47 protein-coding genes, 3 tRNA genes and 1 pseudogene (1 of these 51 cut by a window edge) are annotated in these 51,409 nt (G+C 71.8%); 33 read left to right on the forward strand and 18 right to left on the reverse strand.

The genetic code is table 11. From position 1 onward, the window contains the following. From ACFXDJ_RS00770 to ACFXDJ_RS00785, 4 genes are all read left to right on the forward strand, one after another. Positions 1-320, forward strand: partial view of an ABC transporter permease subunit gene (locus tag ACFXDJ_RS00770; protein ID WP_384651056.1) — the final stretch only. The gene continues 568 nt to the left of window position 1, outside the view; only the last 320 of its 888 coding nucleotides appear in the window; the start codon falls outside the window, past its left edge; its stop codon occupies positions 318-320. Continuing rightward, complete coding sequence (locus tag ACFXDJ_RS00775) at positions 317-1,228, forward strand: ABC transporter ATP-binding protein (protein ID WP_384651054.1); 912 nt, start codon at positions 317-319, stop codon at positions 1,226-1,228. The genes ACFXDJ_RS00770 and ACFXDJ_RS00775 overlap by 4 nt, the downstream gene beginning before the upstream one ends. 14 nt (positions 1,229-1,242) lie before the next feature. Continuing rightward, on the forward strand, positions 1,243-1,962 hold the full coding sequence (locus tag ACFXDJ_RS00780) for an ABC transporter permease (protein ID WP_384651052.1): 720 nt from the start codon (positions 1,243-1,245) through the stop codon (positions 1,960-1,962). Between the two features lie 135 nt (positions 1,963-2,097). Further along, the gene (locus ACFXDJ_RS00785; RefSeq protein WP_384651050.1) at positions 2,098-2,757 is read left to right on the forward strand and encodes a rhomboid-like protein; all 660 of its coding nucleotides are present in this window, start codon (positions 2,098-2,100) and stop codon (positions 2,755-2,757) included. A 140-nt stretch (positions 2,758-2,897) separates the two neighbouring features. Here ACFXDJ_RS00785 and ACFXDJ_RS00790 read toward each other — a convergent pair whose 3' ends face one another. The 9 genes from ACFXDJ_RS00790 to ACFXDJ_RS00830 all read right to left on the reverse strand — a co-directional run bounded on the left by ACFXDJ_RS00790 (position 2,898) and on the right by ACFXDJ_RS00830 (position 12,776). After that, positions 2,898-3,710, reverse strand: a complete 813-nt coding sequence (locus ACFXDJ_RS00790) for an HAD family hydrolase (protein ID WP_384651048.1) — start codon at positions 3,708-3,710, stop codon at positions 2,898-2,900. Next, on the reverse strand, positions 3,707-4,984 hold the full coding sequence (gene serS / locus ACFXDJ_RS00795) for a serine--tRNA ligase (RefSeq protein ID WP_384651046.1): 1,278 nt from the start codon (positions 4,982-4,984) through the stop codon (positions 3,707-3,709). Before serS ends, ACFXDJ_RS00790 begins: the two co-directional genes overlap by 4 nt. 527 nt (positions 4,985-5,511) lie before the next feature. After that, entirely contained in the window at positions 5,512-6,447 is a 936-nt protein-coding gene (pheA, locus tag ACFXDJ_RS00800; protein ID WP_384651044.1) for a prephenate dehydratase, read from the reverse strand. A 41-nt stretch (positions 6,448-6,488) separates the two neighbouring features. Beyond that, entirely contained in the window at positions 6,489-7,787 is a 1,299-nt protein-coding gene (gene efeB, locus ACFXDJ_RS00805) for an iron uptake transporter deferrochelatase/peroxidase subunit (protein ID WP_384651042.1), read from the reverse strand. Positions 7,788-7,792: 5 nt separating this feature from the next. Continuing rightward, entirely contained in the window at positions 7,793-9,811 is a 2,019-nt protein-coding gene (locus ACFXDJ_RS00810) for a copper resistance protein CopC (protein ID WP_384651040.1), read from the reverse strand. Between the two features lie 22 nt (positions 9,812-9,833). Continuing rightward, positions 9,834-10,337: a copper chaperone PCu(A)C gene (locus tag ACFXDJ_RS00815; RefSeq protein WP_384651038.1), complete on the reverse strand. Its 504-nt coding sequence runs from the start codon at positions 10,335-10,337 to the stop codon at positions 9,834-9,836. Next, positions 10,334-10,987 (reverse strand): SCO family protein, encoded by a 654-nt coding sequence (locus ACFXDJ_RS00820; RefSeq protein ID WP_384651036.1) that lies wholly within the window; start codon positions 10,985-10,987, stop codon positions 10,334-10,336. The genes ACFXDJ_RS00815 and ACFXDJ_RS00820 overlap by 4 nt, the downstream gene beginning before the upstream one ends. A 134-nt stretch (positions 10,988-11,121) precedes the next feature. Then, complete coding sequence (locus ACFXDJ_RS00825) at positions 11,122-11,838, reverse strand: YcnI family protein (protein ID WP_384651297.1); 717 nt, start codon at positions 11,836-11,838, stop codon at positions 11,122-11,124. Positions 11,839-11,948: 110 nt separating this feature from the next. After that, positions 11,949-12,776, reverse strand: a complete 828-nt coding sequence (locus ACFXDJ_RS00830) for a hypothetical protein (RefSeq protein ID WP_384651295.1) — start codon at positions 12,774-12,776, stop codon at positions 11,949-11,951. Between the two features lie 204 nt (positions 12,777-12,980). Between ACFXDJ_RS00830 and ACFXDJ_RS00835 the strand changes: the two genes are divergently transcribed. Next, entirely contained in the window at positions 12,981-13,439 is a 459-nt protein-coding gene (locus tag ACFXDJ_RS00835) for an ATP-binding protein (protein WP_384651293.1), read from the forward strand. Between the two features lie 136 nt (positions 13,440-13,575). On the opposite strand, the gene ACFXDJ_RS00840 is transcribed toward ACFXDJ_RS00835, so the two are convergent. Together ACFXDJ_RS00840 and ACFXDJ_RS00845 are read right to left on the reverse strand one after the other, a co-directional pair. Then, complete coding sequence (locus ACFXDJ_RS00840; RefSeq protein WP_384651291.1) at positions 13,576-15,042, reverse strand: aminopeptidase P family protein; 1,467 nt, start codon at positions 15,040-15,042, stop codon at positions 13,576-13,578. A gap of 91 nt (positions 15,043-15,133) precedes the next feature. Further along, positions 15,134-16,672, reverse strand: a complete 1,539-nt coding sequence (locus ACFXDJ_RS00845; RefSeq protein ID WP_384651303.1) for a PP2C family protein-serine/threonine phosphatase — start codon at positions 16,670-16,672, stop codon at positions 15,134-15,136. A 469-nt stretch (positions 16,673-17,141) separates the two neighbouring features. Between ACFXDJ_RS00845 and ACFXDJ_RS00850 the strand changes: the two genes are divergently transcribed. After that, positions 17,142-17,864: a bifunctional DNA primase/polymerase gene (locus ACFXDJ_RS00850; protein ID WP_384847433.1), complete on the forward strand. Its 723-nt coding sequence runs from the start codon at positions 17,142-17,144 to the stop codon at positions 17,862-17,864. Positions 17,865-18,378: 514 nt separating this feature from the next. After that, positions 18,379-18,663 carry a hypothetical protein gene (locus ACFXDJ_RS00855; RefSeq protein ID WP_384651288.1) on the forward strand — a complete coding sequence of 95 codons (285 nt, stop codon included), beginning with the start codon at positions 18,379-18,381 and terminating at the stop codon, positions 18,661-18,663. A 218-nt stretch (positions 18,664-18,881) separates the two neighbouring features. Here the strand turns inward: ACFXDJ_RS00855 and ACFXDJ_RS00860 are convergent, their stop codons facing one another. The 3 genes and pseudogenes from ACFXDJ_RS00860 to ACFXDJ_RS00870 all read right to left on the reverse strand — a co-directional run bounded on the left by ACFXDJ_RS00860 (position 18,882) and on the right by ACFXDJ_RS00870 (position 21,497). Beyond that, entirely contained in the window at positions 18,882-19,856 is a 975-nt protein-coding gene (locus tag ACFXDJ_RS00860; protein ID WP_384651286.1) for a DUF5926 family protein, read from the reverse strand. A gap of 165 nt (positions 19,857-20,021) precedes the next feature. Further along, positions 20,022-20,623: pseudogene (locus ACFXDJ_RS00865) on the reverse strand (ATP-binding protein). An 85-nt stretch (positions 20,624-20,708) separates the two neighbouring features. Further along, positions 20,709-21,497 carry a glycerophosphodiester phosphodiesterase gene (locus tag ACFXDJ_RS00870; protein ID WP_384651301.1) on the reverse strand — a complete coding sequence of 263 codons (789 nt, stop codon included), beginning with the start codon at positions 21,495-21,497 and terminating at the stop codon, positions 20,709-20,711. Between the two features lie 247 nt (positions 21,498-21,744). Here ACFXDJ_RS00870 and ACFXDJ_RS00875 point away from each other — a divergent pair, with 247 nt between their 5' ends. The 14 genes from ACFXDJ_RS00875 (at position 21,745) to ACFXDJ_RS00940 (ending at position 35,315) form a co-directional block, all read left to right on the forward strand. Beyond that, positions 21,745-23,313 (forward strand): S1C family serine protease, encoded by a 1,569-nt coding sequence (locus ACFXDJ_RS00875; RefSeq protein WP_384847436.1) that lies wholly within the window; start codon positions 21,745-21,747, stop codon positions 23,311-23,313. Positions 23,314-23,465: 152 nt separating this feature from the next. After that, positions 23,466-24,371, forward strand: a complete 906-nt coding sequence (locus ACFXDJ_RS00880; protein WP_384651281.1) for a LysR family transcriptional regulator — start codon at positions 23,466-23,468, stop codon at positions 24,369-24,371. 99 nt (positions 24,372-24,470) lie between these two features. Next, a complete protein-coding gene (locus ACFXDJ_RS00885; protein WP_384651279.1) occupies positions 24,471-25,025 on the forward strand; it encodes a cysteine dioxygenase in 555 nt (184 codons plus the stop codon). Further along, complete coding sequence (locus ACFXDJ_RS00890; RefSeq protein WP_384651277.1) at positions 25,025-26,083, forward strand: YeiH family protein; 1,059 nt, start codon at positions 25,025-25,027, stop codon at positions 26,081-26,083. The genes ACFXDJ_RS00885 and ACFXDJ_RS00890 overlap by 1 nt, the downstream gene beginning before the upstream one ends. Before the next feature lie 87 nt (positions 26,084-26,170). Further along, positions 26,171-26,255: transfer RNA gene (locus ACFXDJ_RS00895), tRNA-Ser, on the forward strand. Between the two features lie 260 nt (positions 26,256-26,515). Beyond that, on the forward strand, positions 26,516-26,926 hold the full coding sequence (locus tag ACFXDJ_RS00900; protein WP_384651275.1) for a DUF6344 domain-containing protein: 411 nt from the start codon (positions 26,516-26,518) through the stop codon (positions 26,924-26,926). Positions 26,927-27,488: 562 nt separating this feature from the next. Then, on the forward strand, positions 27,489-27,800 hold the full coding sequence (locus tag ACFXDJ_RS00905; protein ID WP_112446768.1) for a hypothetical protein: 312 nt from the start codon (positions 27,489-27,491) through the stop codon (positions 27,798-27,800). Positions 27,801-27,982: 182 nt separating this feature from the next. Further along, positions 27,983-29,134, forward strand: coding sequence for an acyl-CoA dehydrogenase family protein (locus tag ACFXDJ_RS00910; protein ID WP_384651272.1), 1,152 nt, complete (start codon positions 27,983-27,985; stop codon positions 29,132-29,134). Beyond that, complete coding sequence (locus tag ACFXDJ_RS00915) at positions 29,131-30,114, forward strand: bifunctional MaoC family dehydratase N-terminal/OB-fold nucleic acid binding domain-containing protein (RefSeq protein ID WP_384651271.1); 984 nt, start codon at positions 29,131-29,133, stop codon at positions 30,112-30,114. The genes ACFXDJ_RS00910 and ACFXDJ_RS00915 overlap by 4 nt, the downstream gene beginning before the upstream one ends. Then, positions 30,114-31,232: an acyl-CoA dehydrogenase family protein gene (locus ACFXDJ_RS00920; RefSeq protein WP_384651269.1), complete on the forward strand. Its 1,119-nt coding sequence runs from the start codon at positions 30,114-30,116 to the stop codon at positions 31,230-31,232. Before ACFXDJ_RS00915 ends, ACFXDJ_RS00920 begins: the two co-directional genes overlap by 1 nt. Continuing rightward, positions 31,229-31,627 (forward strand): MaoC family dehydratase, encoded by a 399-nt coding sequence (locus tag ACFXDJ_RS00925; protein WP_384651267.1) that lies wholly within the window; start codon positions 31,229-31,231, stop codon positions 31,625-31,627. The genes ACFXDJ_RS00920 and ACFXDJ_RS00925 overlap by 4 nt, the downstream gene beginning before the upstream one ends. Beyond that, a complete protein-coding gene (locus ACFXDJ_RS00930; protein ID WP_384651265.1) occupies positions 31,624-32,790 on the forward strand; it encodes a lipid-transfer protein in 1,167 nt (388 codons plus the stop codon). Before ACFXDJ_RS00925 ends, ACFXDJ_RS00930 begins: the two co-directional genes overlap by 4 nt. Before the next feature lie 178 nt (positions 32,791-32,968). Continuing rightward, positions 32,969-33,502: a SigE family RNA polymerase sigma factor gene (locus tag ACFXDJ_RS00935; RefSeq protein WP_384651263.1), complete on the forward strand. Its 534-nt coding sequence runs from the start codon at positions 32,969-32,971 to the stop codon at positions 33,500-33,502. A 163-nt stretch (positions 33,503-33,665) separates the two neighbouring features. Then, a complete protein-coding gene (locus tag ACFXDJ_RS00940) occupies positions 33,666-35,315 on the forward strand; it encodes a long-chain fatty acid--CoA ligase (protein WP_384651261.1) in 1,650 nt (549 codons plus the stop codon). 43 nt (positions 35,316-35,358) lie between these two features. Here ACFXDJ_RS00940 and ACFXDJ_RS00945 read toward each other — a convergent pair whose 3' ends face one another. From ACFXDJ_RS00945 to ACFXDJ_RS00955, 3 genes are all read right to left on the reverse strand, one after another. Next, positions 35,359-35,937: an antibiotic biosynthesis monooxygenase gene (locus ACFXDJ_RS00945; RefSeq protein ID WP_384651259.1), complete on the reverse strand. Its 579-nt coding sequence runs from the start codon at positions 35,935-35,937 to the stop codon at positions 35,359-35,361. 13 nt (positions 35,938-35,950) lie between these two features. Beyond that, a complete protein-coding gene (locus tag ACFXDJ_RS00950; protein ID WP_384651257.1) occupies positions 35,951-39,400 on the reverse strand; it encodes a PAS domain-containing protein in 3,450 nt (1,149 codons plus the stop codon). Between the two features lie 119 nt (positions 39,401-39,519). Continuing rightward, on the reverse strand, positions 39,520-39,948 hold the full coding sequence (locus tag ACFXDJ_RS00955; RefSeq protein WP_384651255.1) for an SSI family serine proteinase inhibitor: 429 nt from the start codon (positions 39,946-39,948) through the stop codon (positions 39,520-39,522). Between the two features lie 237 nt (positions 39,949-40,185). On the opposite strand from ACFXDJ_RS00955, the gene ACFXDJ_RS00960 reads away from it, so the two are divergent. From ACFXDJ_RS00960 to ACFXDJ_RS00970, 3 genes are all read left to right on the forward strand, one after another. Then, positions 40,186-40,276, forward strand: a tRNA-Ser gene (locus tag ACFXDJ_RS00960). A gap of 265 nt (positions 40,277-40,541) precedes the next feature. Next, positions 40,542-40,614: transfer RNA gene (locus tag ACFXDJ_RS00965), tRNA-Arg, on the forward strand. Positions 40,615-40,791: 177 nt separating this feature from the next. Continuing rightward, positions 40,792-41,157 carry a PH domain-containing protein gene (locus ACFXDJ_RS00970; RefSeq protein WP_330297344.1) on the forward strand — a complete coding sequence of 122 codons (366 nt, stop codon included), beginning with the start codon at positions 40,792-40,794 and terminating at the stop codon, positions 41,155-41,157. Between the two features lie 57 nt (positions 41,158-41,214). Here the strand turns inward: ACFXDJ_RS00970 and ACFXDJ_RS00975 are convergent, their stop codons facing one another. Further along, entirely contained in the window at positions 41,215-42,174 is a 960-nt protein-coding gene (locus ACFXDJ_RS00975) for an SMP-30/gluconolactonase/LRE family protein (protein ID WP_384651253.1), read from the reverse strand. A 96-nt stretch (positions 42,175-42,270) separates the two neighbouring features. On the opposite strand from ACFXDJ_RS00975, the gene ACFXDJ_RS00980 reads away from it, so the two are divergent. From ACFXDJ_RS00980 to ACFXDJ_RS01020, 9 genes are all read left to right on the forward strand, one after another. Further along, the gene (locus tag ACFXDJ_RS00980; protein WP_384651251.1) at positions 42,271-42,705 is read left to right on the forward strand and encodes an Lrp/AsnC family transcriptional regulator; all 435 of its coding nucleotides are present in this window, start codon (positions 42,271-42,273) and stop codon (positions 42,703-42,705) included. Continuing rightward, entirely contained in the window at positions 42,702-43,601 is a 900-nt protein-coding gene (locus tag ACFXDJ_RS00985; protein WP_384651249.1) for a DUF2797 domain-containing protein, read from the forward strand. The genes ACFXDJ_RS00980 and ACFXDJ_RS00985 overlap by 4 nt, the downstream gene beginning before the upstream one ends. A 117-nt stretch (positions 43,602-43,718) precedes the next feature. After that, positions 43,719-44,060, forward strand: coding sequence for an antibiotic biosynthesis monooxygenase family protein (locus ACFXDJ_RS00990; protein ID WP_384651247.1), 342 nt, complete (start codon positions 43,719-43,721; stop codon positions 44,058-44,060). Then, positions 44,041-44,922, forward strand: a complete 882-nt coding sequence (locus tag ACFXDJ_RS00995) for an amidohydrolase family protein (protein WP_384651245.1) — start codon at positions 44,041-44,043, stop codon at positions 44,920-44,922. The genes ACFXDJ_RS00990 and ACFXDJ_RS00995 overlap by 20 nt, the downstream gene beginning before the upstream one ends. Positions 44,923-44,998: 76 nt before the next feature. Continuing rightward, positions 44,999-45,766 (forward strand): response regulator transcription factor, encoded by a 768-nt coding sequence (locus tag ACFXDJ_RS01000; RefSeq protein WP_384651243.1) that lies wholly within the window; start codon positions 44,999-45,001, stop codon positions 45,764-45,766. Positions 45,767-45,879: 113 nt separating this feature from the next. After that, on the forward strand, positions 45,880-47,415 hold the full coding sequence (locus tag ACFXDJ_RS01005; RefSeq protein ID WP_384651299.1) for a sensor histidine kinase: 1,536 nt from the start codon (positions 45,880-45,882) through the stop codon (positions 47,413-47,415). Between the two features lie 25 nt (positions 47,416-47,440). Beyond that, on the forward strand, positions 47,441-48,715 hold the full coding sequence (locus ACFXDJ_RS01010; protein WP_384651241.1) for a glycosyltransferase: 1,275 nt from the start codon (positions 47,441-47,443) through the stop codon (positions 48,713-48,715). Further along, a complete protein-coding gene (locus tag ACFXDJ_RS01015) occupies positions 48,712-50,904 on the forward strand; it encodes an ArnT family glycosyltransferase (RefSeq protein ID WP_384651239.1) in 2,193 nt (730 codons plus the stop codon). The genes ACFXDJ_RS01010 and ACFXDJ_RS01015 overlap by 4 nt, the downstream gene beginning before the upstream one ends. A gap of 91 nt (positions 50,905-50,995) precedes the next feature. Continuing rightward, on the forward strand, positions 50,996-51,409 hold a 414-nt coding region (locus tag ACFXDJ_RS01020; RefSeq protein ID WP_384847473.1), incomplete at its 3' end, for a TetR/AcrR family transcriptional regulator.

Consider the following 51,409-nt stretch of genomic DNA (forward strand, 5'->3'; position numbering starts at 1 on the left):
TGGCCGCGCTCACCCCGCGCCGCGGGTTCGGCGTCGCCGCGATCATCGCCGTGCTGCTGATCCCCTTCGGCGCGGTGACCGCCGTCCAGGGCATCGCCTACAACACCGGCTCGCCCGGGGTCGTCGAGTGGCTGGGGCTGTTCTCCCCGGTCAGCCTCATCGACGGATTCCAGGCGGCCTTCCTCGGCGGGACCTCCGGGTTCCCCGGCCAGGAAGCCCCCTCGACCGCCGCCGGCGCCGTCTACCTGCTCGTCATCCTCGGCCTCATCGCCGGCTCCTACGCCGCGCTGATGGCCCGCTACCGGAAGGCCGGGCTGTGACCATCATCGACATCGACCACACCTCCCGCTGGTTCGGGAACGTCGTCGCCGTCAACGACGTGACCATGCGCATCGGTCCCGGAGTCACCGGCCTGCTGGGCCCCAACGGCGCGGGCAAGTCCACCCTCATCAACATGATGGGCGGCTTCCTCGCCCCCTCCACGGGCACCGTCACCCTCGACGGCACGCCGATCTGGCGCAACGAGCAGGTCTACAAGCAGATCGGCGTCGTGCCCGAGCGCGAGGCCATGTACGACTTCCTCACCGGCCGGGAGTTCGTCGTCGCCAACGCCGAACTGCACGGCCTCGACGACCTGGCGGCCCAGCGGGCGCTGGCCACCGTCGAGATGGAGTACGCGCAGGACCGCAAGATCTCCACGTACTCCAAGGGCATGCGCCAGCGCGTGAAGATGGCCTCCGCCCTGGTCCATGACCCGTCCGTGCTCCTGCTCGACGAGCCGTTCAACGGCATGGACCCGCGTCAGCGCATGCAGCTCATGGACCTGCTGCGGCGGATGGGCGACGCCGGCCGCACCGTGCTGTTCTCCTCGCACATCCTGGAGGAGGTCGAGCAGCTCGCCTCACACATCGAGGTGGTCGTCGCCGGCCGGCACGCCGCCTCCGGCGACTTCCGCAAGATCCGCCGCCTGATGACGGACCGCCCCCACCGCTACCTCGTCCGCTCCTCCGACGACCGGGCCCTCGCCGCGGCCCTGATCGCCGACCCGTCCACCGCCGGGATCGAGGTCGACCTCAAGGAAGGCGCCCTGCGCATCCAGGCCGTCGACTTCGGGCGCTTCACCGAGCTTCTGCCGCGGGTCGCCCGTGAGCACGGCATCCGGCTGATGACGGTCTCGCCCTCCGACGAGTCCCTCGAATCGGTCTTCTCCTACCTCGTCGCGGCCTGAAGGAGCTGGCATCCATGTACAACCCCACCGTTGCCCGGCTCACCTACCGGGCCCTGCTCGGCCGCCGCCGCGCGCTGATCCTCTTCGCGCTGCCCGCCCTGCTGATCGTCATTTCCATCGCCGTACGCGCCTTCACGGGCCTGGACGACAAGGTCGCCGCCGACCTCCTCGGCGGATTCGCCCTGGCCACGATGGTCCCGCTGATCGGTGTCATCGCCGGAACCGGAGCCATCGGCCCGGAGATCGACGACGGCTCGATCGTCTACCTGCTCTCCAAGCCGGTGAAGCGCCCGACGATCATCATGACCAAGCTGATCGTCGCGATCGCCGTCACCATGGTCTTCTCCGCGATCCCGACCCTGATCGCCGGCTTCATCCTCAACGGCAACGGCCAGCAGATCGCCGTGGCCTACACGGTCGCCGCCCTCATCGCCTCGGTCGCCTACAGCGCGCTGTTCCTGCTGCTGGGCACCGTCAGCCGGCACGCGGTCGTCTTCGGCCTCGTCTACGCGCTGATCTGGGAGTCCCTCTTCGGCAGCTTGGTGGACGGAGCCAAGACCCTCAGCGTCCAGCAGTGGGCGCTCGCCCTCGCACAGAAGGTCGCGGGCGAGGGGTACGTGGACGCCACCGTCGGGCTGCCCACCGCGGTGATCCTGCTCGTCGCGGTCACCGTCGGCGCCACCGTCTACGCCGGCCAGCGGCTCCGCCGCCTCACCCTGGCGGGCGAGGAGTAGGACCCACGGCGCCAAAGCAGGGGCTATGGCGCCGAAGGGTCCGTGTGGGTCCCTGTGGCCAAATCCGCGCAAAACCTGTGCCCCGCCCGGCCCACCGGCCAGGCGGGGCACAGGTTTGCGCGGCATCATCGGGGCATGATCAAGCGCACCGGGCCCGAGCCGTCCAGACCTGTGAGGTCCTGGATACGGGCAGCGCCCGGTACCCACATCTGGTTGCTGATCATCGCCGTCACGAGCATCGTCGTCGTGCTCGTGCCCGACCACCTCGAACACATCCTGCTCCACCGCAACAGCAGCAATATCCACGAGCTCGCCCGGCATCCCATACGGGCTCTGCTCAGCAGCGCCTTCTGGATCGAGAACCCGGCCTCGCTCGCCCTCTACGTCCTGCTCTTCGAGATCTTCCACGCCAACGTGGAACGCTGGCTCGGCACCCTGCGGTGGCTCCTGATCGTCGCGACCGGCCACATCACGGCCACCCTGATCAGCCAGAAGGTCGTCCTGATGGCCATCCGGGACAACCGGGCCCCGCGCAGCATGGTCCACGTCGTCGACATCGGCGTCAGCTACGGGCTCGCGACCGCCGTAGGGGTGCTGGCGTACCGCCTCCCCAGCCCCTGGCGCTGGTTCTACCTGGCGGGCTCCGTGGCCTTCTTCGGGCTCCCCCTCGCCACCGGCGGCACCTTCACCGACCTGGGCCACGCCATCGCCCTGTCGGTGGGCCTGCTCGCCTGGCCGCTGACCCGCCGCGCCCACCCGCGTGACCCGGTCGAGCATGTTTCACGTGAAACATGACCCGGACGAAATTCGCTGGTACGTCACCTTCGCCGAGGGCAGAGTGAGCGGTGCGGGGAGCAACAAGAAGGTCCGGAACAGCCACTTCGAGCGCGCCTGACGGCGCGGGCCGTTCCGGACCTTTCCGTATTGCTACTTGGCTAGGCGGCGCCCAGCAGACGCTCCAGGACGACCGCGATGCCGTCCTGCTCGTTGGAGGTGGTCACCTCGTCGGCGACCGCCTTCAGCTCCACGTGGGCGTTGGCCATGGCCACCCCGTGCGCGGCCCAGCCGAACATCGGTATGTCGTTGGGCATGTCGCCGAAGGCGATCGTCTCGGCCGCCTTCACCCCCAGCCGGCGCGCCGCCAGCGAGAGGCCGGTGGCCTTGCTCAGTCCCAGCGGCAGGATCTCCACGATGCCCGGCCCGGCCATGACGATGCCGACCAGATCGCCCACGGTCTGCCGGGCCACCTCGACGAGACTGTCCTCGTCCAGCTCGGGGTGCTGGATGTACAGCTTGTTCAGCGGAGCCGTCCAGACCTCGGCGGTGTCTTTCAGGTAGACCGCCGGGAGGCCCTCCTGCACCTGGTAGCCGGGGCCGAACAGGACTTCTCCCTCGACCCCGTCCCGGCTGGCGGCCAGGGCCAGCGGACCCACCTCGGCCTCGATCTTCTCCAGCGCGAGGGCGGCCAGCTTCCGGTCGAGCGTCACCGAGGTGAGCAGCCGGTGCGCGCCCGCGTCGTAGACCTGCGCGCCCTGTCCGCAGACCGCGATGCCCTTGTATCCCAGGTCGTCGAGGACGTGCCGGGTCCAGGGCACGGCGCGGCCGGTGACGATGATGTGCGCCGCTCCGGCCGCCCCGGCGGCGACGAGCGCCTCCCGGGTGCGTTCCGAGACGGTGTCGTCGTCGCGCAGCAGCGTGCCGTCGAGGTCGGTCGCGACGAGCTTGTACGGGAAGGGGGCCGTGCTCACTTGGAGATCGGCTCCAGGAATTCGCGGCCGCCCAGGTAGGGACGGAGCACCGGGGGCACCCGGACCGTACCGTCGGCCTGCTGGTGGTTCTCCAGGATCGCGACGATCGTGCGCGGGACGGCGCACAGGGTGCCGTTCAGCGTGGACAGCGGCGCGGTCTTCTTGCCGTCGCGGTAGCGGACCGACAGGCGGCGGGCCTGGAAGCCGTCACAGTTCGAGGCGGAGGTCAGCTCGCGGTACTTGCCCTGGGTGGGGATCCACGCCTCGCAGTCGAACTTGCGGGAGGCGGAGGAGCCCAGGTCGCCGGTGGCCACGTCGATCACCTGGAAGGGCAGCTCGAGGCTGGTCAGCCACTGCTTCTCCCACTCCAGGAGCCGCTGGTGCTCGGCCTCGGCCTCCTCCGGCGCGACGTACGAGAACATCTCGACCTTGTCGAACTGGTGGACGCGGAAGATGCCGCGGGTGTCCTTGCCGTACGTGCCGGCCTCGCGGCGGAAGCACGGGGAGAAGCCGGCGTAGCGCAGCGGCAGCTTGTCCACGTCGATGATCTCGTCCATGTGGTACGCGGCGAGCGGGACCTCGGAGGTGCCGACCAGGTAGAGGTCGTCGCCCTCCAGGTGGTACACGTTCTCCGCGGCCTGGCCGAGGAAGCCGGTGCCCTCCATGGCGCGCGGGCGGACCAGCGCGGGGGTGAGCATCGGGATGAAGCCGGCCTCGGTGGCCTGCGCGATGGCGGCGTTGACGAGCGCGAGCTCCAGCAGGGCGCCGACACCGGTGAGGTAGTAGAAGCGCGATCCGGAGACCTTGGCGCCGCGCTCGACGTCGATGGCGCCCAGGGACTCGCCGAGCTCCAGGTGGTCCTTGGGCTCGAAGCCCTCGGCGCCGAAGTCGCGGATGGTGCCGTGCGTCTCCAGGACGGTGAAGTCCTCTTCGCCGCCGACGGGCACGTCCTCGTGGACGATGTTGCCGAGCTGGAGGAGCAGCGTCTTGGCGGCTTCGTCCGCCTCGTTCTGCTCGGCTTCGGCCGCCTTGACGTCCTGCTTGAGCTGATCGGCCTTCTTCAGCAGCTCGGTCCGCTCCTCCGGGGAGGCCTTGGGAATGAGCTTGCCGAGCGACTTCTGCTCATTGCGCAGTTCGTCGAATCGCATGCCGGAGGACCTGCGGCGCTCGTCGGCGGAGAGCAGTGCGTCGACGAGCGCGACGTCCTCTCCACGGGCGCGCTGCGAGGCGCGGACACGGTCAGGGTCTTCACGGAGCAGCCGGAGGTCAATCACCCCTCCAGGCTACCGGGCCGGGCTTCGGGGCACCGCACCGATATCACGCTGCGTGTCGCTATGTCCCAATTGCCGCGAATGGAAAACTTTCGACGGTCGGCCGGAAGTGATCCTTCCTCCGGGGTCGATAAAAGCGGCCCCATTCTCCAAAAAGGGGCAGGGCGGCCGCGATCGGGCAGCCCCTGAGCAGGGCCGGAGGCTGTTCCTTGTCCACAGGAATTCCCCGCCGCACCGGCTTATCCACAGGCTGTGTGCCGCATCTGTGGACACAGGAATAGATCAATCCTGACCGTGGAGCGAGCAGGCTCAATCAGGGTTCAAACCACCCTCACACACTCATTCGGGTGGGAATGGCTCGCCCCAAAGAGTTGATCGGTGATGCGGGGGTGACGCCGTTCACCTTCCGCTCCCCAGCGCGAAACCTGGGCCACCCGACCGATTTGTCGACCTTGTCGTGCCACTCTGTCGACTTGTCCCCAGGTCTGCATCTCTGCCTGTGGATAACTCTGTGGACAGTGGACAGAGCGCTACGGGCGCCCGTCGAGGCAACGGGTCAGCCAGTCCGAGGCAGCCGTGAAATCGCCGTCCGAGGTCCCCGGCCGGGTCGCACGCACATCACCCTGAGCGACACCGGCGCGCGGATACGAGCCGAGGAAGCGGATCTGCGGGCAGGTGCGCTTGAGGCCCATGAGCGCCTCTCCGACCCGGCGGTCGGAAATGTGGCCCTCGGCGTCCACGGCGAAGCAGTAGTTGCCGATGCCCTCGCCCGTCGGCCGGGACTGGATCAGCATCAGGTTCACCCCGCGAACGGCGAACTCCTGGAGCAGCTCCAGCAGCGCACCGGGGCGGTCGTCGCCCATCCACAGCACGACGGAGGTCTTGTCGGCGCCGGTCGGCGCGGCCGGCCGGGCGGGGCGGCCGACCAGCACGAAGCGGGTCTCCGCGTTCTCCGCGTCATGGATCTCGGTGACCAGCGGGACCAGCCCGTAGGTGGCGGCCGCGAACTCGCCCGCGAAGGCGGCGTCGAAGCGGCCTTCCTGGACCAGCCGAGCCCCGTCGGCATTGGAGGCGGCCGACTCCCACACCGCGTCGGGCAGGTTCGCCCGCAGCCAGTTGCGTACCTGGGGCTGGGCCACCGGGTGCCCGGTGACGGTCTTGACGTCCGACAGCTTGGTCCCCGGCCGGACCAGCAGCGCGAACGCGATCGGGAGCAGCACCTCGCGGTAGATCATCAGCGGTTCGCCCGAGGCCAGCTCGTCGAGGGTCGAGGTGACCCCGCCCTCCACCGAGTTCTCGATCGGGACCAGCGCCGCCGCGGCCTCGCCGTTGCGTACGGCGTCCAGGGCGGCCGGGACCGAGACCATCGGGACGAGCTCCCGGGTCGCGGCTTCGGGCAGGGTGCGAAGGGCGGCTTCGGTGAAGGTGCCCTCGGGACCGAGATAGGTGAAGCGGGTGGCCGACATGCGATCAGCCTAGTGCCGGTCCCGCGACGCCACAGAGCTGTTCATCCTTCGAGCAGCCGCTGTCCCACGTACTCCCCGGCGCGGGCGCCGGGCGGGACCGCGTACAGGCCGCTGGACTCGTGCCGGATGAACTCCGACAGGGCGTCGCCCCGGTCGAGCTTGCGCTGGACGGGGACGAAACCGCGCGCCGGGTCGGCCTGCCAGCAGATGAAGAGGAGCCCCGCGTCGGGGGTCCCGTCGGGAGCCGTCCCGTCGTGGAAGGAGAAGGGGCGCCGGAGCATGGCGGCCCCGCCGTTCTGCGCGGGGGCCGAGATCCGCGCGTGGGCGTTGGTGGGGATGACCGGCTTGCCGTCGGCCCCGAACTTGCCGAGGTCCATGGGGGTGCTCTCCTTGCCCCCGGTCAGCGGGGCGCCGGTGGCCTTCGTACGGCCGATGACCTGCTCCTGCTGGGCGACCGACTGCTCGTCCCAGTGGTCGAGGAGCATGCGGATGCGGCGGACGACGGCGTACGAGCCCCCCACCATCCAGGAGTGCTCGGTGGGCACCGTGCCCTGGACGAAGATCCGCTTGTCGAAATCGGCTTCGGCGGGCTTCGGGTTGTTCGTGCCGTCGACCTGGCCCATGAGGTTGCGTGCGGTCATGGGGGTGCCGGTGGCGCCGGGCGAGCGGTTGAAGCCGTTCATCTGCCAGCGCAGACGGGCGGCGTCCCCGGCGTCCTTCTGCAGGGCCCGCAGCGCGTGGAAGGCGACCAGCCCGTCGTCGGCGCCGATCTGGACCCACAGGTCGCCGTTGCTGCGCTGGGCGTCGAGCCGGTCCGAGGAGAAGTCCGGCAGCGGGTCGAGGGCGGCGGGGCGCCGGGCGGTGAGGCCGGTGCGGTCGAAGAAGGAGTGGCCGAAGCCGAAGGTGACGGTGAGGGAGGACGGTCCGGCGTCGAGGGCGATCCCGGTGTCGGCGGTCGGCGCGGCCTCTCCGGCGGTCAGCCGCCGGGCGGTGTCGGACCAGCGGCGCATCAGGGCGGCGGCCTCGGTGCGGCCGGCGCCCGGCGCCAGATCGAAGGCGAGGACGTGGCCCTTGGCCTGGAGGGGCGTGGTGATGCCGGCCTGGTGGTCCCCGTCGAAGGCGACGCGGGTGGAGCCGAGGGAGGCGAGGCTGCCCGGGGCGCCCCCGGAGCCGGCCGTCCCGTTGCCGGCCACCGCGGAGTGCACGAGCGCTCCGCCGGTGGCGCCGAGCGCGAGTCCGGCGGCGCCCGCGGCGCCGACGGTGCCCAGCAGGCGGCGCCGGGAGATCTCGATGTCGGGACTGCCCGTGGTGCTCTCGGTGGTCTCGCTGTTCTGGGTCACGCTGATCAGCCGATCTTGACGTTCTTCTGGACGGTCGTCTGGTCGATGTCGGAGGTGCGGACGGTCACGTCGATCCGCCAGTCGCCGGCCAGCGGAAGCTGGACGCCCGACGCGGTCCAGTGTCCGGGGGCGGCGCGTTCGGGGACGACGGGCAGCGGGCCGATGTCCTTGGCCGCGAGGGTGAAGGAGACCTTGACCTCGGGAAGGTCCACCGGCTGGCCGTCGGGGGTCTCGGCCCACACGTGGAGGGTGTTCGCGCCGACGCGGCCCGGGTCCAGCTGGAGCCGGACCGAGCCCTTGCCGTTCTGGCCGCCCGTGTCGTACGGCAGGGTGATCTTGATCGCGCGGTCGGGAACGGCGGCGGCGCTGGAACCGCGGCTCGTCTCCAGCTCGGCGGCGCGGCCGGGCTCGGTGCTGGTGAGGATGGTGGTGACGGCCAGCAGGACAACGGCGACCCCCGCCTCGGCGAGCACGGACCGGCGCAGGCCCGCGCGGTCCGGGTCGGCGTCGCGTGCTTGCTTCTCCTGCGCGGTGCGCCGGGCGGCGCCCTGGCGGGCGAGCTGGGCGGCGCGCTTGGGATCGGCGGAAGCCGAGCCTGAGGCAGACGTGGTCGATGTTTCACGTGAAACATCGCCCTGTGCGACGGCCTTTGCCTCAGCCTTTGCCACGACCTTCGCCTCGGCCTTGACCGGCTTCCCGGCCGGGGCCGCCTCGCCGAGCCGCGAGGTCCACTTCCGGGAGACGGAGGCGATCCCGACGAGAACGCCGATGAGGCCCAGCTTGACGAGCAGGAGCTGCCCGTAGGAAGTCCCGGTGAGGGCGGACCAGCTGCCGACCTGGCGCCAGGCCTGGTAGGTACCGGTGGTGGCGAGCACGAGAACGCTGACGAAGGCGACGGCGGAGAAGCGCCGGATGGCCTCGCGCTCGATCCCCGGGACCTTGTGGAGGGCGACGAGCAGCGCGGTGAGTCCGCCGAGCCAGGTGGCCACGGCCAGCAGGTGCACGATGTCCACGGGCATCGCGAGGCCGGGCTGGATGCCGGTGGAAGCGTGCTCGGCCAGCGCCCAGGTGGCGGCGATGCCGGCGGCGACCACGGTCCCGCCGATGGCGAGGCCGAAGAGGAGGTCGCTCTCCCCGTCGGCGTCCTCATCCGTGGTGCCGGCGGAGCCCTTGCCGCTACTACCGGCACCGCCGCTCTGGTGGCGCCGTGCGTAGGCGCCGAACAGGACGGCGATGAAGAGCGCGGCGGCGCCGAGGAGGAGCAGCCGCGAGACGAGGGAGGCGCCGGACTTGGTCTCCAGGACTGCCTTCAGCCCGGCGAGGTCGAAGACGTCGGCGAAGTTCCCGGACCCCGTGTAGGGGTTGCGGAGCAACAGCATCGCGAGGGTGGCCACGGTGAGCGTGACCCAGGCCCGTACGACCAGCTTCTGCATCGGCCGCTCGGCGGCGCCCCGGCGCCAGCAGATCAGGATGAAGCCCGCGCCGCCGACGAGCACGGCGAACCCGGCGTAGGCGGTGTAGCGCGCGACGTCGTAGGCGATGGCGACGGGCCCGTCGCCCACGGTCTGCGCGGGCAGTTTCACGGAGGTCTGGGAGGGGGCTCCGATGGAGAAGGTGAAGGCGCCGGAGACAGGATGGCTGTCCGCCGATATGGCCTGCCAGGCCACGGTGTAGGTGCCTTCGGGCTGCCCGGGGCGCAGGGCGGTGCCGTAGCGGATGACGTTCCCGCTGCAGAGGTCGCGCAGTTCACCGGTGTCGACGCGCTTGCCCTGCGGGTCCAGTACGCGGATGGAATCGCCGTTCATGGCGACCCCTTCCGAGAACGAGAGGGTGACCTGGGCGGGCGCCGTGGCGACCACCGCCCCGTCCTTGGGGTCGCTCGCGGTCAGTGCGGCGTGCGCCGAGGCCGGGGCGGCCGCGGTGAACAGGGCCGCCAGCAGGGCTGCGAGGACCAGCGTGAGCCGCGGCAGGAGCGCCGTGGCGCGGACGCGGGCCGCGGATGGGGCGGGGGCGGTGGCCGTCATGGCGTGTCAGTCCCTCGGTCCGTCAGTGGTCGTTGGAGGTCGGTGCCTTGTACGTACGCTCCTTGACGTCCAGCTCGACCTTCACCGGGTCGGCCTTCTCGAAGCGCAGCTCTACGGTGACCTTGTCGCCGACCTTGGGGGTGTTCTTCAGGCCCATGAACATGACGTGGTTGCCGCCGCGTTCCAGCTTGAGCTCACCGTTCGCGGGCACGTCCATGGACTGCACCTGCTGCATCTTCTGATCCTTGGTCTCGTGGATCTGCAGATCGTCGGAGAGCGTGCTCGTGACGCCGGTCAGCTTGTCGGCGGTCTTGGAGCCGTTCTTGATGACCATGAACGCACCGGCCATCTGGTCGTTCACGGGCTCGGGCATGTAGCCGCCGCTGACCGTCAGCTTCGGCTTGGCGGCGGAGTCGGCAGAGGCGGAGCCGGCCGAGTCCTTGGAGTCCGAGGAACAGCCGGATATGGCGAGCGCTGCCGTCAGGGAGAGGGCGGTGGCGAGGGTGCGGGTGGTGCGGGCGTTCACGGGTTCTCTCCCTTGATGATCTTCGGCAGGTCCTTGGTGTAGTCATCGACGGTGGCGGACTCCCCGTAGAGGAGGTAGCCCTCGTCGTTCTTCGGAGAGAACGCGATGACCTGGGCGCCGTGCATGGAGACGACGTTGCCCTTGGCGTCCTTCGTGGCGGCCTCGATGCCGATGCCGAGGGTGCGCGCGGCGGCCTGGATGGTGGCGAACTCCCCGGTGAGCCCGATGAACGCCGGGTCCTGGGCCTTGAGCCACGCGCCGAGGGATTCGGGAGTGTCCCGTTCGGGGTCGGTGGTGACGAAGACGACCTGGAGCTTGTCCTGGTCGGCCTTGGGGAGTGCCTTCTTGGCGACGGCGATGTTGCTCATCGTCAGGGGACACACGTCGGGGCAGTGGGTGTAGCCGAAGTAGATGAGCGTCGGCTTGCCCTTGGTCTGCTCGCGCAGGTTCCACGGCTTGCCGGTGGTGTCCGTCAGGACGACGTCCGGCTTGTCGAAGGGGCGGTCGAGCACGGTCGCGGCACCGGCTTTCGCCTGGCCTCCGCTGATCTGGGTGATCTTGCCGGTCTTGGCCGGCTCACCACCGCAGGCGGTCAGGGTGAGGGCGGCCACCGCCAGAAGGGCGGCGGCCGTCGCACGTGTGGTGCGCATGGGAATGTCCCTGTGATCGGGTTTGTACGGGTGGATCAGTGGTAGCGGCCGGGCCGTGACGGCCCGGCCGGACACACGGGATCGGTACGTCGGCACGTCGGTACGTCAGTACGTCGATACGCCGGTGCGGCAGGTCAGGAGGTGCGGCGGCGCGAGGCGACGCCGAAGGCCACGCCGCCGAGGCCGATCACGATGCCGGCGATGCCGAGGGCACGCGCGGTCGTGTCGGAGCCGCTCTTGGCGGCCTCGGTGTGGTCCATCTTGTCGGCCGCGGCGCCGTTCTTGCCGCCGTCGTCGTCGTGGTGGTCGTCCGCCCCCGCCGCCGGGGCGGCGGTCAGCTTCAGGACAGGGGCCGGGTTGGCCGGCTCCGCCGCGCCGTCCTTGGCCTCTTCGATCCAGCGGACGACCTCGCCGTTGTCGTACGTCTGGATCGCCTTGAAGACCATCTTGTCTGCGTTGTCGGGCAGCTTGCCGATGGACAGCGGGAACTGCTGGAACTTGCCGGACTCGATCTTGCCGCCCGACCAGGTCACCTTGGTGACGGCCTCGTTGATCTGCTTGCCGTGCACGGTGAGCGGCTTGTCGAGCTTGGTCTTCTCGACGGTCACGGTCCAGCCGGGGATGTCCTGCGGCATGACGGACGACAGCGGCTGGTCGGCCGGGAAGTTGACCTCGAGCTGAGTGGTCGAGGCGTTGTCGCGCTCGTTGGGGACCTTGAAGTTGATCGTCGCGTAGCCGCCCTTGGTGGCCTCGCCGGGCTGCACGCCGACGTGGGCGAAGGCGGTCCCGGAGAGGAGGAGGACGGCACCGGCGGCGAGGGCGGCGGCGAAGGAGACACGAGAGGTCTTCATGGCAGAAACACTCCACGGAAGCTGTGGTGACGGTGGCTCCGCGCGCGGCGCGCACGGAGTTCGCGGCACCGGTGCTCCCGTCGGGTGATCCGGGGAGGAGGAGTGCCGCGTCAGGCTGCGAGGGCGAACGCCGTGGGCGGCCCGCGCCTGATCACCGTGTGCTGGAGCGCGTCCCGGCCGGTGGAAACGGCGGGGTCCGCGGCGGTCCCGGCGGCCCGGGGGGTACGGGCCGGCGTGCCCGGGAGCCCGGCGCCGAGGGCTCGTACGTAGGCCAGCGCGGCACGCAGCGGGCGCACCGGGTCGGCTTCGGCGGAGAGCGCGGCGAGCCGGGACAGTTCGAGGAGCCGGAACAGCGCGGCGTCGCCGCGGCCGAGCAGCCAGCCGGCGGCCAGCGCGGCCAGCAGGTGACCGAGCATCATGCCCGGACTGAGCAGCCCGGTGGCCGGCTCCGCGAGGCCCTGCCCCATGTGCGCGTGCGTCATGTGGACCTGGGCCTGGGCCTGGGCCTGGGCGTCCATGGCCGACGGGTCGAGTCCGGCACTCTCCCAGATCCGCCGGGCGTCGGCCGGGCTGAGCGGGGCGGTATTGCCCCCGCACACCAGCTGCGCGGCGAGCGCCGCGAGCGAGGTGTCGTAAGAGGCCGTGTCGGCCGCCGGGGCCGCGGCGCCGTGCTGGCCGAGGCCGAACAGCGCGTGCAGTGCGAGCTGTCCGGTGGCCAGTCCGGCGGCGATGCCGGGGAGCGAGCGGCGGCGTCCCGCGAGCGGGGCCGCGACCGCGAAGACGGCGAGGAAACCCGCGCAGAGGGCCCACCAGGGCACCGTGGCGCAGGAGGCCAGTGCGTGTCCGGCCGCGGACAGCGCGACGCAGACCGCGGTGAACACCGCGGTCCGGATCAGCCTGAGGCCGGGTCCGGCCTGCGTCGCGTGGGGGGCAGTCATGACCGGGCCATCATCGCACTGGGCTTAGGCGCTTCATACGGCGAGGTGCCCAGGTTGCTTCGGGTTCCGGCGCGGCCACGTCCGGTCATACCTCCGCATACGCCTCCGCATACACCGCCGCCCGGGAGCGTCACATCGGCCGAATGAGGGCTCTCCCGGCCCTCGGGGGCTTACGCCCCGCCGCGGGCGGCAATAGGTAACCGTATGAGCATCTGGTGGTCTCTCCACTTGAGGCGTGAAGCGGCGAGCGTGCCCCTTGCCAGGCGGCTGCTGCTGGGGGCGATGGAGACCGCGGGGGTGGACCCGGACATCTCCTTCGACCTCTCGGTGGCGCTGAGCGAGGCATGTGCGAACGCGGTGGAGCACGGCGGCTGCGGAGCCACGCCGCGCGGCTCCGCTCCGGAGGAGGCCGGGGCGTACCACGTCACGGCCTACCTGGACGGGGACCGGTGCAGCATCGAGGTGAGCGATTCGGGCCCGGGGTTCCCGCCCTCGACGGTGGCCCGCCGCAGACCCTCCCTGGCCGAGCACGGCCGGGGCCTGCACCTGATCGCGGAACTCGCCGACCACGTCCGCTTCCGCAACCGGCCGGGCCGGGGGGCCGTGGTGAGCTTCGACAAGATGCTGAAGTGGCGGGACGACTCGCTGCTGAAGGTGTCCTAGACGCGCCGATGGGCGGGACCCCGGAGAGGATCCCGCCCATCGGCACGCACGAGCGGCGGCGTTGGCCCAAGAGCCGTCAGCCCCAGAGCCGGCGGCCCGAGAGCCGTCAGCCCCAGAGCCGGCGGCCCGAGAGCCGTCAGCCCTTGAGCCGCGCCATCCACGCCTCGACGTCGTCGGAGGTGCGGGGCAGACCGGCCGACAGGTTCCTGTTGCCGTCCTCGGTGACGAGGATGTCGTCCTCGATCCGGACGCCGATGCCGCGGTACTCCTCCGGCACCGTCAGGTCGTCGGCCTGGAAGTACAGACCGGGCTCGACGGTGAGGCACATGCCCGGCTCCAGCGTCCCGGCCACATACGCCTCGACGCGCGCGGCGGCGCAGTCGTGGACGTCCATGCCGAGCATGTGACCGGTGCCGTGCAGGGTCCAGCGGCGCTGCAGGCCGAGCTCCAGGACACGCTCGACCGGGCCCTCCAGCAGACCCCACTCGACGAGCTTCTCGGCGAGCACGTGCTGCGAGGCGTCGTGGAAGTCGCGGAACTTCGCACCCGGCTTGACGGCGGCGATGCCGGCTTCCTGGGACTCGTAGACCGCGTCGTAGATCTTGCGCTGGATGTCGGTGTACGTGCCGCTGATCGGCAGAGTGCGCGTGACGTCGGCGGTGTAGAGGGAGTGGGTCTCCACACCGGCGTCGAGCAGCAGCAGGTCGCCGGAGCGGACGTCGCCGTCGTTGCGGACCCAATGCAGGGTGCAGGCGTGCGGGCCGGCGGCGCAGATGGAGCCGTAGCCGACGTCGTTGCCCTCGACGCGGGCGCGCAGGAAGAAGGTGCCCTCGATGTAGCGCTCGGAGGTGGCCTCGGCCTTGTCGAGCACCTTCACGACGTCCTCGAAGCCGCGGACGGTGGAGTCGACGGCCTTCTGCAGCTCGCCGATCTCGAAGGCGTCCTTCACGGCGCGGGCCTCGGAGAGGTAGACGCGCAGCTCCTCGTCGCGCTCCTTGGTGACCTTGTCGGTCAGGGCCGCTTCGATGACGGAGTCGTGGCCGCGCACGTTGCGGACCGGGCCCTCGGCCTCGGTCAGCTCCTCGGCGAGCTTGCGCACGTCCTTGGCGGGGATGCCCAGGAGCTGCTCGGCCTCGGCGAGGGAGTGGCGGCGGCCGACCCACAGCTCGCCGCTGCCGGACAGCCAGAACTCGCCGTTCTCGCGGTCGGAGCGGGGCAGCAGGTAGACGGTGGCGTGGTGGCCGGTCTCCCCCGCGGGCTCCAGGACCAGGACGCCGTTCTCGGTCTGGTCACCGGTGAGGTACGCGTACTCGGTCGAGGCACGGAAGGGGTACTCCGTGTCGTTCGAGCGGGTCTTCAGCCGGCCGGCGGGGACGATGAGGCGCTCGCCGGGGAAGCGCGCGGACAGCGCGGCGCGGCGGGTGGCGGTGTGCGCGGCCTGGGCGATCGGCTCCAGTCCGTGCAGCTCGGTGTCGGCCCAGCCGGTGCGCATGCTCTCCGCGAGTTCCTCGCTGACGCCCGGGTACAGCCCGTTCTTGCGCTGCTTGTGCTTCTTCTGGGGCTGCTCTTCTTCCGGGGTCTCCGGGGTGAGCTCGTCAGCCACGTCTTCTCCTCAGTACGACGGACACGGACCGGGTACGGACCTCAGCCATCGTATGTGTGAGCGGAAGGCAGCCGACGAGCCGTGTGACAAATCAGTCAAACCGGGCCGCGAGCAGGACGATGTCCTCGTCCGTGTCCGCGAGCGGAGCACCGTCGGACGGGCCCCCCTCCGGCAGTACCGTCCGCAGGATGTGGTCGCAGATCGCGGCCGGGTCCTCACGGGCGCTACGGGGGATTCCCGCGGCCGCGGCGTGCAGCCTCGCGTACGCGCGGTCCATCGGGTCGCCGGTCCGCCGCAGCAGCCCGTCGGTGTAAAGAAGCACCGTTTCTCCGGGCGCGGGCTCGATCTCCACGCTCGGCGCCTCCCAGCAGGACAGCATCCCCAGCGGCGCGGAGAGCGTGGTCTCCACGTACTCGGTGCGCCGTTCGCCGATCAGCAGCGGCGGGGTGTGCCCGGCCCCGGCCAGGATGATCTTGCGTCCCGGACCGCCCGAGGGGGAGGTCCCGGCGGGCTCGCAGTAGGCGAAGAGCGCGGTGGCCGAGCGCGCGGGCTCGGTCAGGCGCAGCAGCAGTTCCAGGTCGGAGAGGACCGCGACGGGGTCCTCGCCCTCCATGACGGCGTACGCGCGCAGCGAGGCCCGCAGCCGCCCCATCGCGGCGACGGCGCTCGGGCCGGAGCCGGTGACCGAGCCGACGGCCAGCCCGAGGGCGCCTTCGGGCAGCGGCAGGGCGTCGAACCAGTCGCCGCCGCCGCGCGGGCCGGTGTGGTGGCGGGCGGCGAGCTGGACCCCGGAGACGCGGGGCAGCCTGCTGGGCAGCAGCTCCTCGGAGACGGTGGCCAGGTCGGAGCGGGAGCGCTCCACCTCCAGCATCCGGGCCAGGTGCTCGGAGGCGTGCCGTACGTACAGCCCGGCCAGGTCGCGCTGGCGGTCGCTGGGCTCGGCCTGCTCGTCGTAGAGCCAGACGGCCGCGCCGAGCCGGCCGGTGGCCTCGGCGGTCAGCGGCAGCGTGTAGCTGGCCGCGTAGCCGAGGCGGGCGGCGACCTCGCGGTGGCGGGGGTCGACGGGGGTGGCGTACCCGCCGGAGCCGGGGACGGAGGTCATGCCCGGTTCGGGGAGCACCTCGGAGCCGCCGTGGGCGTCGGGCAACCCGTCGAGGATGCGGCCGTACGAGGTGGCGCTGCGCGGCACCGTCTCGATGTGGCCGAGGTCGGCGCGGCCGAGGCCGAGGCCGATCGTGGTGGTGGGGCCGAGCCCGTCGGACGGCTCCAGGGCGACCAGGCCGCGGCGGGCGCCGACCAGGGCGGCTCCGGCGCGCAGGAACTCCTGGAGGGAGGAGCCGAGGTCACTGGCGCGGGCGAGCCGCTCGGTGAGTTCGTGGAGGGTGGTGAGGTCGGAGACCATGCCCGCCAGGCGGTCCTGGATCACCGAGCTCGCGGCGGAGGCCTGCGCCGGGGCGTGGGCCGTGCGAGCGGGCGTGGACGGGGTGGTGGACGTGGGTGTGGGCGCCACAGTGTGCGGGGACGCTGTAACTGCTGGATCGATTCCAGCCACTTTCGGCAAATGCGGGGCGCTCATGGCGTCCGCCTTTCCAGCTGGTGCGATTCGCCATTTAGCATCGCAAACCCCCAGATCATGCTGCGCCGCCTTCTATGAATCCACATCTACACGCACACGAGGAGCGATGTCCAGCATTGCCCCTGTGGGAATCCTGGTGTCCGTGGGACGGCAACTCACTGTCCGGTCGGGGCTAGAACTTGGCCGGAAAATGGGGGAAGCAGACGGTTTTTGCGGTCGACTGGGCGGGTCCGCAGGTCGGTCCGGGTACGTAATCGGTGGCGCGCGGGGACAGTTGGCGCAGCCCGGCACCCGCCGGGAACCGCCCGGCACTGACCGTCGTCCCCATCGACGGCAGCCGTTCCGGCGTCGGCACGGGTCGCGTTCCGCCCATGCCGGACGTTTCATGGACCCGTAAGAAAACTGCACGAACCGTGTGAACCTGCTTCTGGCGGACAGTGACGCGAAACGTGTACGTGTGGTGAAACACCGCTTACATGGTGTGATGTGGCCCTCGGCGTTCAACGGAAAGGAACGAGCGCTCATGCGCGAGATCCTCGGAAGGCGTCTCCAGCGGCTCCGCAATCGCTTGCAATCCCTGCGCCCCGCGCCGCCGCAGGACGATGCGGCGGCCCACCTCGACGCGGCGCTCGACTGCGCCGTCACCTGGCAGTGGCCCGTACTGCCCGGCGTCGGGCGCTCCGGCGCCGACAGCGCGCGGTGCGCCTGCCCCGACCCCGACTGCGTCGTCCCCGGCGCGCATCCCTTCGACCCCGGACTGCTCGCGGCCACCACCGACCCCCGGATGGTCGCCTGGTGGTGGGCCAACCGGCCCGGCGCCTCGGTCCTGCTGGCCACCGGCGGGTCCGCGCCCTGTGCGGTGAGCCTGCCGGCCGCCGCGGCCGCGCGTGCCGTCGTACGGCTGGACGCGCAGGGCATGCGGCTCGGGCCGATCGTGGCCACGCCCACGCGGTGGTCGCTGCTCGTGGCCCCGTACTCGCTGGAGCGGCTCGGCGAGCTGCTCTACGCCAAGGACCACGTGCCCTCCTCGCTGCGATTCCACGGCGAGGGCGGCTACTTGCTGCTGCCGCCCTCCGCCGCGATCGGCGGCGGCCAAGTGCGCTGGGAGCGCGAGCCGGACGGTGTCGAGGGCTCCGGCGCAGCCGCAGGCCGGGAGCTCTGGCTGCCGGAGGTGGAGGCGGTCGTGGACGCGCTGGTCGAGGCGAGCAGCGGGGCCCCCGGCGGCGGCAGCAGGCTCGCGTACTGACGCCGGCGCGCGGGGCGTACCGGCCGCACCGGGTGCACCGGGCGCCCGCGGATCACTCGTACGGGTGCCAGCGCGACGAGTTTCCAAGGGAATTGGGCGCGGGGATCTCTGCGCCCCATTCCCGCGTCGCTATCTTCGGCGAATGAATCTCCGCCTGATCGGTATCGGCGCCGGTGTGTTGATCATCTTGTCGCTTCCACTCGCGGGAGCGATCGCCGGGCCGGATTTCGCCGGTCGGAGTGACGGAAAAGGCGGCGGGCTGCTCTCCACCTTCGGCCTCGGCGACTCTTCCGATTCCGGCGGTGGTTCCGATTCCGGCCGCTCCCGTCCACACGCGTCCGGGCACGCGCCCGGAGCCGCCTCCGGAGCCGCGCCCGGAGCCGCCTCCGGAGCCGCGCCCGGAGCCGCCTCCGCGCCGACGTCCGCCCGGCCGGGACCGCCCGAACAGCCCCGTACGGACGCGCACTGCGGACCCGAACTCTCCGCCCCCCAAGGCGTGGAGGCCCAGACGTGCGTGCTGATCGGCGAGGGGCAGACCTGGGGGCGCAGCTACTACCGGAACACCAGCGGCCGCCCGCTGGACGCGGTGCTCACGCTGATGGGGCCCGCCGGGCGGACGGTGCAGATCCGCTGCGCGGTCGGCGCGGGCGATGAGCCGGGATTGTGCGAGACGCCGAAAGATCCTTCGGCCGGAACGGCGGACGGCTACTCGGCCGTTGCGGAATTTGCAGTTCCGGATGCGGAAGGCACACTGCTTCTGCGGTCCGGGAGCAACTCACCGGTCCCGGGTGACCGTTGAACGTCACCGGAAAATCAAGGGCCCGGTCGCTGGCGACGGGGGATGCACCAGCGACCGGGCTACAAGAACGGTAACAAGAGATCGCCTGTTCGCAAATTCGATCTCTGATATTCAGACACCGATTTGCAGGCGATTAGCGGGAGTTGTGACTCCGGTCACCGGTTGCCGATGGCCCGTCACCCTCCGGCGCCGGGCCCGCGACCGGGCCCGGCGGCCGATCAGCTGAGCGTCACCTGGCGGTTGGTGAGACCGCCGCGCGCCCGGCGCTCCTCCGTGGTCAGCGGCGCGTCCGTGGCCAGCGCCGCGGCCAGCCGCTCCGCGAGTTCGGCGGCGGGCTTCTCCACGTCGTCGGCCGAGACTCCGGTGGGCAGGTCCCAGACGGGGACCATCAGCCCGTGCGCGCGGAAGGAGCCGACGAGCTTGGTGCCTTCGCCGAGCGAGGACGTGCCCGCCGCGTGCAGTCGGGCGAGCGCGTCGAGCAGCTTCTCCTCCGGCTGAGGCATGACCCAGCGCAGGTGGTTCTTGTCCGGGGTCTCGCACCAGTAGGCGGCGTCCACGCCGGCCAGCTTGACCGTCGGGATGGCGGCCGCGTTGGCGCGCTCCAGGGAGGCGGCGATCTCCGGCGAGGCGTTCTGGGCGCTCTCCGCCTCCGGAATCCAGAATTCGAAGCCGCTGTGGACAACCGGCTCGAAAACGCCGTCGGCGGCCAGGAGATCCTGAAGTCGCGGACCCTCGGCGGGGACCCGGCGGGCGGCGACGATGGTGCCCGGCTCGGCGGCGAGCGCGCGCTCCAGGGTGTCGGCCATGTCCCGGGCAAGGTCGCCGGAGGTCGAGTCGTTCTGCAGGCCGAGCAGGACGGAGCCGTCCTCGCGACGCAGCGCCGGCGAGGCCAGTGGCAGTACGGTCACCAGCGTGACGGACGGGACGCCCTCGGGCAGGCCGCCCTTGAGGGTGAGCGGGACGGTGGCGGCGGGCACGAGCTCGCGCAGCGCCACCCAGTCGCATTCGCCGGGCAGGCCCTCGAACGGGCGGGCCACGTGCTCGGTGACGGCGTGCGCGGCGGCCGCGCCGTGACAGGCCTTGTAACGGCGCCCGGATCCGCAGGGGCAGGGCTCGCGAGCGCCCACCACCGGGATCTCCCCGTTGTTGAGCTGCGGCTTTGCGGTCTTCGCGGCGGGGCGCTTCTTGGCCATCGTGGGTGTCTCCCGGTTGCGGCGGTACGGCGTCGGTCTGGGCGCGAGCCTAGCCGTTCGTACCGCCACAGCCGGTGGGGTGCGGCCGGGAGCACGGTCGGCGTGCGCTCCCGGACGGCCGCCATCTGCCTTCTCGGAGACCGGAAATGAGAGATCAGGGAGAGATCAGGGATCCAGATCGTCGAAGGCCGTACTGAAATCGATCGCCGGGGGCGCAACGCGCGTAGCGAAATCCTCGTGCCGGGCCCCACAGGCAACGGTCACCCATACGGTGACCTCACCTGCCGCTCCATCCCGGACACCCCAGTCCTGGGCCAGGGCGCTGATGATGTTCAGCCCCCGCCCGCCTCGCGCGGTGACCGAAGGCGTGGCCGGGATCGGGCGGGTGGGCCCGCCTCCGTCCGTGACCTCGACCGTCAGTCGCCCCGCCTTGTCGACGCCCCACGACGCGCGTATCTCGCCGTCGCCGATCTCCCGCGCGCCCAACGGTCTGCCGTGTCGGCAGGCATTGCTGAGCAGTTCGGAAAGGATCAGAACCGCGTCGTCCACGACAGATTCGGACACCCCGTTGACGCGCAATTGCTCACGCATCCGGTGTCTCGCCTCGCCCACGCCCGCAGGACCATGGCGTACGTCCATGCACGACGACGTGGGCACTTCCTGTGCCACCACCAACGCCACCCCCGGAACCTCCTTAGCCCCACGCATGGTCTGGATGCCCCAATGGCCTGGACCGGAAACCGCCGGAGCGGAGGCCTCTGGCGCATTCGTCACGACCGAATGCGGAGCGGATGCGCCGGGGCACACCCCGTCACGAACGGGTCGTGTGTGACGGGTGCGCAAAAGGGGACGTCAGCGCCCTAGTTGTGACAGAACCTGTCGGGGCCTGTTCGTGATGATCGCTTCCACACCCAAATCAGCGCAGAGCTGAACGTCTTCGGGATCGTTTACCGTCCACACGTGTACGGAGTGCCCCGCAGCCTGAAGCTTGCGGATGAAGCCCGGATGGTTGCGCACGATCCGCATCCCGGGACCCGCGATCCGCACCCCGGCCGGGAGGCGCCCGTCCCGCATCCGGGGCGAGATGAACTGCATCAGGTACACGGTCGGGATGGTCGGCGCGGACGCCCGCATCCGGTGCAGGGAGCGCGCGGAGAAGCTCATCACCCGGACCGGGTGCGGGCCCTCGGCGGGCGGGGAGTCCAGGCCGAAGCGCTTGAGGAGGAAGAGCAGGCGCTCCTCCACCTGTCCGGCCCAGCGGGTCGGATGCTTCGTCTCGATCGCCAGCTGCACGGGCCGTCCGGCGTCCGCGACCAGCTCCAGCAGTCGCTCCAGGGTGAGCACGGAGGTGCGCTCGGGGTCGGCGTCCCAGTCGGGGGACTCCTCGCGGTCCTTCCACGAGCCGAAGTCGAGGGCGGCGAGATCGGCGAGCTCCAGGGCCGAGACGGCGCCCCGCCCGTTGGAAGTGCGGTTGACCCGGCGGTCGTGGACGAGGACCAGATGGCCGTCCGCCGTGAGCCGGATATCGCATTCGAGGGCGTCGGCCCCGTCCTCGATGGCCTTGCGGTAGGCGGCCAGGGTGTGCTCGGGAGCATCCTCCGAGGCACCGCGGTGGGCGACGACCTGGATGGTGCGCGGCATTGCGTGGGTCACCGGGTCATGGTGCCACCAAGAGGGGTGTCGATGTCGGGGGGAGCCCGATGGGTGCTTCTGCGGATGCGCCCGAAATGTCGGAGATAAAGGATGGGAGAGACTCACAGGTCCGGCTTACAGTGCTCTGACGGGTCATGGGAAAGGCTTTGCCCAGGAACTTGTACGGGACGTCGAACGTTCAGTCGGACCGATATCGCCAGATTTCTGAAGCCGTGTGTGACGAGGAGAGAGCGCTGTGAGCACCGAGAACGAGGGCACCGCGGCCCCGACGCCCCCCGCGGCCCCGCCCGCACCCCCGGTGGCCGCTCACGCCCCCGAGGCGCCTGCCACCCCGGCCGCGCCCGCGCCCGTAGACGCACCGCCGGTGGTCCCCGCGGCCGCGGAGCCGGTGACCCAGCAGCTGCCGCCGACGCCGGCGCCGGGCGCCGAGCCGACCCAGCAGCTCCCCCAGACTTCGGCCGCGGCTCAGGCCCCGGCCGCGCAGCCCGAGGCTCCGGCGTATGCCGAAGCCCCTGCTCCGGCTCCCGCGCCCGCGCCGCAGGCACAGGCCCACGGCGCCGAGGGCTACGGCGCCGAGGGCTGGCCTCCCCCGCCGCCCGCGGCCCCCGCGTACGCGACCGACGGCGGCCACGGCGGTGGCGCCTGGGGCGTTCCGCCGATCGCGGACGGAGCCCCGCAGCCCAAGCCGAAGGGCAGGGGCGGCATGATCGCCGGCGTTCTCGTGGCGGCCCTCCTCGCGGGCGGCGTCGGTGGCGGCGTCGGCTACTGGGCGGCCAACCGGAGTGCCAACGCTTCCGGCTCCACCACGGTCAGCGCGGGCAACACCCCCAAGGACCTCAAGCGGGAGGCCGGCTCCGTCGCGGGCCTGGCCGCCGGAGCCCTGCCCAGCGTGGTCACCATCGAGGCCTCGGCCGGTGACGGCGAGGGCGGCACGGGTACCGGGTTCGTCTACGACCAGCAGGGCCACATCCTCACCAACAACCACGTGGTGGCGTCCGCGGCCAACGGCGGCAAGCTCACCGCGACGTTCTCGGACGGCAAGAAGTACGAGGCCGAGGTCGTCGGCCGGGCGCAGGGCTACGACGTGGCCGTCATCAAGCTGAAGAACCCGCCGTCCGGCCTCAAGCCGCTCCCCCTGGGCGACTCGGACAAGGTCGCCGTCGGCGACTCGACCATCGCGATCGGCGCCCCCTTCGGCCTGTCCAACACGGTCACGACCGGCATCGTCAGCGCCAAGAACCGCCCCGTCGCCTCCGGCGACGGCTCCGGCGGCAAGAACTCGTACATGAGCGCCCTCCAGACGGACGCCTCGATCAACCCGGGCAACTCCGGCGGCCCGCTGCTCGACGGCCTCGGCGCGGTCATCGGCATCAACTCCGCCATCCAGTCGGCGGGCAACGGCGGCTTCGGCGGCGGCCAGGCCGGCTCCATCGGCCTCGGGTTCGCCATCCCGATCAACCAGGCGAAGAACGTGGCCGAGTCGCTGATCAAGACGGGCAAGCCGGTCTACCCGGTGATCTCGGTCTCCGTGGACCTCGCGGCCAAGACCGAGGGCGCCAAGATCTCCGAGAGCGGCGCGTCCGCCAACGAGCTGGTCGACCCGAACGGCCCGGCCGGCAAGGCGGGCCTGAAGCCCGGCGACATCATCACCCAGCTGGGCGGCAAGCCGATCGACAGCGGCCCGACCCTGATCAGCGAGATCTGGACGTACAAGCCGGGCGAGACGGTGAAGCTGACCTACCTGCGCGGCGGCAAGCCGACCACCGTGGACATCACCTTCGGCTCGCGGGTGGGCGACAAGTAGCAGCCGCCGGGCCGCGTCCGACGGGCTACGGCCGGACGGCAGCGGTCGGACGGCAGCGGTCGGCGGGCCACGGGCTCAACTGGCCGGATGAGGAGGGGCCGCAGGCGGGATTCCGTCTGCGGCCCCTCCCAACATCCGCTTATGCTTCGAGCGTGTTCGATTCGCGCCACATACGGACGTTCCACGAAGTGGTGGCCTCCGGTTCCTACTCGGCCGCCGCGCGTGTCCTGGGGTACACCCAGCCCGCGATCACCCAGCAGATGAAGGCACTCGAACGCGCCGCCGGCACCCCGCTGTTCACCCGCGTCGGGCGCCGGATGCAGCTCACCGAGGCCGGGGAGTCCATGGCCCGGCACGCCGAGTCCATCCTCGGCAGCCTCTCCGCCGCCGAGGCCCAGCTGAAGGCCTACGCCCGGCTGCGCACCGGCCGCGTCCGGCTCTGCGGCTTCCCCAGCGCCAACGTCACCCTGGTTCCGGAAGCCCTGAGCAGTCTGGCCAAGGACCACCCGGGCATCCAGGTGGAGTTGCTGGAGGGCGAGCCCCCGGACTCGCTGCGCAGGCTGGAGCGCGGCGAGTGCGACATCACCTTGGCCTTCACCTATCCCGGGCTGCACGAGGAGATCCCGGAGGCGGTCGCCGAGGTCAAGCTGCTGGAGGACCAGCTGACGGTGCTGCTGCCGACCGGGCACCCGCTGGCCCGGCGGCGGGCCGTGCACCTCGCGGACCTCGCCGGGGAACAGTGGATCGCGGGCTGTCCGCGCTGCCGGGCGAACCTGCTGCACGAATGCGCGGAGCTGGGCTTCGTCCCCGACATCCGCTTCGCCACCGACGACAACCTGGTGGTGCAGAGCCTGGTCGCACAGGGTCTGGGCGTCGCCATGATGCCCGCGCTGGTGCTCCCCTCGCTCTCGCTGACCAAGGTGTGCGGACGGGCCCTGGAACCGGCCGCCCGCCGCCACATCTCCGCCTACGTGTACAGCGACCATCTGCGGATCCCGGCGACGGCAGTGGTCCTGGAGGCCTTGAGGCAGGCGGCGTCGAACCGGATCGGCTGCTGACCAGCCCGGGCAGCCTGACGGCAATCCATAAGCGGGACTTGGGAATTCGGCTCAGAACTGTCGTTGGACGTGATGGGTGGGCTCCCCGACGCTTCCCATATGACCACCACCATGCCGGCCCGAACGACCACGAGGATGGCCGCCCTCGTCGATGAGATCCGTACCGTCGTCGAACGGGGTCTGGCCCCTGACCTGACCGCCTACCTGGTCGGTGAGCGGCTCGCCCCCCACCTGGGGATGCCGGACCTGCTCGCCGCCGAACAGTGCGAGGGCCACCCCGACCGCTACCGGCAGCACGTCCTGCACGCGGAGCCGGACGGCAGCTTCTCGGTGGTGGCCCTGGTGTGGCTGCCGGGTCAGGAGACCGCCATCCACGACCACGTCTCGTGGTGCGTGGCCGGCGTGCACCAGGGCGAGGAGAGCGAACTCCGCTACCGCCTGACCCCCGCCACGGCGACCTCCGGAGCCCGGTTGGTGGCGACGGAACACGTGGTTAACGGTCCGGGGGAGGTCTGTGGATTCGCCCCGCCCGGAGACATCCACAAGGTCCGCAACTCCTGTCGCACGAAGGCGATATCCCTCCACGTCTACGGGGCCGACGTCGTCCGCCTGGGCAGCAGCGTCCGCCGCGTCTACACCCTCCCGACCGACTGATGGCTCTGCTCAACCGCCCTGTGAGCAGGGCGGGATCGCCGGATCCGGGCGATGTTTCACGTGAAACATCCTCGCCGTGGCCCGGGTTGGGACTGGCGGCGGCCGGAGTCCTGGTGGCCTGGTCCGTGCACAGGCTCGCTCCGTGGGTCCCGATGCTGACGGCGTCGGTGGTGCTCGGCATCGCAGCGGCGCACCTTCCGGGCCTACGGAGCTTCGTACGGGGATCCGCGCGTCCGGGCCTCTCCCTGGCCGGGAGACGGCTGATGCGGATCGGCATCGTCCTGCTGGGCCTGGCGCTGGGCCTCGACCAGGTGCTCCGGCTGGGCTGGGCCACGGTGGCGATGGTGGGCGTGGTGGTGGCGGCCACCTTCTTCGGCACGCTCTGGCTCGGCCGGAGGCTGGGCCTCCCCGGTGACCAGCCGCTGCTGATCGCCACCGGATACTCGATCTGCGGGGCCTCGGCCATCGGCGCCGTCAGCGAGGTGTCCGGCAGCGACGAGGAGGACGTGGCCTCCTCGGTCGCCCTGGTCACCCTCTGCGGAACCCTGGCCATCGCGGTACTTCCCCTGCTCCAGTCCCCGTTGGGGCTCTCCGACCCGGAATTCGGCCGATGGGTGGGCGCCAGCGTCCACGACGTCGGCCAGGTGGTGGCGACGGCCCAGACCGCGGGCCCGGGGGCACTCGGTGAAGCGGTGCTGGTCAAGCTGATGCGGGTGGCGATGCTGGCCCCGCTGGTGGCGGCGGTGGCCTTCTCGGCGCGGGCCCGCAAGCGCGGAGTGCGCACGCCCTCGGGCCGCCGGCCGGCCCCCGTACCGCTCTTCGTGGCCGGATTCCTCGCGGCCGCCGCGCTCCGCGCCACCGGGGTGCTGCCCGACGTGGCGCTGGAATGGGCGCACACCGCGCAGGAACTGCTGCTCGCGTCGGCCCTGTTCGGCCTGGGCTCCGCGGTCAACCTCCCCGCCCTCGCCCGCACCGGCGGCCGCGCCGCCCTCCTGGGTCTCGCCGCCTGGCTGGTGGTGGCGGGGGTCTCCTACGGAGGCGTCCTCCTCACCTCGTAGCCCCGGAGCGCCGGGACTCCGGGCCGCCTGACCCCCGGAAATCCCGAGCGCCGCCCACCCCCACCGCCCGGTACTCTGTACCCGCCAGGTGGGTTGCCCGAGCGGCCTAAGGGAACGGTCTTGAAAACCGTCGTGGCGCGAGTCACCGTGGGTTCAAATCCCACACCCACCGCATTGCGGGGCCTCAGGGCCCGGCTCAGAAGGGGTGCCACCGATCCGGTGGCACCCCTTCTGCATGCGACCACCTCGGCGGGCGGTGTAGGAGAGGCCGCACACCCGGCTGCTTCCGGGGTGGAAATCGTGGCATTGGTCCCATTGAGTGGTGTTTGTCGGAAGATCGGCGCGCGTCGTGGAGGCGGTGCGGTTGCGCTCGCATCATGACGAATGTATTCAGATCCGCCCGTCGGAACATCGCGAAATGAGGGAACCGTCATGGCTCACCGCAGCACCATCACGTCGATCTGGACCACCGTCCTCGCGGCCCTCGTGGCCCTCTTCGCCTCCCTCGGCCTCGGTGGCAAGGCCGCCCCGGCCGCAGCCGCTCCGCTCTCCTCCCCCGCCGCCCCGGTGGCCGCCACCGCGAGCCGGTCGGTCTTCATGGCCCGGCGGACCTGGCGGGCGATGATGCGGGGCGGATCGCTCCCGCCCACCATCAAGCAGCGGATCCGCGCCGAGGCGCACGGCAAGACCCCGTCCGTCCGCCGCTCCAGCACCGCCGCCGCCCTCGCCGCGGGTTCCGGGTCCGGCTCCGGGTTCGAGACCGACGACAGCCACCGTACGGCCGCGGTCGCCGCAGCGGTCCGGGTCGCCGCCGCCCGCCGGGAGATGGCGCTCGCCGCGTAGTCACGCAGGACCCAGCGCACAGGACACGGCGCACAGGACTCAACACTCAGGATCCAACACACAGGATCCAACACGCAGCACGTACGAGCACGGCAGCAGGCGCTGGAGCCCGGTCGGTCGGTGTAAGCAGGCCGCGACCGCGGATCGCGCCGCGCGGGTGCCCCGGAGCGGGGCACGGTGGGATTGCCCCGGCGGGCGCCGGGGGCGTGCAGGGGGCGCGAAGCTTGGTATTGCAGGGCCGCAGGCCCGGGAGACGGTGGGGTTCCCGGACGGCGCGGCCCTTTTCGGCATGTCCGGGGCCGGCGGGTTGGCGGAACGCTTCGCCTCTTGTGCGGCGGGGGTTTCGCCCGTTGTCGAGGCGCTGACCTGCGGGGCCGGGGGCGCGAATGAGGTTTATCCGATGTTGGTCATGCTTGCGGGGGAATCGCGGCCTCCGGGGTGGTTCGCCGGGGATTCGGTGGGCAACTCTGGTGTCGCGACGCCGCACAGCACGGAACGAACCGAGACAGTCGGCCAACTGCCTTGGAACAACCCCAACTTCGGTTTTCTGGAGGATTCAGACATGGCAAGCATCCGTACCGCCCGCGTCATCGCCGCCGTCGCCGCTCTCCCCCTCGCCGTCGCCCTGTTCGGCGGGGTGGCGTCGGCCGACAACGGCTCCTTCGCGAACGACGGATCGAATGCGAGCGTCGCCAGCATCATCGGCAGCGGCGTCGGCGGCAGCAACCACGGCAACTCCTCCACATCGCAGCAGGTGGCCACCGGCTCCGGCGCGTCCAACCAGAACAACACGGCACAGGTCAACGGCTCGGCCTTCACCGCGATCGAGCAGCACAACTCCAATGTCGCGGTGAACTTCTACCCTTGGTGGTAGACGCGGCCTGAGCCGCGCTGACTGTTGAGGGCGCCTGTGCGACCGGACCGGCTGGGGTCCGGTAGCGCAGGCGCCCTCGGGCGTTCCCCGCCCCTCGTCGCCGCTCCCCGGCCTTGACATCCACCCGGAATCTGACGGACAGTCAGGTCCACTTGATGATGTGATGCCGGGAGGCCAGCGCCGTGCACCTCGCCCCGACCGAAGGCCAGTTGCGGCTCCGCGCCGAGCTGCGGGAGTACTTCGGAAATCTGCTGCCGGACGGGGTGCCCGAAGGCCCCGCCGAGCAGCGCGCACTACTGCGCCGCATAGGCGCCGACGGGCTCCTCGGCCTCGGCTGGCCCGTCGAGTACGGAGGCCAGGGCCGCGGGCCCGACGAGCAGTTCGTGTTCTTCGACGAGGCCTACCGAGCCGGTGCCCCCGTCTCCATGGTCACCCTCAACACCGTCGGCCCGACCCTGATGAAGTACGGGACGCAGGAGCAGAAGGACTACTTCCTGCCCCGGATCCTCAAGGGCGAACTCGTCTTCGCCATCGGCTACTCGGAGCCCGAGGCGGGCACCGACCTGGCCTCCCTGCGCACCAAAGCCGTGCGGGACGGCGAGGACTGGGTGGTCGACGGTCAGAAGATCTTCACCTCCAACGCCCAGAACGCCGACTGGATCTGGCTCGCCTGCCGCACCGACCCGGAGGCTCCCAAGCACAAGGGCATCTCCATCATCCTGGTGCCGACCGAGACCCCCGGATTCGCCTGGACCCCGATCGAGACGGTCGGCGGCCTGACCACGACCGCCACGTACTACGACTCCATCCGCGTGCCCGCCGGCAATCTCGTCGGCCCCGAGCACGGCGGCTGGGGCCTGATCACCAACCAGCTGAACCACGAGCGCGTCGCGCTCGCGGCCATCGGCATGCAGGCCGAGGACTTCTACGAGGGCGCGCTCGACCATGCCCGTACCCCCGACCCGGTCACCGGCGAGCGTCCCGCCGACCGTCCCTGGGTGCAGTCCCGACTCGCCGAGGCCCATGCACGCCTCGCGGCCGTACGCCTCCTCAACTGGCGCCTCGTCCAGGACGTCGGCGCCGGCTCACTGGCCCCCGGGGACGCGAGCGGCGTGAAGTTCCTGGGCACCGAGTCCACGATCGAGGTGTACCGGATCTGCCAGGAGGTGGTGGGGGAGGAGGCCCTGGTCAGGGGGGCCGAGGCCTTCGCGGGCGGCGAGCTGGAGCGGATGAACCGGGCCGCCCAGATCAACACCTTCGGCGGCGGCGTCAGCGAGGTCCAACGGGAGATCGTCGCGATGATGCGGCTCGGCATGAAGGGGAGGAAGAGATGACCGCCAGCACGGCAGGCGATGCCGCCACCGCCGCGGCCGACGAGGAAGAGGCGGCAGCCCGGTTCCACGCGCTGCTGAAGGCCTTCGAAGGGCAGCCCGCCGCCACCGCGGGACAGGGCAAGGACGCGGTCAACGAGCCGATGATCCGCCACTGGTGCGAGGCGATGGGCGACACCAGCCCCGCCTACACCGGGCCCGAAGCCATCGCTCCGCCCACCATGCTCCAGGCCTGGACGATGGGCGGGCTCTCCGGCCACGGCGACCGCTCCTCCGCCTACGACGAGCTCCTCGCGCTGCTCGACGGCGCGGGCTGCACCTCCGTGGTCGCCACCGACTGCGAGCAGGAGTACCTGCGGCCGTTGCGCCCCGGCGACGCGATCACCTTCGACGCCGTCATCGAGTCGGTGTCGCCGCGCAAGACCACCAAGCTGGGCACCGGGCACTTCGTGACCACCCGGATGGACGTCCGCGCGAACGGCGAGGTCGCCGGTACGCACCGCTTCCGGATCCTCAAGTACGCACCTGCCGCGAAGAAGACCGCCCGGCAGACCGCCCAACAGGCCCAGCCGCCGAAGAAGACCGCCCAGCGCCCGCGCCCCGTGATCAACCGCGACAACCAGGGCTTCTGGGAAGGCGTCCGCGAGCACAAGCTGCTGATCCAGCGCTGCACCGCCTGCTCCACGCTCCGCTTCCCCTGGCTGCCCGGCTGCAACGACTGCGCGAGCCTGGACTGGGACACGGTCGAGGCCTCCGGGGCCGGCACGGTCTTCAGCTACGTGGTCATGCACCACCCGCCGTTCCCGGCCTTCGATCCGCCCTACGCCGTCGCGCTCGTCGAACTCGCCGAAGGCGTCCGCATGGTCAGCAACATCACCGGCGTCCCGTCCGACAAGGTCCGCATCGGACTGCCTGTCCAACTGGAGTTCCTGCGCGTGGACGAGGAACTGGAACTGCCCGTCTTCCGGGGGAGCGAGGGCTGATGGACTTCCACCCCACCGAGGAACAGGCCGCGGCGGCCGGGCTCGCCGCCCAGATCTTCCGCGACCTCGCCACCCACGACCGCCTCGCCGCCACCGGCACCGGCAGCGACGCCGAGCTGTGGAAGGCCCTCACCACCGCCGGGCTGACCGGCGCCGTCGAGGACGTGGGCCTGCTCGGCCTGGTGCTCCTGCTGGAGGAACAGGGCCGCACCACCGCGCAGACCCCGTACGCCGCCACCTGCGTGTACGGGATCCTCGCCCTGACCCGGCACGGCAGCCCCGAGCAGCGCGCCCGGCTGCTGCCCGCCCTGGGCTCCGGCGAGGCGGTGGCCACCGGCGCCTTCCCGAACCGCGGCCGGATCACCGCGGCGCGGGACGGCCGGCTCACCGGGACGGCCCCCGCCGTGCCCTGGCTGCGCGAGGCCACCCACGTGCTGGTCCCGGACGCGTCCGGGACCCTGTGGCTCGTACGGACCGACGCGCCGGGCGTCCACACCTCGGCGGTGGAGACCACCGCGCCCTGGTCGGCCGGGAGCCTGACCCTGACCGGCGCCGAAGCGGAACGCGTCGGCGCGCCGAGTACGGCAGGCACGGCGGGTACGGCAGGCACGGCGGACGCCTACGCCGACATGCTGGCGGTCGCCCGCATCGCCTTCGCCGGTCTCCAGGCAGGCGTCTGCGCGGGCTCGCTCGCCCGCGCGGTGGCGTACACGTCCACCCGCGAGCAGTTCGGCCGGCCGCTCTCCACGAACCAGGGGGTCATGCTGCGCGCGGCCGACGCGTACATGGACACCGAGGCGATACGGGTCACCGCGTACGAGGCGGCCTGGCGCGTGGACGAGGGGCTTCCGGCGGGTCACCACGCGCTGACGGCGGCCTGGTGGGCCTCGGAGGCGGGCAAGCGGGTCGTCCACGCGGGCCAGCACCTGCACGGCGGAATGGGCGCCGACCTCGACCACCCCGTCCACCGGCACTTCCTGTGGGGGCGCCAGCTCGACGCGTACCTGGGCTGCGGCAGCGAACTGCTGGCCGAGCTGGGCGCGCTCCTCTCCGGCGACCCCGCGCACGCGGGCGGCTCCGGCGACTCCGACCACGCACCCGAGGGGGACGGCGCATGAACATCGGCGACACACTGCCGCCGCTGGAGATACCGGTCACCCGCACCCTGATCGTCGCGGGCGCGATCGCCTCCCGCGACTACCAGGACGTGCACCACGACGCGGAGCTCGCGCGGGAGAAGGGCTCCCCGGACATCTTCATGAACATCCTGACGACCAACGGTCTGGTCGGCCGGTACATCACCGACCACCTGGGCCCGGCCGCCGTCCTGCGCAAGGTGGCCATCCGCCTCGGCGCCCCGAACTACCCCGGCGACACGATGACCCTCACCGGCACCGTCACCGCCCTCGACGGGGACACCGCCGAGATCCGGGTCGTAGGGGCCAACGGCATCGGCCACCACGTCACGGGCACCGTCACGGTCACCCTTCCCGCTCCGGGAGGCACGCGATGAGCGTCCGCACCCGCGACGAGCTCGGCGGCCGTGCCGCCATCGCCGGCATCGGCGCGACCGAGTTCTCCAAGGACTCCGGCCGCAGCGAGCTCAAGCTGGCCGTCGAAGCCGTTCACGCGGCCCTCGACGACGCCGGGCTCACCCCCGCCGACGTCGACGGCATGGTCACCTTCACGATGGACACCAGTCCCGAGATCACGGTCGCCCAGGCGGCAGGCATCGGAGACCTCTCCTTCTTCTCCCGCATCCACTACGGCGGCGGCGCCGCCTGCGCCACAGTGCAGCAGGCCGCCCTCGCCGTCGCCACCGGGGTCGCGGAGGTCGTGGTCTGCTACCGCGCCTTCAACGAACGCTCCGGCCGCCGCTTCGGCTCGGGCGTCCACCAGCGCGAGCCCTCGGCGGAGGGCGCGGCGCTCGGCTGGTCACTGCCCTGGGGGCTGCTCACCCCCGCCTCCTGGGTGGCCATGACCGCCCAGCGCTACCTGCACACGTACAACCTGACCCCGGAGGCCTTCGGGCATGTCGCGGTCACCGACCGCCGGCACGCCGCGAACAACCCGGCCGCCTACTTCCACGGCAAACCCATCACCCTCGCGGACCACGCCGCCTCCCGCTGGATCGTCGAACCCCTGCGGCTGCTGGACTGCTGCCAGGAGACGGACGGCGGCCAGGCCATCGTCGTCACCACCGCGGAGCGGGCCCGGGACCTGAGGCAGAAGCCGGCCGTGATCACGGCCGCGGCGCAGGGCGCGGGCCGCCGCCAGGAGGGCATGACCTCCTTCTACCGCGACGACCTCACCGGGCTGCCCGAGATGGACGTGGTCGCCCGTCAGCTCTGGCGGACCAGCGGACTGCGGCCCTCGGACATCGACGTGGGCATCCTCTACGACCACTTCACGCCGTTCGTGCTGATGCAACTGGAGGAGTTCGGCTTCTGCGAGCCGGGGGAGGCGGCCGATTTCGTGGCCGCGGACGCCATGCCGATCAACACCCACGGCGGCCAGCTCGGTGAGGCCTACCTGCACGGCATGAACGGCATCGCCGAGGCCGTACGCCAGCTGCGCGGCACCTCCGTCAACCAGGTCGCGGAGGCGGAGTACGCCCTGGTCACGGCCGGTACCGGGGTTCCGACCTCCGGCCTGATCCTCGGCGCGGACGGCTGACCGCCCGCCCGGAGGCGGCAGGCGGACGGCTGATCGCCCGCCCATAAGAGGAAAGGGGAAGCCTCATCTCCTCCACCTTCAGGAGGTGAGGTGACCCCCGCCCCTACAACCTGAGGCGGACCCGTCTTCGGCACTTGCGGCCGATTCCGAAAAGCGCTCCCGCTCCTAGCGTGGAGCCATGACCACGCCTGTGTGCACGCTCGCCTCGAATCCGACGCCGTACCCGTCGTTCTCGGCGTACGTCCGGACCCGCGGCACGGTCCTGATGCGGACCGCGCGCTCGCTCACCGCGAACCCCTGCGACGCCGAGGACCTGCTCCAGACCGCGCTCGCCAAGACGTACGTCGCCTGGGACCGCATCGAGGACCACCGGGCCCTGGACGGCTACGTCCGCCGGGCCCTGGTCAACACCCGGACCAGTCAGTGGCGCAAGCGCAAGGTGGACGAGTTCGTCTGTGACGAGCTCCCCGAGCCCGAGGGGCAGCCGGCCGCCGACCCCGCCGAGGTACAGGCACTGCGCGACGCGATGTGGCGCGCGGTGACCCGGCTGCCCGACCGGCAGCGGGCGATGGTCGTCCTGCGGTACTACGAGGACATGAGCGAGGCCCAGACCGCCGAGCTCCTCGGGGTCTCCGTCGGCACGGTCAAGAGCGCCGTCTCCCGGGCGCTGGGCAAGCTCCGCGAGGACCCGGAACTGACCCCGGTCCGCTGAGGCGGCCGATGTTTCACGTGAAACACTCACCCGTCCGCGCGTTGTTTCACGTGAAACATCGGGCGTGTTCTACCGCTGGGTAGTGACATGCCGACCGGTACGTGCGCAGAATCGGCAGCATCCGTAGCCGCCGTAGCGCCGCAGCGCTCACCGGGAGGACGCTTTGCTGAGCACGATGCAGGACGTACCACTCCTCGTCACCCGCATACTCCAGCACGGGATGACGATCCACGGGAAGTCCCAGGTCACGACCTGGACAGGGGAGGCCGAGCCGCATCGCCGCAGCTTCGCCGAGATCGGAATCCGCGCCACCCGCCTGGCCAATGCCCTGCGAGATGAGCTCGGAGTCCAGCAGGACGACCGCGTCGCGACCCTCATGTGGAACAACGCCGAGCACGTGGAGGCGTACTTCGCGATCCCCTCGATGGGGGCCGTCCTGCACACACTGAACCTGCGGCTCCCTCCCGAGCAGCTGGTCTTCATCGTCAACCACGCAGTCGACCGGGTCGTCCTGGTCAACGGCACCCTGCTGCCGCTGCTCGCCCCGCTCCTGCCGCACCTGCCGACCGTCGAGCACGTCGTCGTCACGGGTGTCGGCGACCGCTCCGTGCTGGAGGGCCTCGACGTGCGCGTGCACGAGTACGAGGAGCTCCTGGCGGGCCGCCCGGACACCTACGCCTGGCCCGAGCTGGACGAGCGCCAGGCCGCGGCCATGTGCTACACCTCCGGCACCACCGGAGACCCCAAGGGCGTCGTCTACTCGCACCGATCGATCTACCTGCACTCGATGCAGGTCAACATGGCCGAGTCGATGGGACTGAACGACCGGGACACCACCCTCATCGTGGTTCCGCAGTTCCACGTCAACGCCTGGGGCCTGCCGCACGCCACCTTCATGACCGGCATCAACATGCTGATGCCGGACCGCTTCCTGCAGCCGGCTCCGCTCGCCGAGATGATCGAGCGGGAGAAGCCCACGCACGCCGCGGCCGTCCCCACCATCTGGCAGGGGCTGCTCGCCGAGGTCACCGCCAACCCGCGCGACCTGACCTCGATGAAGCAGGTCACCATCGGCGGCGCGGCCTGCCCGCCCTCCCTGATGGAGGCCTACGACAAGCTCGGCGTCCGCCTCTGCCACGCCTGGGGCATGACCGAGACCTCCCCGCTGGGCACCATGGCCCACCCGCCGGCGGGTCTGACCGCCGAGGAGGAGTGGCCGTACCGGGTCACCCAGGGCCGCTTCCCGGCGGGCGTCGAGGCACGCCTGGTGGGTCCCGGCGGTGACTTCCTGCCCTGGGACGGAGAGTCGGCGGGCGAGCTGGAGGTCCGCGGCAACTGGATCGCGGACTCCTACTTCGGTGGTGCGTCCGGCGAACCCATCCGTCCCGAGGACAAGTTCAGTGCGGACGGCTGGCTCAAGACGGGCGACGTCGGCGTGATCAGCTCCGACGGCTACCTCACCCTGACCGACCGGGCCAAGGACGTCATCAAGTCCGGCGGCGAGTGGATCTCCAGCGTGGAACTGGAGAACGCGCTGATGGCGCACCCGGAGGTCGCCGAGGCCGCGGTCGTCGCCGTACCCGACGACAAATGGGGCGAGCGTCCGCTGGCCACCGTGGTCCTGAAGGAGGGCGCCACCGTGGACTACGCGGGCCTGCGCGCCTTCCTCGGCCAGTCGATCGCCAAGTGGCAGCTGCCGGAACGCTGGTCGATCATCGCGGCGGTGCCGAAGACGAGCGTGGGCAAGTTCGACAAGAAGGTGATCCGCAAGCAGTACGCGGACGGCGATCTCGACGTCACCAAGCTCGACTGAGCCCTGCCCGCCACCGGCCGGGGAGGCCGGGGGGCTGGGGGGTCTACTGACCCCGCGTGAGCCATGGCCGCAGCAGCTTGCTGACGGCGGGCATGGCCACGTAGGTCATCAGGGAGCTGAAGACGACGGTGAAGGCGGCCGTCCGCAGCACCATGGGCAGATCCACCAGCAACGGCCCGAGCACCGCGTTGCCCGCGAGCGAGATCGGGAAGATGGCCAGCCCCGAGCTGATCGCCATCTTCCAGCGCGGCGGCGCGGGACGGGCCGTGCCCGGCTTCGCGAACCAGGTCTCCATGCCGTGCAGTTCGCGCCGGGCTATTTCGGTGTGGTGGTGTCCCAGGCAGTTCGAGAACCACGCGGCCCGCTCGGCGGAGTCCTGCCACCGCTGGAAGGCCGCCTGGTTGCGGAACCGGTGCACCAGGAACCAGGGCCCGCCCTCCACGGCCGGGCGGAACAGCCCGTACCCGAGGTGGTCGGGGAAGGACGCGGCCGTCTCCAGGATCCCGTGGGCCCAGGCCTCGAAGTCCTCCTCGTGGCCCGGGTCGACCTGCCGGGCGATGAGCAGGCTGACCTCCCCGTTGTCGGCGGGGACGGTCTGCTCGCTCGTGTCGGTGATGGCCATGCGGCCAGGATGACTAGTTGGTGCCGATCTTGGCCAGCAAGTCCACGATGCGGCCCTGCACATCGGCCGTGGTGGACCGCTCGGCGAGGAACAGCACGCTCTCGCCCGAGGCCAGCCGCGGCAGTTCGGCCGGGTCGATCCCGGTGGCCGTGTAGACGACCAGCGGGGTGCGGTTCAGCTGCCCGTTGGCGCGCAGCCAGTCCACGATCCCGGCCCGGCGGCGGCGTACCTGCATCAGGTCCATCACCACCAGGTTGGGCCGCATGCGCGTGGCCAGTTCCACCGCGTCCGTATCGGCGTCCGCCCGCGCGACCTGCATGCCGCGCCGCTCCAGGGCGGCGGTCAGCGCGGTCGCGATCTCGTCGTGCTCCTCGATGAGCAGAACCCGGGAGGGGTGCTGCTCACTGTCGCGGGGCGCGAGCGCCTTGAGCAGCACGGCCGGATCGGCGCCGTACGCGGCCTCGCGCGTGGCGTGCCCCAGCCCGGCCGTGACCAGTACGGGAACCTCGGCGGCCACCGCGGCCTGGCGCAGCGACTGGAGGGCGGTCCGGGTGATCGGCCCGGTCAGCGGGTCCACGAACAGTGCGGCGGGGAACGCGGCGATCTGCGCGTCCACCTCTTCGCGGGAGTGCACGATCACCGGACGGTAGCCGCGGTCGCTGAGCGCCTGCTGCGTCTGCACGTCGGGAGCGGGCCAGACGAGGAGCCGGCGCGGGTTGTCCAGCGGCTCGGGCGGCAGCTCGTCGTCCACGGGACGCGGCACGGGCCGGTTGACCACCTCTACGGCGCCACCGGGGCCGTCCAGCGGCTCGGGGCCCTCGTCGGAGCCCGCCTCGGGGGCTCCTATGGCGAAGGCACGGCCCTGGGGCGCGGGCTCCGCGAGGCGGCGCCGGCGGCCGGAGCCGTTCGTGTCGGTCGAGAGGCCCTGGCCGCCGAGGGTGCCCAGCGCGCGGACGCTGATCGGCATTCCGGCGGCCTCCGCCGGGGTGTCCTGCGGCTGACGGGCTCCGGGCACGGCGATCTGCCCGGCCTCGGCCTCGTCCTCGGGGGCGGTACGGGCCGCGGGCACCGGCCAGGCCGGGGTGGCCGGCAGCGCACGCCGCCGCCCGGTCGGATGCGTCTCGGGGTCTACGGGGCCCTGCGCGTCCGCGTCCGGCTGCCCGGCGGGGGCCGCGGGCTCGGCGAGGGGCGCACCCAGCACCCGGCGTCCACGGCGCCCGCCCAGGGCTTCGGCGTCGGCCTCGACGGGAGCGGGGCGGGAGCCGGCCATGGCGGGGGCCTGCGGGGCCTGCGGGGCCGGGGCCGCGGACGGGCCGGCGGGCAGCGCGAAACCGCCCTCGGGGGCGATGGGCCGCGCGGAGGCCGGGGGGACCGGGGAGGCCGGCGATGCCGAGGGCACTGGCGTCGGGCGGAGCCCGGTCGCCGGCACCGGACCACTGGGCTGCTGCGGCCCCGCCGGGCCTAGGGCACGCCGCCGTCCGGCGGGATGCTCGGTCAGCGGGACGGGGGCCAGCGGAACCGGGGGCACCGGCATGGGGCCCACCGGCATGGGCGGGAGCGCGGGCACGGAGGTGCCCTGCGGGGGTACGGGCTGCCCGGGGCCGCCGTCGCCGGTGCCGCCGTCGCCGTTCTGGCCGCGGCGCCGCCCGGTCCCGGTGTCGCCTCCGGTGCCGCTTCCGGCACCTCCCAGGCCCGCCGGGTTCACCGGGGACTGCGCGAGCTCCGCGGGACCGCCGCCGCCCGGCCGGGCCTCGCCGCCCCGGCGTCGCCCGGACGGCAGCGCGAGAGCGCCCCCGCCACCGGCTGCCTGATCCGCGGCCTTCGGCCGGTCTCCGGCGGCGTCCGGACGCGTAGCCGGGCCCGTGCCCGTGGCGGCGTCGGAATCGGCATCGTCGAGGAAGGAGTCCACTCCGCGCCGGCCCCGGCGGCCGCCGGAGATCTTGGCGGGGCCGCCCTCGGCCCCGGGCTCCTCCGCGGCGGGCTCCGCCGGCTCGGGCAGGGTGACCATCCCGGCTCCTGCGCCCAGCGGCAGCTCCAGCACGTACGCCCCGCCGGGCGCGCCCGGCACCTCCACCGTCTGCAGCACACCGCCGTGCGCGGCCACGATGCCCCGTACGACCGGCTCGTGCACCGGGTTGCCGCCCTCGTACGGGCCGCGCACCTCGATCCGTACGACCTCGCCGCGCTGCGCGGCGGCCACGACGATCGTCGAGTCCATGTAGCCGCTGCCCTGGCGGGTCTTGCCGGTGGCGTCCACCCCGGCGACGTCCGCGATCAGGTGCGCGAGGGCGGTCGCGATCCGCTCCGCGTCCACCTCGGCCTCGATGGTCGGGGCGTGCACGGCGAACTGGGCCCGCCCGGGGCCGATCAGCTCGGTGGCGCCCTCGACGCCGGCCGCGACGACCCCGTCGATCAGCACCTTCTTCTTGGCGAGCCTGTCAGTGCCCGCATCGAGGCGCTGGAAGCCGAGCACGTTGTCGACCAGCGTGGTCATCCGGGAGTAGCCGGCGGCCAGGTGGTGCAGCAGCTGGTTGGCCTCGGGCCACAGCTGTCCCGCGTCGTCGGCGGCCAGCGTGGCCAGCTCCCCGCGCAGTTCCTCCAGGGGACCGCGCAGGGAGTCGCCGAGGACGGCCAGCAACTGGGCGTGGCGGGCGGCCAGCGCGTCGTAGGAGCGCCGGTCGGTGAAGGTCATGACGGCGCCGACGAGCTGCTCCCCGTCCCGTACGGGCGAGGTGGTCAGGTCCACGGCGACCGGCTGGCCGGTCTTGTTCCACAGCACCTGGCCGCGAACCCGGTGCTTGCGCCCGCTGCGCAGCGTGTCGGCGAGCGGGGACTCCTCGAAGGGGAACGGCGAGCCGTCGGCGCGCGAGTGCTGGACCAGCCCGTGCAGCTCGCGGTTGCCGAGGTCGGTGGCGCGGTAGCCGAGGATCTGGGCGGCGGCCGGATTGACCAGGACGACCCGTCCGTCGGTGTCCGTGCCGACGACGCCCTCGGCGGCGGCCCGCAGGATCATCTCGGTCTGGCGCTGGGAGCGGGCCAGCTCGGCCTCGGTGTCCACCGTCTGCGAAAGGTCCCGTACGACGAGCATCAGCAGTTCGTCGCCCGTGTACGAGGGCTGCGGCTCGCGGTAGGCGTCGCGGCCGTCGAGATGGGCGGCGGTGACCTCCACGGGGAACTCGCTGCCGTCGGTGCGGCGCGCGACCATCCGCTTCGGGCGGGCCCGGCCGCCTTCGTCCTCGCCGGGCCGGCGCATGGAGCCGGGGATCAGCTTGGAGTCGAACTCGGGCAGGAGATCGAGCACGCCGCGGCCGACGAGCCCGGTACCGGGGCTCTCCATGACCTCAAGTGCGATCGAATTCGCGTTGACGACCGTGCCGTTGGCGTTGACGAGCAACAGCGCGTCCGGAAGAGCGTCGAGTATTGCTGCGAGGCGAGCAGCGCCTCGGGATGGCCTGCTGCTCACGACGAGCTTCCTCCCTGACCACAACTACCGGCATGTCACGGGAGGAGTCTAAGGGCACGGGCCCCCGGTGAAAGGGCGGATGTGCGGTGGATCCCGCGTGACCGCCACATCCTCCCAGGTCAGGAACGCCCACGCGGAAGCACAGGTTCCAACTCGTTCCAACGGCTGATCTCGCATCCGTCCGTCCGCCGGAACTCGGAGTCCACTTTGTGGCCGTGCCAGGTTCCGGTGATCCGGGCGGTGGCGGGGCCGCCGTTCTGCATGGTGCAGAGCTGCCGTTTGGCCTCTCCCGCGAAGGGATCCCTCCCCTCGCGGGAGAGGATTTCGAGACGGGCGCAGGCCTCTTCGGCCTGGGGGTGGTTTCCGCCGACCGGGTTGCACTCCAGCCGGTACTGGCCGTCGGCCCGGGGGTTGCCGGTGGCGGAGACGGCGATGGTGAGCCGGTCCGGGGTCGCCAGCAGCCGCCCGAGGGGTGGCAGCGGGGGTAGGGGGCCCGCCGCCGCGGCGGCCAGGGCGGAGGTGACGGCGAAAGCGGCGAGACGCAGCATGGGGCACTCCAGGTCGTCCGTACGTCGTACGGCTGACCAACGACGGGCGGGCCCCGACGTTCCGCCCGGAGAAGGCACACGGAGAAGGTGCCCGGAGAAGGCACACGAAGAGGGCACACGAAGAGGGCTTAAGGCTTTGCCCTCCGGGCCGCCCTCCTTGTACCGTGGGACCGGATTGGTGACGGGCCCCTGGCCTGTGTCATCATCTGCACGCACCTTCGTACGCGGGGGTGTGCTGGAGGCGTCGCCTAGTCCGGTCTATGGCGCCGCACTGCTAATGCGGTTTGGGGCTTACCCCCCATCGAGGGTTCAAATCCCTCCGCCTCCGCACTTTACGAAGCCCCGGTCCTTGCGGACCGGGGCTTCGGTGTTTTCGGGGTCCGGGCGCGGTGTTCGGGTCCGGTGCCCGGATCGGGGGCCGACGCGGGGCGTTCGGGCCCGGCCAGGGCGCGTCACGCATCCAAGCGGATGATCTTCTTCCAGCCTGTTTCCGCAGGTCAGGGTGGGTGGAGCTAATGGATTTCGCGTCCCGGCGAGGTCCATGTATTGTTGTTCTCGCAAGGCCAACGGGGCACAAAACCCCGGCCAGCCAAGCACTCGTAGCTTAACGGATAGAGCATCTGACTACGGATCAGAAGGTTGCAGGTTCGAATCCTGCCGAGTGCACAGCCCAAGAGGCCCCCCGGTTCACCGGGGGGCCTCTTGCGTTTCCCTCCTCCTTGCGGATGAGGGCTGGCTCGGGAGAGCTACGGGGTGAGATGGCTCTGGCGGGGGACGCGGGCTCGTGCGGGACCCGGATACGGTTCTTGGAGATCGATTCACCAGGCAAGCGGGGGGACTCTCATGGGACTGTTCGGGAATGCGCACGCTGTGGACCCGGCGTCGGCGCACCGCGAGTACGCGCGGCTGCTGGGGCAGGGGGAGCAGGTGCACGCGGCGTATTTGCTGATCCGCGACACGATCCTGTTCACCGACCGGCGGCTCGTGCTCATCGACAAGCAGGGGCTCACGGGGAAGAAGGTGGAGTACCACTCGATCCCGTACCGGAGCATCACGCACTTCTCGGTGGAGACCGCAGGCCACTTCGACCTGGACGCGGAGCTGAAGATATGGCTCTCCGGCAGCTCGGCGCCGATATCCAAGACCTTCACCAAGGGCGTCGACATCTACGAGGTCCAGGCGATCCTGACGCAGTTCGTCGCCCGGTAGGCCCGGCCCGCGCGCTGCGCCGCGCGGGGGAGGCCTGTCGCCGGCGTCACCAGGAGCTCACCGGGTTTCCGGGTCCAGCCAGGGTCTGCGGCCCGGTCCGGTCGGGTGGGTGCCGGTGACGGCCATGACCACCGAGTAGAGGCTGGTCTCCGCGGTGATGAAGAGGCGGTTGCGCTTGGCGCCGCCCCAGGTGATGTTGGCGACCGTCTCGGGGACGTTGAGCCGCCCGATCAGAGTGCCGTCGGGGTCGTAGCAGTGCACTCCGTCGTCCATCGCGGCCACCCAGAGCCGGCCGCCGTCGTCGAAGCGGAGGTTGTCGAAGCGCGCTGCCTCGCGGTCCGAGGCCTGGGCGAAGATCTCGCCGTCCGACAGGGTGCCGTCATCGCGCACGTCGAAGACCCGGATGACACCCGCCCGGGTGTCGGAGACGAACAGCCGGGTCTCGTCGTTCGAGAAGACGAGGCCGTTCGGGGCGCCGAAGCAGCCGGCGACCAGCCGGACTTCGCCGGTGGCGGGATCGATGCGGTAGACGTTGTTGGAGCCGATCTCGCTCTGCGCGCGGTGGCCCTCGTAGTCGCTGTTGATGCCGAAGTCCGGGTCGGAGAACCAAATGGAGCCGTCGGATCTGACGGCCGCGTCGTTCGGGCTGTTCAGCCGCTTGCCCTGCCAGCGGTCGGCCAGCACGGTGACCGTGCCGTCGTGCTCGGTCCGGGTGACTCGGCGGTTGCCCTGCTCGCAGGTGATCAGCCGGGCCTCGCGGTCGAGGGTGTTGCCGTTGGTGTGTCCGGCGGAGCGGCGGAAGACGCTGACGGCACCGGTCTCCTCGTCCCAGCGCAGCATCCGGTCATTGGGGATGTCGCTCCAGATCAACTGCCGCCAGGCGGGCAGGTAGACCGGTCCTTCGGCCCAGCGGCAGCCGGTGTACAGCACCTCCAGGTCGTCATCACCGTTCATGCACCGCCCGGTACGGAAGCGGTCGTCGAACATCTCGTACAGAGCGGCGCGCTTACTGGCCATTCTGTCTATCCCCCTTGATGCCGAATGTGGTTCGGCTTGGAACGAAGATTGGAAGATCAGATATGGTTTAGGCAAGGGCAGTTCGAATGGAGAGTCGTGGATCACATCGATCGAGACCTGCTGGCACAGCTCCAGCAGGAGGCCACCCAGTCCTACGCCGCGCTGGGCCAGGCCGTGGGCCTCTCCGCCGCGGCGGCCCATGAGCGGGTCCGCAAACTGCGGGAGCAGGGTGTCATCCGGCGGACGACGGTCGAGGTGGATCCGGCGGCGGTCGGAAGCGGGGTGCTCGCCTACGTGATGGTCGACTCCACCGCCTGGATGGGTGACTCGCGGGCCGCCTTCGAGGCCATCGCCGAGATCCAGGAGGCGCACATCATCGCGGGCAGCGCCTCCCTCATGGTCAAGGTCCGAACGGGAACCACCGATCAGCTGCAGGACGTTCTGCGCCGCCTCTACGCCATAGAGGGAGTGAGCGGGACACAGGCCACCGTTGTCCTGGAGACCTTCTTCGAGCGGCCGCTCCCGCTGTGACCTGGTGGTGCACCGGAATCCGGTGGATCGACGGCCGGCCCGCCATCGGCTGGTACAGGCCCGGGCCGGGGCCTGGGCGGGGGGAGCGGAGCAGTCCCCTCGCGTACGGGCAGCCGCTCGCCTTCGCGGCGCGCGGTGAGCGGCGGTGCCTCGGCGTCCGGCGGGCCGGGCGGCGGACGCCGTGCCCGACGGCGCGGACCGTGCCCGGCCCGGCCGGGAACGCGCAGTGCCCCGAGTGCGCCCGGCTGGACCGGTCGTTCTCGGTGGCCGCCGACACCAACGTCGCCGATCCGCGCACGTACCGGGTGTACCTCGCCTGGTTCGGGCCGGGCCTGGTCAAGGTCGGCATCACCGCCGAGGAGCGCGGGTCCGCCCGGCTGCTGGAGCAGGGGGCGGTGACCTGGTCCTGGCTGGGACGCGGACCGCTGATGGCCACCCGGCGCACGGAGGAACTGCTGCGGGCCGCCCTCGGGGTGCCCGACCGGATCGCCTACGCCCGCAAGCGGGCCGTCCGGGGCCACCTGCCGCCGGGTCCCGAGCGGGCGGCGGAGGTCGCCGCGCTGCACGCGCGCGCCGCCGCGCTGGACGGATGGCCGGAGTCGTTGGAGCGGATGGAGTGCGAAGTCACCGATCACGTGCAGGCGTTCGGGATCGAAGGGCTGCCCGCACCCGTCCGGGTGGTCACCGAGATGGTGGCCGGTGGGACCGTCGCCGGGCGGCTCGTCGGAGCGGCCGGCCCCGATCTGCACTTCGCCGACGGGCTGGTCGTGGACACCCGGCTGCTCGCGGGGTGGGAGCTGACCGCCCCCGGGGAGGGGGGCGCCACCGATGTGCCCGTGGCCGGGATCCCGCCGGTCTCACCGGCCGTACCGGCCGAGCAGGACGGGCTGTTCTGAGCGGGCCGGACCGACCCTCGCGGGGCTTCGGTTCCAAGGTCAAAACTTGGATCCCTTTGGGCTCCGGCTCCGGTTTCCGGTGGACATGCCGGGGCTCGTCCGCAGAGGGTGGTGGACATGAGCATCCAGCCAGTACCGGCGTTCGAACCGCCGTATGTGATGAGCGTTTTCACCAGCGTCCGGACCGCTGACGACAGCGGATACCCCGAGACCCTCGACCGGATGACCGAGCTGGTCAGCGCCAATCCGGGCTTCCTCGGCTACGAGTCGGCGCGCACCCCCGGCGGACTCGGCATCACGGTCGGCTACTTCCGCGACCACGAGTCCCTCGCCGCCTGGCGCCGGGACCTGGAGCATCAGGCGGCCATGAAGCAGGGCCGCTCCGACTGGTACGAGAGCTACACCCTGCACGTCGCGACCGTAGAGCGGAGCCACGGTTTTGTCCGTGACGACAGCTGAGGCCGTCCGCGCCTTCCGGGAGCGGCTCGGGGTGCCCGGACTGGTCGACGTACACACCCACTTCATGCCCGAGCGGGTGCTGGACAAGGTGTGGGACTACTTCGACGCGGTAGGCCCGCTGACCGGCGTCAAGTGGCCCATCACCTACCGGCACGAGGAGGAGCAGCGGGTGGCGCTGCTGCGGGAGTTCGGGGTCCGGGCCTTCACCGCCATGCTCTACCCGCACAAGCCGGCCATGGCCGCCTGGCTCAACTCCTGGTCCGCGGACTTCGCCGCCCGCACCCCCGACTGCCTGCACACCGCGACCTTCTTCCCGGAGGACGGGGTGACGGAGTACGTCCGCCAGGCCGTCGAGGCGGGCGCCCGGGTCTTCAAGGCGCACCTCCAGGTGGGCGGCTACGACCCCACCGACGATCGGCTCGACCCCGTCTGGGGACTGCTGGCCGAGGCGGGGATCCCGATCGTGATCCACTGCGGTTCGGGACCCGTTCCGGGCAAGCACACCGGACCCGAGCCGATCGCCCGGCTGCTGGCCCGGCACCCCCGCCTGCCGCTGGTCATCGCGCACATGGGGATGCCCGAGTACGCCGACTTCCTCGACCTCGCCGACCGGTACGCCGAGGTCCGCCTCGACACCACCATGGCCTTCACCGACTTCTCCGAGCAGTTCAGCGGGTTCCCCCCGCAGGACCGGGGCCGGCTCGCGGACCTCGGCGACCGGATCCTGCTGGGCACCGACTTCCCGAACATCCCCTACCCCTACGAGCACCAGCTCTTCGCACTCGAACGGCTCGGGCTCGGGGACGGCTGGCTGCGCGCCGTCTGCCACGACAACGGCGCCGGGCTCTTCGGGCTGGTCTGAGACACGGGAGGGGTTTCTCAGGCAATTCACAGGTTCAGGCAAGAACGTTTTCAGAGGCGCCGGCCAGCGTGTACGCATGACTGCGACGACCACCTCCCACGCGTCCACGTCCACCAGCAACCCCACGGCTCTCGTCCGGCCCGACGGCCGCCCGTGCCGGGTCCTCGTCGTGGACGACGAGGCCGCACTGTCCGAACTGCTCTCCATGGCCCTGCGCTACGAGGGCTGCGAGGTCCGCAGCGCGGGCGACGGGGCGAGCGCGGTGCGCGCGGCGCGGGAGTTCCGGCCGGACGTCGTCCTCCTCGACATCATGCTTCCCGATATGGACGGGCTGGCCGTCCTCGGCCGGCTGCGCCGGGAGATCCCCCAGGTACCGGTGCTGTTCCTGACCGCGAAGGACTCGGTCGAGGACCGGATCGCGGGCCTCACGGCGGGCGGCGACGACTACGTCACCAAGCCGTTCAGCCTGGAAGAGGTCGTGGCCCGGCTGCGCGGCCTGGTGCGCCGCTCCGGCGCGGCGCAGGCCGCGCGCGGCGGCTCGGTCCTGGAGGTGGGCGACCTGCGCCTGGACGAGGACAGCCACGAGGTGACCCGGGACGGGCAGGAAGTCCACCTGACCGCGACCGAGTTCGAGCTGCTGCGCTACCTGATGCGCAACCCGCGCCGGGTGCTGAGCAAGGCGCAGATCCTGGACCGCGTGTGGTCGTACGACTTCGGCGGCCAGGCCAACGTCGTCGAGCTGTACATCTCCTACCTGCGGCGCAAGCTGGAGAGCGGCACCGGCCGGCCGCCGATGATCCACACCCGGCGCGGCGCCGGCTACCTGATCAAGCCGGCCGAGTAGTGGCCCTCCGTCTGCGTGGACCGTTCGGACCGTTCGGGCAGCTCGGGCAGCTCGGGCAGCTCGGGCGACTCGGGCGGCGCGGACCGCGCCGGACCGGCCGTCGGCCCTGGTCCCTGCGGACCCGGCTGGTCGTTTCGGCGGTGGCCCTCATCGCCGTCGTCGGCGCGGCCATCAGCACCGTCACCACCCTCGCGCTGCGCTCGTACCTGGTCGACAAGGTGGATGAACAGCTGCGCGTCTCCGTGGAGATGGCGATCCGCCCCAACGTGGGCAAGCTCAACCGGGAGGGCGGCCTCGGCCTGGTTCTGGCACCGGGCTCGCCGCTGAACACGGTCGGGATCCGCCTCGATCCCTCGGGGAAGGTCATCGGCAGTGCCCGCAGCGACCGTAGCGCCGCCGTCGGAGGGGCCGGGCTGGACAGCCATCCGCTCCTCACCGAGGCCCAGATCTCGGTTCTCGCGGAGGTCGCCCGCAAGGCCGCCCAAGGCCGTTCCGGCCCGGTGGAACTGCACCTGCCCGGCCTCGGCGGCTACCTGGTGCTGGCCGCGCCCGACGGGAACCTCGTGCTCGGCTTCCCGCTCACCGAGGTCGACTCCACCGTGAGCACCCTGATCGCCGTAGAGGTCTGCGTGACCCTCGCCGGGCTGATCGCCGCTTCCCTCGCGGGGCAGGCCCTGGTCGGCGTGGCCCTGCGCCCGCTGAGCCGGGTCGCCGCCACCGCCACCCGGGTCTCCGAGCTCCCCCTGCACAGCGGCGAGCCCGCCCTCCACGAACGGGTCCCCGACGCGGAGGCCGATCCCCGTACCGAGGTCGGGCAGGTCGGCGCGGCCATCAACCGGATGCTGGGCCACGTCTCCTCCGCGCTCACCGCCCGCCAGCAGAGCGAGATGCGGGTCCGGCAGTTCGTGGCCGACGCCAGCCACGAGCTGCGCACCCCGCTCGCCTCGATCCGCGGCTACGCCGAGCTGACCCGCCGGGGCCGGGAGGAGCCCGGTCCCGACACCCGGCACGCCCTGGGCCGGATCGAGTCCGAAGCCACCCGGATGACCGGGCTGGTCGAAGACCTGCTGCTGTTGGCCCGGCTCGATGCGGGCCGCCCGCTGTCCACCGCGGACACGGACCTGGCCCCGCTCGTCGTGGACGCCGTCAGCGATGCCCGCGCTGCCGGACCCGAGCACCACTGGCGCCTGGAACTCCCCGACGAGCCCGCGCCCGTGCACGCCGATCCGGCGCGGATCCAGCAGGTCCTGGTCAACCTGCTGGCCAACGCCCGTACCCACACACCGCCCGGGACGACCGTCACGGCCCGTGTTTCACGTGAAACATCCACCGGCGAACCCTCCACCGTTTCACGTGAAACATCCGCCATCCGGCTCCGGATCGAGGACGACGGCCCCGGCATCCCGCCCGCCCTGCTGCCCCACGTCTTCGAGCGGTTCGCCCGCGGCGACGCCTCCCGTTCGCGGTCGGCGGGCTCCACCGGCCTGGGGCTCGCCATCGTCCAGGCCGTGGTCTTTGCCCACGGCGGCCGGGTCGAGGTCCGCAGCACCCCGGGCCACACCTGCTTCGAAGTCACCCTCCCCGTGGCCCCCGGCACCACCACCGCCCCCGACTCACAGACGGAGCACAGGGTCAGCACACAGCGGTGACAGCCCCGGCCGGGAGGGTCGGGGCATGGCAATCGACACCTCTCCCGGAGCCCTCCCGGTGCGGGCGCCCCTCGCACCCGTGCCGGGCGAGCCCGTCCTCGACGTGGTCATCCCGGTCTTCAACGAGGAGAAGGACCTCGGGCCCTGCGTACGCAGGCTGCACGAGCACCTCACCCGGACCTTCCCGTACCCCTTCCGCATCACCATCGCCGACAACGCCAGCACCGACCGCACCCCCGAGGTCGCGGCCGAGCTCGCCGCCTCGGTCGCCGGGGTGCGCAGCACCCGGCTGGAGGAGAAGGGCCGGGGGCGGGCGCTGCGGACCGTCTGGGGGGACTCCGACGCACCCGTGCTCGCGTACATGGACGTGGACCTCTCCACCGATCTCAACGCCCTGCTCCCGCTGGTCGCCCCCTTGATCTCTGGCCACTCCGACCTCGCCATCGGCACCCGGCTGGCCCCTTCCTCCCGGGTGGTCCGGGGAGCGAAGCGGGAGTTCATCTCCCGCGCCTACAACCTGCTCCTGCGGTCCTCGTTGTCCGCCCGCTTCAGCGACGCCCAGTGCGGGTTCAAGGCCATCCGCCGGGAGGTCGCCGAGCGGCTGCTGCCGCTGGTCGAGGACTCCGGCTGGTTCTTCGACACCGAGCTGCTGGTCCTCGCCGAGCGGGCCGGACTGCGGATCCACGAGGTGCCGGTGGACTGGGTGGACGACCCCGATTCCACCGTCCACATCGCCCGCACCGCCGCCGAGGACCTCAAGGGGGTCTGGCGGGTGGGCCGGGCGCTGGCCGTCGGCGCGCTGCCGCTCGACCGGCTCGCCCGCCCCTTCGGAGACGACCCGCGCGACCGCACCGCCCTGCCCGGGGTACCGCGCGGGCTGGCCCGCCAGCTGCTGGGGTTCTGCGTGGTCGGGGTTCTCTCCACCCTGCTCTACCTGCTGCTCTACTCCGCCGCCCGGACCGCCGCCGGGCCCCAGCTCGCCAACGCGGCCGCGCTCCTGCTCTCCGCCGTCGCCAATACCGCCGCCAACCGCCGGCTCACCTTCGGTGTCCGGGGCCGGGACCGGGCCGTGCGTCACCAGGCCCAGGGGCTGGTGGTGTTCGCCATCGGACTCGCCCTGACCAGCGGCTCGCTCGCCGCGCTCGCGGCCGCGGGCGACCGGCCGGCGCACAGCACCGAACTGGCCGTCCTGGTCACCGCCAACCTCGCCGCCACCGTGCTGCGCTTCCTGCTCTTCCGCGCCTGGGTGTTCCCCGACCGGCGCACCACTCCCGCCCACACGAAGGACACCCCGCGATGACCACGGCAGCACTGCCGCTCCACCCGCCCGTACCGCCCCTGGCGGAGTCCCGGACGGATACCGCCCGGCCCCGCTGGGAGCGCCCGGCCTTCGCCGTCCTGCTGTTCGCCACGGCCGTCCTGGTGCTGTGGGACCTCGGAGCCTCCGGCTACGCCAACTCCTTCTACTCCGCCGCCGCCCAGGCGGGCAGCCAGAGCTGGAAGGCCTTTTTCTTCGGCTCCTCCGACGCGGGCAACTCCATCACCGTGGACAAGCCCCCGGCCGCCCTGTGGCCGATGATGCTGTCGGTCCGGCTCTTCGGGCTCGGTGCCTGGCAGATCCTCGTGCCCCAGGCGCTGATGGGCGTCGGCACCACCGCCGTGCTCTACGCGTCCGTACGCCGCCAGTTCGGTCCGGCGGCCGCGCTGATCAGCGGCACCGTCTTCGCGCTCACGCCCGTCGCCGCCCTGATGTTCCGCTTCAACAACCCCGACGCGCTGCTGACCCTGCTGATGACGGTCACCGTGTACTGCGTGCTGCGGGCCCTGGACGGGGCGCACACCAAGTGGCTCGTCTGGGCCGGGGTCGCGGTCGGCTTCGCCTTCCTGACCAAGACCCTCCAGGCCTTCGTCGTCCTGCCGCCGCTGGCCCTGCTCTACGCGGTCTGCGCGCCGACCCGGCTGCGCAGGCGACTCGGGCAGCTGCTGCTGTCGGGGCTCGCGATGGTGGTGGCCGGCGGCTGGTGGGTGGCCATCGTCGAACTGTGGCCCGCGGCCTCCCGCCCGTACATCGGCGGCTCGCAGAACAACTCCTTCCTGGAACTGACCCTCGGCTACAACGGCCTCGGCCGGATCAACGGCGAGGAGACCGGCAGCGTCGGCGGTGGCGGGGCGCGCGCCGGTGGCGGTCGCGGGGGCATGAGCTGGGGAGAGACCGGCTTCGACCGGCTGTTCTCCTCCAACATCGGCGGCCAGATCTCCTGGCTGCTGCCCGCCGCCCTGATCCTGCTCGTCGCGGGCCTCGTGGTGACCTGGCGGGCCCGCCGGGCCACCGACTCGCTGGAGGGCATGGCCCGCGCGGCCTTCCTCGCCTGGGGCGGCGCCCTGCTGATCACTGGCCTGGTCTTCAGCTACATGCAGGGCATCTTCCACGAGTACTACACCGTCGCCCTGGCCCCCTACGTGGCCGCGCTCGTGGGCATGGGCATAGCCGTCCTGTGGGAGGAGCGGGGCGGCCGGGCCGCGTCCCTGACCCTGGCCGGAACCCTCGCACTCACGGCGTACTGGGCGTTCGTGCTGCTCGGGCGCTCCGCCGGGTACGTGTCCTGGCTGCGCTGGGGGGTGCTCGTCGCCGGACTCGGCACGGCCCTCGTCCTGCCCTTCGCGGCGCGGCTGGGCCGGCGCTCCGCACTCGGCGTGGCCGCCGTCGCCATCGGGGTGGCGCTGGCCGGACCCCTCGCGTACTGCCTGACCACGGTGACCACCGCGCACACGGGTTCGATCGTGACGGCGGGTCCGGCGGTCGCGGGCGGCCGCGGCGGACCGGGCGGGATGCGCGGCTTCGCCATGCCGGGCGGCGACACCCAGCAGGGCACCCCGCCGCAGGGCATGCCCCAGGGGGGCGGCGCCCCGGGCGGCCAGGCCCCGGCGGGCGGTCAGGGTCGCAACGGTCAGGTCCCGAACGGCCAGGCACCCGGCGGCCCCGCCGGCAACCGGCCCAACGGCAGTGCCCGGTCCGAGCGGTTCGGCGGCGGCCCCGGCGGCGGGATGGGCGGACTGCTCGGCGGGACCAAGACCAGCGCCGAGGCGAAGGCCGCGCTGCGCGCCGACGCGGACAAGTACACCTGGGCGGCGGCGGCCGTCGGTTCGCAGAACGCGGCGAGCTACCAGCTGGCCTCGGGCGAGCCGGTGATGGCGCTCGGCGGCTTCAACGGCAGCGACCCGTCCCCGACCCTGGCGCAATTCAAGGAGTACGTGAAGGCGGGGAAGATCCACTGGTTCATCGGCCGCAGCGGCAGCGAGGGCGGCGGCCCGGGCGGCGCCGCGGGGGCCGGCGCCGGCGAGACCGGGACCCCGGCCCGCGGCATGGGCGGGCCCGGCGGGGGCACCAGCAGCGCCATCCAGACCTGGATCGAGGCCCACTTCAAGGCCTCCACGGTCGGCGGAGCCACCTTCTACGACCTCACGGCGCCCACCTCCGCACTGTCCTGAAACTGCCCGGAATGCCCGGTCCACCGCCTAGCATCAAGGGGGCGGACCGGGCATTCCGGGCTGAACCAGCTGTCGTGAGGAGGGTGCCTCCGTGGTGACCGCGGCCGATCCCGGCAAGGACCGGGACAGTGTGTGGCTGGCCGCGCGGCCCGCCGTTCGCGCCAGACGGCGCAGTGAGGCACCCTCCGGGCTCGACCGGGACCGGATCACCGCCGCGACCGTGCGGCTGCTGGACGCCGAGGGGCTGGCCCGGTTCTCCATGCGGCGGCTCGCCGCCGAACTCGGGGTCACCGCGATGTCCCTGTACTGGTACGTGGACACCAAGCACGATCTGCTGGAACTCGCCCTGGACAGTGCCCTGGGCGAGCTGGACCGGTCGGGCGGGGCGCCCCGGGGGGGGGGGGGCGGGCCGCCCCGGGGGGGGGGGCCGGGGGGGCCGGGGGGGGGGGGCGGGCCCCCCCGGGGGGGGTCGCCGACCCCCCCCGCGACCCAAAAAAGCCCCCCC

Source organism: Streptomyces sp. NPDC059443 (assembly GCF_042750105.1).
In the GTDB taxonomy this organism is placed as follows: Bacteria; Actinomycetota; Actinomycetes; order Streptomycetales; family Streptomycetaceae; genus Streptomyces.

Bases quoted from the DNA above. Each gene is read 5' to 3' on its own strand.
- ACFXDJ_RS00780 (WP_384651052.1), top strand. From the start codon at position 1,243: ATGTACAACCCCACCGTTGCCCGGCTCACCTACCGGGCCCTGCTCGGC.
- ACFXDJ_RS00785 (WP_384651050.1), top strand. From the start codon at position 2,098: ATGATCAAGCGCACCGGGCCCGAGCCGTCCAGACCTGTGAGGTCCTGG.
- pheA (WP_384651044.1), bottom strand. From the start codon at position 6,447: ATGTCGGCCACCCGCTTCACCTATCTCGGTCCCGAGGGCACCTTCACC.
- ACFXDJ_RS00810 (WP_384651040.1), bottom strand. From the start codon at position 9,811: ATGACGGCCACCGCCCCCGCCCCATCCGCGGCCCGCGTCCGCGCCACG.
- ACFXDJ_RS00820 (WP_384651036.1), bottom strand. From the start codon at position 10,987: ATGCGCACCACACGTGCGACGGCCGCCGCCCTTCTGGCGGTGGCCGCC.
- ACFXDJ_RS00825 (WP_384651297.1), bottom strand. From the start codon at position 11,838: ATGAAGACCTCTCGTGTCTCCTTCGCCGCCGCCCTCGCCGCCGGTGCC.
- ACFXDJ_RS00830 (WP_384651295.1), bottom strand. From the start codon at position 12,776: ATGACTGCCCCCCACGCGACGCAGGCCGGACCCGGCCTCAGGCTGATC.
- ACFXDJ_RS00835 (WP_384651293.1), top strand. From the start codon at position 12,981: ATGAGCATCTGGTGGTCTCTCCACTTGAGGCGTGAAGCGGCGAGCGTG.
- ACFXDJ_RS00850 (WP_384847433.1), top strand. From the start codon at position 17,142: ATGCGCGAGATCCTCGGAAGGCGTCTCCAGCGGCTCCGCAATCGCTTG.
- ACFXDJ_RS00860 (WP_384651286.1), bottom strand. From the start codon at position 19,856: ATGGCCAAGAAGCGCCCCGCCGCGAAGACCGCAAAGCCGCAGCTCAAC.
- ACFXDJ_RS00870 (WP_384651301.1), bottom strand. From the start codon at position 21,497: ATGCCGCGCACCATCCAGGTCGTCGCCCACCGCGGTGCCTCGGAGGAT.
- ACFXDJ_RS00885 (WP_384651279.1), top strand. From the start codon at position 24,471: ATGACCACCACCATGCCGGCCCGAACGACCACGAGGATGGCCGCCCTC.
- ACFXDJ_RS00890 (WP_384651277.1), top strand. From the start codon at position 25,025: ATGGCTCTGCTCAACCGCCCTGTGAGCAGGGCGGGATCGCCGGATCCG.
- ACFXDJ_RS00900 (WP_384651275.1), top strand. From the start codon at position 26,516: ATGGCTCACCGCAGCACCATCACGTCGATCTGGACCACCGTCCTCGCG.
- ACFXDJ_RS00905 (WP_112446768.1), top strand. From the start codon at position 27,489: ATGGCAAGCATCCGTACCGCCCGCGTCATCGCCGCCGTCGCCGCTCTC.
- ACFXDJ_RS00915 (WP_384651271.1), top strand. From the start codon at position 29,131: ATGACCGCCAGCACGGCAGGCGATGCCGCCACCGCCGCGGCCGACGAG.
- ACFXDJ_RS00920 (WP_384651269.1), top strand. From the start codon at position 30,114: ATGGACTTCCACCCCACCGAGGAACAGGCCGCGGCGGCCGGGCTCGCC.
- ACFXDJ_RS00925 (WP_384651267.1), top strand. From the start codon at position 31,229: ATGAACATCGGCGACACACTGCCGCCGCTGGAGATACCGGTCACCCGC.
- ACFXDJ_RS00930 (WP_384651265.1), top strand. From the start codon at position 31,624: ATGAGCGTCCGCACCCGCGACGAGCTCGGCGGCCGTGCCGCCATCGCC.
- ACFXDJ_RS00935 (WP_384651263.1), top strand. From the start codon at position 32,969: ATGACCACGCCTGTGTGCACGCTCGCCTCGAATCCGACGCCGTACCCG.
- ACFXDJ_RS00945 (WP_384651259.1), bottom strand. From the start codon at position 35,937: ATGGCCATCACCGACACGAGCGAGCAGACCGTCCCCGCCGACAACGGG.
- ACFXDJ_RS00955 (WP_384651255.1), bottom strand. From the start codon at position 39,948: ATGCTGCGTCTCGCCGCTTTCGCCGTCACCTCCGCCCTGGCCGCCGCG.
- ACFXDJ_RS00970 (WP_330297344.1), top strand. From the start codon at position 40,792: ATGGGACTGTTCGGGAATGCGCACGCTGTGGACCCGGCGTCGGCGCAC.
- ACFXDJ_RS00975 (WP_384651253.1), bottom strand. From the start codon at position 42,174: ATGGCCAGTAAGCGCGCCGCTCTGTACGAGATGTTCGACGACCGCTTC.
- ACFXDJ_RS00990 (WP_384651247.1), top strand. From the start codon at position 43,719: ATGAGCATCCAGCCAGTACCGGCGTTCGAACCGCCGTATGTGATGAGC.
- ACFXDJ_RS01000 (WP_384651243.1), top strand. From the start codon at position 44,999: ATGACTGCGACGACCACCTCCCACGCGTCCACGTCCACCAGCAACCCC.
- ACFXDJ_RS01010 (WP_384651241.1), top strand. From the start codon at position 47,441: ATGGCAATCGACACCTCTCCCGGAGCCCTCCCGGTGCGGGCGCCCCTC.
- ACFXDJ_RS01015 (WP_384651239.1), top strand. From the start codon at position 48,712: ATGACCACGGCAGCACTGCCGCTCCACCCGCCCGTACCGCCCCTGGCG.